Below are 56,180 nucleotides of genomic sequence, written 5' to 3'. Positions count from 1 at the left end.
CGGGCCGACCCGGCCCCCGTGTGAGGACGTACCCGCCGATACCCGCGAGGGCAGCGAGCAGTCCACCGACCGCGGTCCACACCCAACGATCGGACCACCAGCGGGTGGACCAGCCGCCGGTGGGCTCCGCGAGGTCGGCACGCTGCTGCGCGGCAGTCCCCTCCCCCTCTCCCCGGGTCACACCGATGCCGGGGACCAGTGGGGCGGCCAGAGCGCCGTCGACCGCGTAGGCACCCCCGGTCTCCTTCACCACGGTCTTCAGCTGCGTCCGCACCGGCAGGCCGAGGTCCTCCGGCGCAAGGTCGATCACCGTCAGCCGGATGTAGTAGCTACCCGGTAGTGGGTCGTTAGCCCAGGGTTCCGACCCCGATCGAACAGGGCGCAGGGTGCAGGACAGTTCGACCGAGGGGGCTTCCTTGGCCACTGCCCGGGTCTGGGCACCGTACATGCACGCCTGCCGGCGGCGCAGGCCGTCGTAGACGTCCAGCCGCCAGGTCGAGGCGCCGTGCCGGGCCTGGGTCGAAGGCAGTTCCACTGTTGCGCGCACCGTACCGCGCTGCCCCTGCTCCAGGGGCACCATCCAGTAGAGGTAGTCCCCGGTGGAAGCCTCGGCGGTGGCCTGCTGGTCGATGTGGACCGGGGTGGCGGTGCGGAAGGTGGTGCCGGCCTCCTTGGGCCCCTCGGCACCAGCCGAGGCCGTGGGCGACGGGCTAGCCGCGACCGCCGGTGCGGTGATGGCGAACAGGCTGCCGGCGGCGAGCAGGGCGGCGGTGAGTGTCCTTACGGTACGCATCAGTTGGTCCTCCAGACCGCGATACGCCAGCGGGAGATCCAACCCCACACCAGCCCTGCGAAGAAGCCGGTGAGCACCAGCACACCGAGCAGCCACCAGCCACGTCCGAGACCGAAGGCCGCCGCGTCCGACGCCTTGCCCGGCGCGTCCACCAGGTCGACGACGAGTTCGACGGGCATACCGGGAGTGGTCTTGACGGAAGCCGGCGCGGAGAAGGAATTGCTGACCTGGAGGCAGACCGTCTCCGCCGCCGGCTTCCCGTCCGAGTCGTCCTGCTCAGCCTTGGGGTACCGCAGGCCGGCGGAGATCAGATCGGTACGCCCGTCGCCGGCTTCCGATCCACGTACGATCTCCCGACCGTGCGTGGTCGTCGCACGCAGCAGCACTCCGTAGTCCCTGTTGACGGCCCGGTCGGCAGCGATGCTCACCGAAGCCCGGAGCTCCTGGCCGGGCAGCACGTCCACCTGGTACCAGCGGTGCTCACCAAAGGTCTCACGGTCGGTGTAGAGACCCGCGCCGAGCTTCGGGGCCCCCTCGCACCTGCGCGTCCCCTCGGTGGCGACGGGAGTGACCACCGGCGTCGCCGCCCTGTCCACCAGCTGCCTCACCCTGCCGGAGAGTTCGTCCGTGTGCTGTACGGCGGTGTACGTGCCGCCGGTCGCCTCGGCGATGCAGATCAGCTGGTTTCGGGTCTTGGCGTCAGGGACGAGGCCGAGGGTGTCGATGACCAGGTGGATTCCCTGGGCGGCGATGTCCCGAGCCACTTCACACGGGTCGAGCGGGGCGCAGGTGTCCTCGCCGTCCGTGATGAGCACGATCCTGCGGGACGCGCCGTCCTTCTCCCCCAGGTCTTCGGCGGCTCCGAGCAGCGCCGGACCGATGGGTGTCCATCCGGTGGGGGCGAGCGTGGCCACCGCGGTCTTTGCCTCGGTGCGGTCCAAAGGCCCCACCGGATAGAGCTGTTTGGTGTCCTTGCATCCCAACTTGCGGTCGTCGCCCGGGTAGTTGGCACCGAGTGTGCGTATGCCCAGACGGACCTCTTCGGGGACGGCGTCGAGCACCTCGTTGAACGCCCGTTTGGCCGCGGTCATCCTGGACTGACCATCGATGTCGCGGGTCCGCATGGATCCACTGACGTCCAGGACCAGTTCTACCTTGGGGGATTCCTGCGCCGTGGGCTCGCCGGCGGCGGCGATTCCTGGAAAGAGCCCGAGGGTCAGGGCGGCCAGTAGGCCGCACACCCCGACCGTGACCCGTTTTGTAGTGATCATCGCCGGATCGTATTGAGGAACCATACGCGATTCCAAACGAGTGTTCAGTTCCTCATCAGATCGCAGCAGTTGTGGCCAGGATGCTGCAGGAGGCGGTCGTTTGGGAGAGCGACTGTCGGCCGTTCCCGCTGGGGCGGCGAACACCTTCGCGGATCGTCCACACCGGTCTCGTCGACCCCCGTACGACAAGGCCGGTGTGAACGGCCACCAGCGCCCCCGATCAACCGGGAACGCACACCCGAAGATATGCCCCGGGCCCGGGGCCCGGTTCACATCGCGCGCAGGATTCCTTCACCTTGGGCGCATTCGGTTTGAGCGGCTGCCCGACGTGCCTCGCTCGGGCTGATTCCGTAGGCCTCCCGAAAGGCACGGCTGAAGACGCCAGGGCCGCTGAATCCCCAACGTGCGGCTATGGCCGCTATCGGACGGTCCCTCAGCAGCGGGCTGCACAGGTCGGCACGGCAACGCTCCAGGCGGCAACGGCGGATGGACGCTGCCACGCCCTCTTCCTCTCGTCTTGCGAACAGTTGGTGCAGCCGGCGGAGCGACACGTGGTGGTGGGCGGCGACCGCCGCAGGGCTGAGTCGCGGATCTCCCAGGTTCAGGTCGATGAAGGAACTGACCTTCTCCAGCAGCACCCGTTCTTGCGCTTCACGGGGGAGCTCCTCGTACGCGTCGAGGTACTGGGCCAGGCATGCGCTGGCCAGATCCATGACGGCGGCACCCACCCGCTCCGCCGCCGCGGCCTCGCATTCGGCCCCGTGGGTGACCAGGGAAGCGATACACCGGGCCAGGATCGCGCCGGCGCCCTGGGACCCGGAAAGCGGCCGGGCCAGCAAGCGGTCCAGTTTGCGCCCGTGGAAGGGCATGTCTTCCTTGGGCAGTTGGATGACCACCGCCCGCACCGGAGGGCCCTCGTCCGGTGCGCCGGCCTCGAAGGGCTGCGAGGTGTCCCACAGCACCAGGTCGCCGCAGATCGGCCCGGACTCGTTGCGGCGCTGGTTGATCCACATGGTTCCGCCCGTCACCAGGGCCAGTTGGTACTGCTCGGGGTCACCGCGGCGGATGTGGGCCGCAGTGCGGCGGGACCTCAGCGGGGCGTAACGGAAGGTCGACACCCGCGTCGCGCCGAGGTCCAGCAGGGAGGCCTCCGCGTGGAAGGCACCAGGGCTGGTGCAACTGATCGAGGTGGGCATCAGGGCGTCATCGACGAGCGCGGAGAACCACTCGAACCGGTCTCCCGCCGGAAGCGTCGCCGAGGACACCATCGCGCGCATCGTGCATGCCTCCCAAGACCATGGCCGGCCCCGTCCGCCGGGGCCGGTGCCAGTGTCCCCCAGGAAGTCCTGCCGGCCTCCATGGCGTGGGGCGGGGAGAAGCCTCCGCGCGTTCGGAGCCCCGTTGCGGTGGTACCCGGGTGGAGCGCCCGGGTACCACTGTGGCATCAGGCGATGGTCACCAGGCGCGAGACACTCGGTACTCCGTGGGCGTCGAGGGCGAAGAGCATGTACGTGCCGGGGAGGACGACTCCGGGGTCCGACGGGATGGACACGGTGTACTGCGTGGCCGAGCCGGGTGTGGACTGGAGCGGTACCCGCCGCTGGTCGTTGTCCGTGGAGTGGGTCGCTGCGGCGGCCCGCACCAGCACGAAGGACTCCACCGGCCCGTCGGTGGTCACCGTCAGGGCACTGCCGGGGGCGGTGCGGCTGGGGACCCCACCGTTGATGGTGGGTCGCGGCCTCGGCGTCCCGTCAGCATTGAGCAGGCAGGGCGGAGTAAAGACCGCGCCGTCGGCGTGGTTGGTGGCACAGTCGCCGCACAGGCCTCCGCCGCCGGAGAAGATCCGGCCGTCGGGCAAGAGGTTGGCCACGCTGTGGTAGTTGCGCGGGATGGCCATGGTGGAGAGCGGGCTGAAGGTGCCGGTGGCCGGGTCCCAGAGTTCGGGGGTCATCACCGAGGTCGCGTCGCTGAACGGAACCGGATACGACTGACCGCCGAACACCGCCACCTTGCCATCGGGCATGACCACGCTGTTGCTGAACGACCGCGCGTGGTCCATGTCCTGGGTCCGGGCGGCCTTGACCTGTCCGCCAGCGAGGTTGACGGTGTACGCGCGCCGCGTCGCCGGGGTGTCCTCGTAGGCCGGTGCTCCGCCCAGGGTCAGCAGTTTGCCGACGTCGTAGGCGATCGCGTTACCGTTCATGGCGTCCTGGCTGTCAGCGCGGTTACCGGCCGCGGTGATGCTTCCTTCGCCATCGGTGGAGATCCAGTTCATCTGCCGGCTCGGGCCGACCTGGAGCACCCGGCCGCCCGAAGTCGCGTGCAGCCACATGTGGTTGTCGGCGCGGTAGGGACCCCGCGGATCCGCGGTCATCGCGGAGGTGACGGGCACTCCAGGGAGGTTGCGCCAGGTGCGGGTGTCCGGTGACCAGACCTCGCCTGCCTTGTTGCCGGCTCCGCCGCTCCAGGACCCTCCGAGTACGAAGGCCTCACCGGTCGAGAGGAGCGTCATGGCCTGGTATCCGCGGGCGATGTTCATGTCGGTGGTCGAGGACCACGTGTCGGTGGCGGGATCGTAGAGGCTGGCCTTGGAGGCGTTGCTGCCTCCGGTGACCAGGACCCGGCCGTCGGCGAGCATGGCGATGCCGGGGCAGAACATGTCGTGACCGGTGTTGTCGATCCGACGCTGGGTGACCCGGCCCGTCGTGAGGTCCAACACCGCGGTCTGGGTGTATCCGTTGCTCCCACCGAACCGATCTACGGCGTACGCCGACCACGCGAGCAGTTTGTTGCCCGGCAGCACAGCGGTGGCCACGGGCACGAGCGGGAATCCGATGGTTCGAGACCACGAGCCGTGCACGGCAGGATTGGCGGGGCCGCTCAACCGAATCTCCGCGGCCGAAGTCCAAGGCCCCCTCCCTGCGGCCTCGGTGGTGGCGGTGAGGCGTATGTAGCGGGCGGTCACCGTGCGGGTGAAGGTGGCGGTCTTGACGGTGTCGTCATCGCGCCAGGTGCCGCTGGCAACAGGCGCCCCGAAGTCCGTACCGTCCGTGGACGTGGTCACGGTGTAGGCGCCGATCCGCCCGTTGGCACCCTGCCGGCGCGGCTGGTAGCTCAGTGCGGCGACCGGTTGGGCACGCTGGGTGTCGATGGTGAGGGAGTGCGGGAGCGGGGTGGCGGTACCCGCCCACTTGCTGTGCCAGATGGTGCCCGGGTCACCGTCCAGGACGTTGACCGCCCGGCCGTCCTCGCCCACCATCTCCTCGTCGCTGGCCGTGGCCGTCCAGCCGGTGCGCGGTAGGTCGACCGTGGCGGCGGGCGTGCCCGGGTCGCCGAGCAGGTTGATTTCGGCAGCGGAGGTCCACGGACCGCGGCTCCCCGCTTCGGTCAGCGCGGTCAGGCGTATGTACCGGGCCCCTTTCGGGGCGAAACCGAGGGTCTTCACCCCGCCGTCGTCGGCGAGGGTGCCGGTGGCGACCGGACTCGTCCAGTTCTGCCCGTCGTCGCTGAGGTTGATGCGGTACTCGCCGATGCGTCCGTTGACTCCGTTGGCACGGGGTTGGTAGACGAGGCCGGAGACCACGGCCGTGTGCACCATGTCGATGGTGAGGGAGTGCGGGAGCAGGGTGGCGGTACCCGCCCACTTGCTGTGCCAGATGGTGCCCGGGTCACCGTCCAGGACGTTGACCGCCCGGCCGTCCTCGCCGACCGTCTCCTCGTCGCTGGCCGTGGCCGTCCAGCCAGTGCGGTCGAGCAGGGGGGCGGCGGGTTCCATGGCGTTCGCCGGAACGATGGGGTGATGGGGTGACTGCATCGCCTGTTGCTGCGCGAAAGGAGTCGGGGTCGGTTCGGGCCCCGGACTCGCCATCCCCAGCCAGGGGGTCACGGCGATAACGAGGGCACTGAGCGAGCCTGCGATGAGCAGGTTGGACCGGCGTAAGACACGGCGGGTCGAAGGAGTGGGTCTGGTGTGCAAGCTGGCCTCCTGGAGTGAGCGGACTGCGCCCCAGAAGATAGGTGAGTGTGCCACCAACTTGCCTGTTTCGGAACGGACTTGGCGTGAAATTGCTCCAATGCCGCTCCGGTGGCGCGATGCCGGGCGGAAGGTCCAGCCCCTGTCACCCGGACCGCTCCCCGGCCCGTGCCAGCGACGGGCGCACCCCGGCGGTCGCCCCCTCGGGGGCCTGTCCGCGGAACTTGGACGGGCCCGGCTCCCAGCGCTCACGACCGACGCCCAGCGCTCCGGACGCGGTCGTCCGAGTGAGTTCCGGTTGACTGGTGTGCGGCCCGGCCGGTAGGAGATCCTGGCGTGGCACACACAGCGAAACGGGGCACGTATGAAGCCGCTGGAAGCCGGGGACCCGACCTCGGTCGGTAACGACAGGTACCGACTGGTAGGAAGGCTGGGCCAGGGCGGCATGGGGGTGGTCTACCTCGGCCGCTCCCCCTCCGGGCGTCTGGTGGCCGTCAAAGTGGTGCGCCCCGAGCTGAGCACCGAACCAGGCTTCCGACGCAGGTTCGCCGAAGAAGTACGCGCCGCACGCCGGGTCGGTGGCTTCCACACCGCCCCGGTGGTCGATGCGGACCCGGACGGTGACCCTGCGTGGCTGGTGACCGCCTACGTGGCCGGACCCACCCTGCAGGCCGTGCTGAACAGGGTCGGGAGGCTGCCGGAGGACACCCTCACCGTCCTGGCGGCCGGGCTCGCGGAGGCGCTGGAGGCCATCCACCGGGCCGGCGTGATCCACCGCGACTTCAAGCCCGCGAACATCATCGTCGCCGAGGACGGCCCCCGGGTGATCGACTTCGGTATCGCCCGGGCCCTGGACGGCACCGCACTGACCCAGACGGGTTTCCAGATCGGCACGCCTGGCTTCCTCGCTCCCGAGCAGCTCACCGGGGGTGCGGTGACGCCGGCGGTGGACATGTTCGCGCTGGGCGTGGTGCTCTGCCAGGCATCCGGCGGATCCGCGTTCGGTGACGGGCCCTCGCCGGCACTTCACTACAAGGCGGTGCATGAGGAACCGGACCTCAGCGCCGTCCCAGAGTCCCTGCACGGCGTCGTGGCGGCCTGCCTGGCGAAGGACCCCCTCCAGCGTCCCACCCCGCAGCGCTTCCTCGACTCCTTGACGGTGCGACACCGCGCCGACGGTGGCTGGCTTCCCGAGGCTGCCAGCCAGCTTCTGGCACGTCCGGACGGGGCGGCCCCGCTCGTTCCGCAGGAAGCCGCCCCGACCGCGGAGGACTTGCCGACCGCTTCCGCCGCGGTAGCCGAGGCGCCGGCTGTGAGCGCCACCGAACTGGACGAAGCCGGGGCGAATCCGTCCGCGCCCGTGGACACGGATCGCCCCGAGGGCCGGCCCACCTCCGGAGCGGAGGTTCCGAAGGACGGTTCACTGCCCGACAGCGACACCGACAGCGGCGGCCGGCGCGACATCGAGCCCGGGTCGCCCGGCGCCGGGACGGCAGCTGCCCCGAACGGGGCGCGGCGCCGTCGGCGACTGGCGGTGGGTCTGGTGGTGCTGTTGGGGGCTTGCGCGACCTCAGGCCTGCTGGTGTGGCGCCCCTGGGAGGGTTCGGCCCCGCAGGACGCCAAGCCCGCCGCGAGCCCCAAGGCCAGCCCGTCTCCGGCCGCCCTGCCCGAGGCCCCGTTGCTGATCCGAATGGACACGGCCGCCGGTTGGCCCAAGACCTGCCACGGTGTGATCGCAGTACGCCAGTCCACGGTGGATGCGCCCCGACAACTCATCGACGACGGCGCCTGCGACACGCTGCCGCAGTGGTCCCCCGACCGCAAGTCCTTCGCGTTCACCCGCAGCAGCGCGGCGGGCTCGGCCGTGTGGGTGGCCAGAGCCGACGGCTCAAAGGCGCGCGAGGTGGCCCCGGTGGCGGGCGGACGGGTGTCCTGGTCCCCTGACGGCACCCGGCTCGCCGTCCTTCGCAAGGAGGCCGGGGTACAGCAACTCTTCCTCGTGGACGTCCTCGACGGCACTGCACGACAGGTGACCACCGGCAGCCGCCGGGTCGAGGACCCGGCCTGGTCACCAGATGGAGACAGCATCGCGATCTGCCTCGAAACGACACCGGGCAACTGGCAGATCCACCTCGTGGACCCCGATGCACCAGGTCGGGCACCACAGCAGCTCACCGACCTCCCCCATCCCGCACTGGACCCCGTGTGGTCCCCGGACGGCGATCTGTTCGCCTACACGGCGGGTGCCTACGGGTCGGGTTCCAAGGGGGACATCCGCCTGATCGGCACCGATGGCACCGGAGATCGCGCGCTGGTGGCCACCTCGGCCCACGAGATGGATCCCAACTGGTCCTCGGACGGGAGTTGGGTCGCCTTCGTTCGCGGACCCTACGAGAAGCCGGTTATCTGGGCCGTACGCGCGGACGGCAGTGGGCAACGGGCCCTGACCACCGGCAGCGTCCCGGAAGGCCACCCCGCCTGGCGCTGATGCGGGATCGCCGCCCGCTCGTGGGCGCCACTACCGGTACGTGCGGCAGTGGCCGAACCACTGCCGGTCATTTCGCGACGAGTCGGCACCACCCGTCGAACATATGTCCACGAGCGTCCCGGACGATCGGAACGCCACTCACCCGCCGGCCCCTTCCCGAACTTGTTGAGAAGCCGTCCTGGGCCCAGGTCCGGGAAGCCGTGCGACGGCCCACGGGGCAGCCGTGTGGAGCTTTGCATTTGGGTGGCGGGCACTGGGCCCAAGCAACCCCCAATTGGCCAAGGACGCCCGTACGGAGCCCCTAAGCACCTTGCCTGACCTGCGCTTTCTCTTCCCATGGGTAAGGTTGCGGTGCGGGAAGGAGAGGTCGGATGGACCGGCTTTCGGCGAGTCCTTCCCCTGGACGGCGCTGCTGCGCGGCACCGGCGCCGACGAGCGGGCGCGGCTCGCGACGCAGTGACCGGAAACGGGGCCCAGCTCGCCTGGTGGGCACTGTGATCCCCACCGCACGGGCCACCACATGAGGTGCGGGCAGACTCCTTCCGATCGGGCGCCGGCCTCGCCCAGCAGCGCTCGGGTCCGGTCGGCTGCCCCACCCCGGTCGGCGGGTAGTCGGCCGCTTCACCCGGCCGGGTCGATGGCGAGGTCCTCGGAAACGGTCGGTATCGGGCTGGGCAGGCGGCTGGGGCGGCGGCGCCGGGGCCGGCCCGCCGCGTCGGCCCCCTGGGTGGGTCGGGCGGGCAGGTCCGGTTCGAGGCGCGGGCCCGACTGGGGGCCACGGGCCTCGGCGCAGGCCCGTGCGGTCAGCGCCCGGATGTGGTCGGCGAACCCCTCGTCGGGCAGGGGCAGATCGATGTCGTCGTCCACGAATCCGACCGCCGCGGCCACGTAGTCCATGACCGCACCGAGCGGGCTGGAACGGCGCCGCTGCTGCCTGTTGATCCTCAGGGCGCGCAGCACGCGCAACGTCGTGGACAAACTGGCGTCCGCAGTCAGGCTCTTGGCCGCCACGCCGGTGAGGACCAGCCCCGAGACCGGCCGTGACGCGGGCGGCGCCTCAGGGAGCACGGCGGAGGTTCGTCCCACTGCCCCGCTCGCCGTCTGGCGGTACCACCACCGGGCCTGGGGCCCTTCCTCCAGGGCCAGGTGGTGGAGGTAGAGGCAGTAGGAGGCCACGGGGTCACCGGCGCCTGCAGCGTACTGCCACCAGAAGCGGGCGGAGTCCTCGGCTCCGGTGAGTTGCAGGATGCACCCGAGCACGAGGGCACCGGCCGGCTCCGGGAGGTTGTCGGTCAGGAAGTCCGCGAGGGAGGTGACCGCCGCTCTGGCCACTGCCGTCTCGCACAGCAGCCGTAGGTCCTGGGCTGCGACGGTGGAGGCCGGGGCGGTCGCGCGGGCTCGTGGTGCGGCGCTGCGCGCGGAGCGCGACCGGGAGCGGTCGGTGATGTCGCATGGGGGGTAAGGGTGCTCCACCAGGCGGGCCCGGGAGAGTAACTGGTCAATCGCTGAGGTCACCGGAGTGTCCCTCCTCGGTGGTGCTGTCCGGGTAAAGGGCGGCGTGCAGGTTGCGCTTGGCATGCCGCTCGGTCGAGCGCACGGCGGCAAGGGAGACCCCCAGCTCTTCGGCGGCCTCGGCCTCGTGGAGGCCGCGTAGGTGCAGCAGGACGATGACGTCCGCCTGGAGGGGGGCCAGGTCACGGATGGCTCGAAAGAGGGTGAGGGACTCTTCGATCTGGCCGACGGGATCCTCGGTGATGTGGAGTTCGACGGTGTCGAAGGCCGCTTCCACCAGGGAGGGGCGACCAGCATCCTTGGGCGCGCGTTCCCACACCGTCTGGCGCAGCACCTGCCACGCGAACCGCTCGGGGTTGTCGCTGGTCAGCGCGTCGGGCCAGAGCAGCAGGAGCAGTCGAAAGACGTCGTCCACGGCTGCCTGGGCCAAAGCAGGGCGGCACAGGAAGGTCGAGGCGTAGCCGACGTAGTGTTCATGGTGCATCTCGCGGAAGGCAAGGAAGTCCAAGGGGGCAGATTCCGGTTCCGCGAGGGGTTGGTCACCGACCTGACCGAGGCAGTTGTTGATCCACGTGGTCCGTTTGTCCGCCGCCCTGGCGGCCAGGACCCACAGCAGGCGCATGGTCTCGTACGGCAGCGGCGGCGAGCCGAGGCCACCCAGCACCGCCCGCGCGAACGCCCACCTCGGGTAGCGGCCCGCACCTCGCAGCAGTTCGGAGATCTTCGACTTCGGCCAGCCGGTGCGTAGCTGAAGATCGGCCAGGGTCATGCCGCTTGCGTAGAAGGCGTCCCGCACCGGCTCCAGCCAGGAGCGGTGCGCCTGTCCCACGCCGGCCACGATGGGGCCCAGCGGCCTTCCCGGTCTGCCGGACGGCACGCCTCTGGGAGCAGAGGGGTAGACAACCATGCCTGCTACTCCCCGTCCTGACCGTTGATCCGGGTGGGTGCTGCCCCCGCGGCACAGGGAGAGGCCTCCGCTCCGGTGCGGACCCGCACGATCTGCTGCACCCCTAACGCTGCCGCGGGGATGAGTGCGGTGACGGCTGCGACGGGCTGCCTCACGAGCACCATCACCACGCTCAAGGCGAAGATCATAAGGAGCGCCACCACGGTGACGATCATCCGGTTGCTTTTCATCATCTGCCCTCTGACTGAAAACGCCTTGATCGATTTCTGTCCGGAAAGTGACTCCTGGCGTTTGCTGACGCCCCCCTTCAAGAGCCAAAGACAGCATGAAGTGAACACAGGCGAGCTTGTGCGGAAAAAGAAGAACCGGGAACAATCAACAACAGGAAACAATCAGTGCTGCTGGAAATCGGTTCCATAGCCCTCCAGGGAGGCCCACGCACGGAGTTGGCTCCCTTTTGTCGAAAATTGCCGGATCTGCTTGCACTCATCGGACGGAGTACCACCAATGGGTGCCAACAGGTGCCCAGGCACCCGCGCGCCCTCCCTGTCCGGAGAGGCCACCGCGCCCCCTCGTTGCTGCGAGGGGGCGCCACGCTCCCCGACGGTCAACTCCGGTCCGCCGGACGGTTGAGAACGCAGTCCCCACAGAGACCACCGCCGGGCACCCGGTAGTAGAGACAGCAGTTGCGTCGGCGGAAGAGCAGGGCTCCACGGGCATCCGTGTGGAAGTCCCCGGCGCTGGCCAACGGCCCGTCGGCCAGCAGCTCGCGCACCAAGGGCACGGCCACCCCCCGCGTCTGCGGCGCCCTTGCCAGGAGCACCCGCAGGGCTCCGACCAAGCCCGACGCCGCGTTGCCGTGCAGGGTGTGCGAGGACAGCCCGCAGAGCTCGCGGACGGCGTCGGCCAGCGGACGCAGGTTCAAGGTGGTGACCGAGTGGTGCAGGGCGACAGCCGTAGGGCCCGGGAGCAGCGGGACCGCTCCGGGCAGCCAGAGGTCCATCGGGCCCGACGGTGGGCTACGCCAGCACAGCCGATGGGGGTCGAGGTCGAGGACGCGGCCGGTCAACACGGCCCAGGCCAGGCTCACGGACCAGAGCCTCGACACCAGTCCGAGATGGAACGTGGCCGCCGCGACCCGCAGGTCCTCGGTGCCCAGGCGGTGACCCACCGTTTGGACCCGCGCGGCCAGGGCGTCACCGTACAGTTCGCTCAGGGGACAAAAGCCAGTCGGGTCGGCGGGGTCGGCTTCGCAGGTCAAGGCGAAGTACGGGCCGAATGCCTGGAGTTGCTCAGCAGCGCTGGCCGTCTCACTCACCATCGGTTTCCTCGCGGGTGCCCCTCGGCTCCGGCTGAGGGGGGTCGTACGCCTGGCTGCACGGGGAGCACCGGAATCAGCTGCACATGGTCGGATCCGCGACCGCGCCGGTCTACCACTCCCCAGTCTATCGGGCGTGCCGGCCCCAGGAGCATCGGCCTTCGGCCCGACCCGTCACGGGTGCGCACTTCAACGCCGCGCCCGCGCCGTCGAGCCCGTCAGATCGCTTTCCGACACTGCGGATGACCCCAGCCCCGATCCAGCTTGGTGATCTGCGTTCCGGCGGCGTACGGCTGGCCACACGGACACCGACCAGGGAACTTCGCCTTGATGGTGGCCGCCGCCGCGCCAGAGGGCTTCTTCGCCGAAGGCGATCGCCGCCGGGTCGAGGCGGCGGGCGCGGCACGGCTCGGCTGCGGAGCCGGCGGCTCGGCGTCACCCAAGGCCGTACCGGATCCCTGCTGCGCCTCGGCCGCATCGCTGGCGGCCTGGTCGGCGACCGCGTTCAGGAGGTCGCCGTCCACACGGTGCGCGGGGACGTAGACGAACTCCACGTCGCGGTCGGTGAGAAGACGATCGATCTGCTCGACGATCTCGCGATTGGCCACCGGCTTGCCGCTCGCGGTCTTCCAGCCATTGCGCTTCCACCCCGCCAACCACTGGGTCACCGACTTCATCGCGTACTGCGAGTCCATCCGCACCTCAAGGGGCTGAGCGGCGTCCACCGCCTCCAACAGGCGCAGCAGCGCGGTCAACTCACCCACGTTGTTCGTCGAGACCCCTAGCGCCCCGGACTCCCAACGCTGGGGCGACCCGTCGGGGCCCGCCACCACCCACGCCCAGCCGGCAGGTCCGGGGTTTCCTTTGGACGACCCGTCACAGGCGGCAATGATCCGTTCAGACATCCCTCGATCATGCCATTGAGTGGCTCGGCGGTGCCCTGTTTCACCGCACGGAGAGCGGCACGAGCCCGGGGTGCAGGTGGCGGGCCGGGCACGGGAGTGCTCCCGCTCCTCGCCCGACGCACCGGGCTCCGCTCAAATCAAGGGCCCTTGACGGAACGGCTGACATAGGCGGTGTCCAGTGGCACTCTCATCCCACCGGAGCTGTACCCAGGGGGAGGGGCGGGCACGTGACGGAGCCGGGTACGGGCATGGGGCTACGGGGGCGAAGCGGGATCCTGTCGCTCGTCGAGGCCTGCCTGGGCGAACCACCCACCGCCGAAAGGCCGGTCACCCTGCTCCTGGGCCCGCGGGGCAGCGGCGCGAGCGAAGCGCACAGCGCGCTGATGGAGCGCTTCGGTCCGGAGCACCCGTTCGCCTTCGTCAACTTCGGCGGGACACAGTCCCTCCTGCCCCGCTATGCGCTCGGCCTGCTGGCCAGACAGTTGGAGCGCAGACTGCCGAGGTTCGGGCGCTCCCAGTTCCCGCTGCTCAGTCTCGGCCTGCTGGCCTCGGACCAGCAAGTACGCATGCGCAGCCTGCCCGAGGGGCGACGCGCGGTGCAGCGCCAACTGGACGAGTTCCAGGAGGAGAGCGAAGCTCGACACGGCGACTACCTCGCCGCGTTCTTCGAAGTGGGCATGGGTGCCGTGGGCGTTCCTGAGGGAGCTTCCACGGTCGCCCTGGCCGTCTTCCAGGACGCGCTCAGGCGTGGGCGTCGCAGGGTGCCTCAACGCCTCTCGGGTCTGTTCGGCACACGCCTGACCGGGGGCGCCCAGTGGTACGGACGCCATCCGATGATCCGCAGCAGTGACCCGATGGAGGCACTGGTCGAGCTCAACCTGTGGCGCCACGAGGGTGACGGCAGTACCCAGGACCGGCTCGACCGCGTGCTCTTCTCGGCCTTCTTGGAGGACCTCAGGAACAACGCGTCGCGCAGTTTCATGCCGCGTTCGTATCTGCTGTTGCTCGACAACGCGCACACGGAGTACGGGCGGCGCTTCCTCGATCTGCTGCTGCGCGCCCGACATGACGACTCGGTGGTCTGCGGACGGCCGAACGACCCCCTCACCGTGGTGGCCAGTTCGAACCGTTGGCTGCCCCGTTGGGGACCGGCGACCGGCGACTCCTGGCCCTGGCGGCTCCGCGGGCCCGACCGCGCCTCGCTGGCAGACTGGCACGACAACCGTCCGACCCGCGACAGCGAGGACACCTGGTGGTACCCGCTACGGTTGCGTGACCTCAACCTCGACGAGGTGCGCATCCGCATCGAGTTGGAGTTGGGCGGAGCCAGCGGGCTCGCGCCGTTCACCCGCCTCACACCTTTCGTGCACCGGCTCACCGGCGGTCTACCGAGGGCCGTCCACCAGGTCCTGGAAGTCCTCCGGCAGTCGAACGCACACCAGGAGTGGGGGCCGGACCAGGACCGCTGGCTGCGCGGGCTGCCGGACCGTTCCCTGCGCGTCGGGGAGGAGAACAGCACTCTGGTGCACAGCGCGCTCGGCCACTTGTTGCGGGAGTACGACGCATCCCAGCGCGCGACCCTCGCCGCGTGTGCCGCGGCCCGGGACTTCTCGGTCGGTGCCCGGCTACTGAGCCCGGGGGACGCCGTGTTCGGCGAGATGCGGGCCCGCTGGCTCCTGGCGGACACGCCCATGACGGAGCCCGTGCTGCACCCGTGGCTTCGGCGGTTGCTGCTGTGGCAGCTGGCCAAGAGCGCGCAGGACTGGGACCAGGCACACGGGCTGCTCGCCGAGCACTACCGGATGCAGGGGTTGCCCGTGCAACAGATGTACCACCGACTGGCACTCGGGCAGACCGAGGAAGTCGCCCGCCACCTGACGGACCGGTTCCTGGTGGTCCCGGCGAGCCAGTGGATCACCGAGTTCAACACGATCACCGCGGCCCCCAACTGCTTCCCGGCCGAATACGGACCGCTTGACCTGCTGGCCTCGCTCGTACCCCGCCGGCCCGCGCAGACAGTCGACACCGCATCGGTGATCCACAGCCTGGTGACCGCGCGCTGGGTGTGGAGCGACCCCCTGGCCGATCCGGCCATGCGCCTGAACGACATGATCGCCGACGGCTTCGCCCAGCTGTCCCGACTACGGAGGAACGACATCGTGGCGTTGTTCAACGAAGCTGAGCGCCACCGCCATTGGCGTGACCCGCTCACCATCGGCGGGGAGGGCTGAGCCGGTGGTCCGCATCGAGTTACCGCTGCACGTGGTGCGTCGGGTCACGGTGGCGACCGTGGTGGCCCTCTCCCTGGCCCTGGGCGGCGGGTTCGCGGTTGGTTGGCTACAGGAACGCTCTGCCCGGTGTGGTGAGGGGGTGGTGAAGCTGGGCTCCCCGGCCGAGTGCGTGGGCGTCACCGACGGAGCCTTCAGCTACGCACCGTACCTGGAGCCGGTGCGCAAGAAGATCTACGCCGAGAACCAGCGGGTGGCGGCGAACGCGGCGGACGAACCGTTCGTCAGCGTGGCCTACTTGACCTCGTTCACGCTGAAGGACGACGACAGCAACTCCGAGGAATCGATCCGCCGCGAACTGGAGGGTGCCTACCTAGCGCAGTACCGCCATAACCGAGGAGACCTCTCCGCCACCCCCAAGATCAAGTTGCTGATCGCCAACTCGGGCAGCAAGTCCGGCCACTGGGAACACACCGTCAACGAGATCATCGCCCGCAGGCACTCCGACCGACTGGTCGCGGTGACCGGGATGGGACCGAGTACGGAACGCAACCTCGCGGCGATACGCCGCTTGTCAGCCGAGGGCATCGCCATGGTCGGAGCCACCATGACGGCTACCAACATCCAGAACATCGACCACTTCGTGCGGGTGGCACCGACCAATGTGGACGAGGCCTACTCGGCCTCCGCCTACCTCAAACGGCGCGGGGTGACCACCGCAGTGGTGGTGCAGGACGTGGCCCGGGGCAATCTGTACGCCACCACCTTGGGCACCGCTTTCACCAAGGCCTTCAGCGAGGGGAAGAAGCAGCGGCTGGTCGCCGAGCGGATGACCTACGACTCCTCCGTCAGCAACGCATGGCAGAACGAACTTCGTTATATGCCAGGGCAGTTGTGTCTTCAGCGACCACAGGTGGTGTACTTCGCCGGCCGGGGCCGACATCTGACGCACTTCTTGGACGCCGTCGCCAACCGCAACTGCCCGGACCAGAAGTTCATGGTCTTCGCTGGCGATGACATCACCAACCTGACGGCACAGCAGCTGGCACACGCCGCCAAAACCGGCGTCGAGGTGCTCTACACCGGTCTGGCGCATCCCGACATGTACCGCGCCTCGCCACGATCGGCCTCCGCACCATCCGCGGCCAACTTCCAGGACGGCGGGTTGTTGGACCGCTGGTTCCCCCAGGATCCGCGCGATGACGGCGATGCCCAGATGGGGCACGACGCAGTCCTCACCGCCGCCCAGGGAATCCAGATGGCGGCGCGTTGGCAGGGCACGGTAACCGGCAAGGCCGTGGCGCGGATGTTCCATCAGATGGATGGAAGTCAACAGGTTCCGGGTGCCAGCGGTTTCATCTCCTTCCAGAACAACGGCAACCCGCGTGACAAGGCGGTCCCGATCCTCCGACTGAACTCCAAGGGACGCTCGGAGTTCGTCGAGGTGTCCGCGGCCAGCGGAAAGCCCGCGGAGGCACTGTGACCTCGCGCCACCCCTGACTCAAGTGCCTACTGGGCGACGACGGCGCCGCTCTCGTCGACGACGACGGTGCTCCAGTAGGTGTCCCACTCATCGTCAACGTGCTGCTGGACCTTGCCCGCCGGATAGCGGACGTAGCCGGCAGGCGGCTCCTGCGCATCCGGCACGCAGGCACTGCCGGTGGTGCCACCCACCGCCTTGACGGGATACTCCCCCTCGCTGCAGATCCGCTCCGCCGCAGCGCAGCCGCTACTGAGCAGCACGGCGCCACCGAGGGCGAGAGCCGCCGCCACGCGCGGCACCGCCCTGCGCAGCCCTCGCGGCCCGCCTGCTGCTTCGGGTCCGCCGCTGCCGCCCCTGATGCCTGTACGCATGATCCGCCCCTTCTCGTCTCCTGTGGCGCCGGTCCCGCGCAGTGCGCGGACGGCTGCCGTCAGTTTTACCGAGGGGGGCGGGCCTCCCATGAGTACTCCTACTCAATCCCACACCTCAGTTGGGCCTGGCGAGACTCGCTTGTCGCGCCCGCAGGGCGCGCCGGAAGGAGGGGAAGGCGGTACCGGTCAGCGCCGGTGACCGCCCCGGGTGACCACGGGGCGTGAGCTATGTTGGAACGGGAGTGACAGCAGAAGGAGGGCGCACCGGTGCCATCGGGGCAGCAGGCTCGCGCGCAGGCAGCCGCGATCACGCCGGGCGGGCAGCCGCCGGGCGACCAGGAGCGCGCTCCGGCGGAGCGGGTGCGGGCGCTGTTCAACGGTCACCGCCTTTCTCCCGGGCAGCGGCGGATCGCGCAGTACCTGATCGACCACCTCACCGAGGCCGCATTCCTGTCGATCACCGAACTGGCGGAGCGGGTCGGCGTGAGCCAGCCCTCCGTGACGCGTTTCGCCACGTCCCTTGGGTACAGCGGCTACCCGGCGCTGCGCGAGGTGCTCCAGCCGATCGCGCTGAGCGCCGTGGCAGGTTCCCCCGAGAGCCGCGAGCAGATCCGCCGCAACGAGTTGCAGGCGGCCGTGGACGCCGAGATCGAGAACCTGGAGAGCGTGCGCCGACTGTTGGCCGACACGGACCAGGTGCTGACCATCGGACGGGAGCTGGCCCGCTCGGTACCGCTGACCGTGGTCGGGCTGCGCATCTCGGTCTCGCTGGCGGAGTACTTCGCCTACGCCGCGCGGCGCATCCATCCCGATGTCAGGCTGATCACGCGGGGCGGCAGCGTCGCTTACGACGCCCTCCTGCAGTCCCGGGCGGCCGGAGGGACCTGGGTGCTGGCTTTTGCCATGCCCCGCCACGCCAAGGAGACCCTGGCGGCCCTGCGTGCCGCGCGCAGCGCGGGACTGCGGGTGGCGCTGATCACGGACCTGGCGCTGGGTTCACTGGTGGAGGAGGCGGATGTGGCGCTGACGGCGGGCACCGGGTCCCGGCTGGTCTTCGACTCCTACGCGGCGCCGGGTGTGCTGTCCGCGGCGTTGCTCCAGGGAATGGCGGACGCGGACCCCGAGCGGACCCAGGCCCGTCTGGAACAGTACGAGCAGGTCGCCGACCAGCATGGATTCTTCCTTTGAGGGCCGCTTTCGCCTGATTTTTCGCTGAAGTTTTCAGCTTCGGCAGCGCATGAAATTTTTCATACCCTTGCTTACTCAACGGTATATATATTTACTGCTCGCAGACGGCGCTCGGGTCCACCCGATGCCAAGGAGCGCGAAACCCCACGCCCTCCCAGGAACGGCCACCCGCCGACCGGCGTTTCTCCTCCTCACGCCGGCCGACGGGGGTACGAACCGGGCCTTCGCATCACAGGGCGCCACGGCGGCCTCGGTCAACCCCTGGGCCGAGGCCGCCGACCACCTCTCGATCAGAGTTCGGCACCATTCGAAAGCGACGAGAATGTCCCCGACGGCACTTAGCACGCTCAGCCCGGACTGGCCCTGCCAGGTCAAGACCCCCGGGACTCCTGACTGGGAACGCACCGCCACCCGCTGGCTCCGGGACCTGCTGCCGGCCCGCTACGCCGGCTACTCGACGCTCACCCGACACCATGTGCTGCTCGCCCGCCACGCCCAACTCCAGCTCCAACACGAGATTCGCGCCGTGCGAGTGGCACTCCACACCAGCCGGGCCGAACTTCCGACGATGGGTGTCGCGGACGTCGTCATCGAGAACACCATCCAGATGTACGCCATCGAACTGGACCAGCTCGGTCGCCTGGCCAGGGGCGTCCGCCTCGTGACCGAGGCGCTCCTGGCGAACAGCAGCAGCCCGCCGCGCCGACGGCAGGGCTCCGCCGCCAGATAGCCGCCTGGTCCCCCAAGCGCGGGCGGTCACCCCCCTCGCCACGGCCCCGTGGGTCCCGCGTTCCCGGGGCCCGCCCCTGCCGCGGGTGGTCGATCGAGCCGTTGCCGGGTGGGTCGCGCCGCCCGCATGCCCAGCGGCTCCCGTGGATTTCCGTCCCCGTCGCTCGTTCGACAGGATGGGGACATGACTGAGATCCACACGCCCCGCCTGCTGCTGCGCCCGTGGCAGGAGGACGACCTCATGCCGCTGGCGGAGATCCACGCCGACCCCGGGGCCATGCGATGGGTCGAGGACGGTTCGGTGCGCGACCTGGAGCAGACCGCCGCTGACCTGGAGCGCTGGGAGGAGGACTGGGACGAGGAGGGCTTCGGACTGTTCGCCGTCGAACTGCTCGGTTCCGGGGAGCTCATCGGCTGCGTCGGCCTGTCGGTACCCGCGGACCTGCCCCAACTCCTGCCGACCGTGCAGATCAGCTGGCGGCTCGGCCGACAGTTCTGGGGCCAGGGGTATGCCTCGGAAGCCGCTCAGGCCTGCTTGGAGTACGCCCTCCAGGATCGCGGACTGGATCGGGTCATCGCCGTGGCACAGCCTGGTGACACCGCCTCGCTAAACATCATGGACAAGCTGGGCATGAGCCACGAGCAGGACACTGTCCACCCCGCCCACGGCCACGCCGTCCAGGTCCACGCCATCGACCTGACCGAGTTCCAGGTCTGAGGGCGCCCGCCCGCACTTCAGCGGTTCGGTCACCGACGGGGGTGATCGGCTGCCAGGGGCAGCCTGAGCCGGGCGACAAAGACCGGTATGGAGACCACTCACATACGCTTGCTGGTGCGCGGCTTCCCCACCGTCCACCGCTACTACCGTGACGTACTCGGGCTCACCCCGCAGTTCGAGGCCGAGAGCGGCCCGTACGCCACGTTCAGCCGCGGAACCGGGCAAGCCGCGATCGGCAACGCAACGAGGCGCCGTAGCCGTTCTCGCGCGCCCGCCAGGTACCGCGGGCCAGCCCTTAGCACCCCGAAACAGACCAAGGAGCACCGATGGCCAGTCGGGTCCACCAACCGCGGGAAGACGCGGAGTTCGACTTCATCCTCCGCCACGCCGACGGCCCGGTCCTCGCGTACTTCATCGGGGTCTGGCCCAAGGCGGTCGAGGTGTGCAGGGTGGTGGACCCGGTGGTGCGGGAGGTGGCCGAGGAGTACCGGAGCCGATTGACGGTCATCAGGGCGGACATGGCGCGCTGCCCGGAGCCGACCCGCCGTTACGGCGTCACCGCGGCCCCCACTGTGGTCCTCCTCGTGGAGGGGGCAGCGGTGGCGACCATCACCGGGGCGATCGGGCGGACGGAGCTCGACGCCCTCGTCGCCGCCCATCTCTGAGCCACCAGTCCCGGCGGTCCTGCGATCAGCAGATGCGCGGCAGCTGCTCTCCCAGTGGCATGTCCACGACCCGAGTGCCTCCCAGCCGGGTCGCCGAGACCACCATGCCGGGATGCTCCTCGGTGCACTCCCCGACCACGACGGCCTCCCGACCGTAGGGGTGTGCGTGCATCGCGGCCAACACCGCGTCCGCGTGCTCCCTGGGCACGAAGGCCACCAGCTTCCCCTCGTTGGCCACGTAGAGCGGGTCCAAGCCCAAGAAGGCGCATGCATTGGCGACCGTCTCCGGCACCGGCAGCCGGTCCTCGGCAAGCGTCACGCCCACCTGCGAGGCCGCGGCGATCTCGTTGAGCGAGGTGGCAAGGCCCCCGCGGGTCGGGTCGCGCAGCACGTGCACATCGGGACAGGCCACCAGCATCGAGGCGACCAGACCCGAGAGGGGCGCGGTGTCGCTCTCGATCTCCACGCCGAATTCCAGGCCTTCCCGAACACTCATGATCGCAACGCCGTGCAGGCCGATGGAACCGCTCACCAGGACCACGTCCCCGGGCACGGCCCGACCGGGGCCGATGTCCACCCCGTGCGGGACCAGGCCGACGCCCGCGGTGTTCACGTAGATCCCGTCGCCGTGGCCGGCATCGACCACCTTGGTGTCTCCGGTCGCCACGACAACACCTGCCGCACGCGCCGCGGCGCCCATGGCCTCGGCGACCCGCCCCACCACCGAGAGTTCGACGCCCTCCTCCAGGATGAATCCGCAGGAGAGGTAAGCGGGTACCGCGCCGGCCATGGCAAGGTCGTTCACGGTGCCGTTGACAGCGAGGTCACCGATGCTCCCGCCAGGGAAGAACAGGGGGCGCACCACGTAGGAGTCGGTGGAGAAGGCCAACTTGGCCCCGCCCATGGTGAGTACGGCACTGTCGCCGAGTCCGTCGAGGACCTCGTTGCGGAAGGCCGGGGCGAAGAGGTGCTCGACGAGTTCGGCCGACAGCGCACCTCCCCCGCCGTGTCCCATGACGATCTTGTCGTGGTCGCGTAGCGGGGCGGGACAGGTCCAGCCGGAGAAGTCCGGGGCTTGTTCGGGCGTCGTGACGTCAGTCAACGGAGCTCACCGCCGTTCCCTTGGTGCGGCCCTTGCCGGAGCCGTTGACCCTGGTAGGGGGCGTTTGGAGCCTGCGGTACAGGTAGTACGCCGCACAGGCGCCCTCGCTGGAGACCATGGTGGCGCCAAGCGGATTGCGAGGCGTGCACGAGGTCCCGAAAGCCGCGCACTCGTGCGGCTTGATGAGTCCCTGGAGGACCTCTCCGCTACGGCAGACGCTCGACTCCTCCGTGTCCATGTCGCGGACCGAGAAGCGGTACTCGGCGTCATAGGCGCGGTACTTCGCGGACAGCCGCCAACCGCTCGCCGGGATCATGCCGATGCCTCGCCAGGCGCGGTCCGTGACCTCGAAGACGTCCGAGAGCATGGCCCGAGCTGCCGGGCTGCCCTCGACCTGCACGGCCCGGGGGTAGGCGTTCTCCACCCGGTGCTCCCCCGCCTCGAGTTGCCGCACTGCACGGCGGATGCCTTCGAGGATGTCCAACGGCTCAAACCCGGTGACCACGATGGGAACCTCGTGGCGCGAGGCCAGTTCGGGGTACTCGGCGATGCCCATGACGGTGCACACATGGCCCGCGGCGAGGAAGGCCTGCACTCGGCAGTCGGGCGAGTTCATGATGGCGTCGATCGCCGGTGGTACCCGGACGTGGGAGACCAGCAGGCTGAAGTTCCGGATGTCCAGCTTCTTGGCCTGATACACCGTCATCGCGTTGGGAGGCGCGGTGGTTTCGAATCCGATGCCGAAGAAGACCACCTCGCGGTCCGGGTTCTCCCGGGCGATCTTCAGCGCATCGAGCGGCGAGTAGACCACACGGACGTCGGCTCCGTCGCTCTTGACCTTGAACAGGTCACGCCCACTGCCCGGCACCCGCAGCATGTCGCCGAAGGAACAGAAGATGACCTCTGGCCGGGAGGCGATCTCCAGCGCTTTGTCGATGATCTCCAAAGGGGTGACGCACACCGGACAGCCCGGGCCGTGGATGAGGTTGATCTCCTCGGGGAGGAGTTGGTCAATGCCGTGTCGGATGATCGAGTGGGTCTGGCCGCCGCAGACCTCCATCAGAGACCAGGGGCGGGTCGTCTGGGACCTGATGTCTTCGAAGAGCCGTTCGGCCAGGTCCGGATCGCTGAACTCGTCCAGGTACTTCACCGTTCTGCCTCCTTCTGCGGGCCGGTCGGACCGGTGTCGGCGGGGCGCTTCGCGCCCGCCTCCCGCGCCGCCCGGCCCCAGGCGTCACCGAACTCCTCTTCCAACACACCGAGGTTCTCGAAGAGTGCGAGGGTCGCCCGGGCGGACTCCTCGTCCAGTCGCTGGAGGGCGAAGCCGACGTGCACGATCGCGTAGTCCCCGATCTTCATGTCGGGGACGTACTCCAGACAGACGTCCTTGACCACTCCGCCGAAGTCCACGCGGGCCATCCGGGTGCCGTCGCGTTCCTCGATCTCCAAAACCCTGCCGGGCACGGCCAGGCACATGGCTCCTCCTCAGTTCCCGGCGCGCCCGGGTCCACCGGGCAGCCGGGCGGCGATCATCACCTGGCCCAGGGCCAGGCCGCCGTCGTTGGGCGGTACCTTGCGGTGCCGCAGGACGGTGAAGCCGTCCTGCTCCAGTGCACCGGTGCAGCGTTCGGTCAGGACCGCGTTGCAGAACACTCCGCCGGTCAGGGCGACGGTCCGCACGCCGGTCCGTTCGCGCGCGGCGACGCTCACGTCCCGCACCAGCTGGGCGACCGCCTCGTGGAAGCGCACCGCCACCACGGACGGAGGACATCCGGCCCGTAGGTCCCGCACGGCGTCCGCGAGGACCGGTGCGGGGTCGGCGACCAGAGGCTTCTGGTCACCCTCGGGCCGCGGTTCCAGGGTGAACCGGTAGCCGCCGGAGCGCATCTCCACACTCGGCCGGCCGGGTGTCCCGCCAGACTCCTCGATCGCGGCGACCGCCTCGTTCTCCAACTCCATGGCGGCCTGCGCCTCGTAGCGCACCCGGTGGCAGATGCCGGCGAGTGAGGAAACCGCATCGAAGAGCCGGCCCATGCTGGAAGTGGGCACGCAGTGCAGTCCCCGTTCGAGCTGGGTGCGCAGTAGCCGTAGCTCACCGGGGGCCGCAGCCATGGTGCAGGGAAGCTCAGGCGCCCAGGGCAGGCCCGCGGCCCGCAGGTGCGACAGCGCCATCCGGTAGGGGTTGCGGACCGCAGCATCCCCGCCCGGCAGCGGAACATAGGCCACGTGGGCGAAGCGCTGGTAACCGTCGTAGTCGGCGATCAGGAACTCCCCGCCCCACACCGCTCCGTCATCGCCGTATCCGGTGCCGTCGAAAGCCACGCCGAGGACGGGGGACGTGCCGTCCAAGCCGTGCTCGGCCATGACCGAGGCCACATGGGCGTGATGGTGCTGGACCGTGCGTACGGGCCGCCCGGCCGCTGCCCGCCGCGCCCAACGGGTCGACCGGTAGCCCGGGTGGTGGTCCGCCACGAGCAGCGCCGGGCGGACGGAGGTCAGGCGTTGCAGGTGCTCGGTAGCCCCGTCGAAGGCCGTGAGAGTGGCCAGGTCGTCCATGTCTCCCACATGGGCCGAGAGCCAGGCGTAGCGGCCCTCGGCCACACAGAAGGTGTTCTTGAGATCTCCGCCGACCGCGAGGACCGGCTCCACCGGGAGCGGTAGCGCCACGGGGAAGGGCGCATAACCCCGGGAGCGACGTACGGGCAGTTCCGCCCCCGCGCACACCCGTACGACCGAGTCGTCGCAGGGTACGTGGATGGGGCGGTCGTGGAGCAACCAGCCGTCGGCGAGGCCCCGCAGCCGCTCCAGCGCCTCACCGTCATCGGTGACGATGGGCTCCCCGCTGCGGTTCGCGCTGGTCATGACGAGCACGGCGGGTCCCGGCGGATCCTCGGGCAGGCCGAGCAGGAGCCGGTGCAGCGGACTGTACGGGAGCATCACGCCGAGGTCAGGACTGCCGGGGGCAACCTCCTGAGCCACCAGCGCCGCAGCGGCGTTCCCCGGCTCCCGCCTACGGCGCAACAGGACCACCGGTTTGCGGGGGCCCCGGAGCAGTGCGCGTTCTTCCGGGCCGACGTGGGCCAGCCGTTCGGCGACCGCCAGCGATTCGGCGAGAACCGCGAAGGGCTTGCCGCCCCGGTTCTTGCGGGCCCGTAGGGCCCGGACCGCGGCGGGGTTCCCAGCGTCGCAGGCCAGGTGGTATCCGCCGATCCCCTTGACCGCCAACACGGCGCCCGAAAGGATCAGTTGGCGGGCCGCGGCCAGCGCCTGTGCATCGCGTAGTTCGGCACCCTCCCGACGGTCGCCGGCCGCCAGGAAGGCCAGGCGCGGTCCGCAGCGGGGGCAGGCCACGGGCTGGGCGTGGAAGCGGCGGTCGTCCGGGTCCTGGTACTCACCGGTGCAGTCCGGGCACATCGGGAAGCCACTCATCGTGGTGGCGGCCCGGTCATAGGGCAGGGCGGTGACGATGGTGAAACGAGGCCCGCAATGGGTGCAGGTGGCGAAGGGGTGACGGTACCGGCGGTCGGTGGGGTCGGCGACCTCGTGCAGGCAGGATTCACAGACCGCCGTGTCGGGTGGGACCAGGGTGCGGCCCGTTGCGGCCGGGTCGGAGGGCCGGATGGTGAATCCGGCCTCGGCCGTCAGGGGGACCGCGTGGTGTGCGAGGGACTCGATGACCGCCAGTGGCGGTGCGTCGGCACGCAGTCGGGTCAAGAACCCGGCGACGGCTGCGGGCGGGCCCTGGATTTCCGCCTCCACCCCCGCAGGGTCGTTGAGGACCCAACCGGTCAGGCCGAGCTCGGCCGCCAGGGTGTAGACGAAGGGCCGGAACCCGACGCCCTGGACCACGCCCGTCACCCGCACCCGGCGCCGCTCGCGGGTCGGCGCCGGGTCCTCGGGTATGGGCGTCCGGGTGGTGGGGGGCGTCACGACGCCGTGCCGTCGAGCGCGGCTCGGGGTTGGGAGTCTGCCGGATCGGCGGCCTCGTGCCGGTGGTGCAGGAGGTGGGCGTGTGCGCCGGCCAGTACGGGCCGGTGCACCGCTTCACCCGCCCGGTAGCGGCGTACCCGGGCAAGCAGCGATCCGACGCCCTGCCCGCTGCGCGCGGAGGTGAAGTGGATCGGGACTTCGGGATTGACCTGCTCGACATGGTCGAGGAAGGCGTCCTCCTCGAAGCCCACGGCCTGCGCGATATCGCTCTTGGTGACCACGATGAGGTGGGCCAACCCGAAAGCGGTCGGGTACTTCAGCGGCTTGTCCTCGCCCTCGGTGACCGAGAAGAGCACGATCCGCAGGGTCTCCCCCAGGTCGTAGGAGGCCGGGCAGACCAGGTTGCCGACGTTCTCGACCCACAGGACGTCGGTGTTCTCCGGCAACCAGCCCTGGAGGCGCCGGTGGAGCATGCCCGCTTCCAGGTGGCACAGCCCGTCGGTGAGGATCTGCTGGACGGGGGCGCCGGAACGGGCCAGTCGGGTGGCGTCGTTCTCGGTGGCGAGGTCTGCGGTGACGGCAGCGGACGTCATCCCACTCGCGGTTCCTTCGGTCAACAACACTTCGAGCAGTGCGGTCTTCCCGCTGCCGGGGCTGGACATCAAGTTCACCGCGAGGGTTCCTCGCTGGTCGAGGAAGTCCCTCAGGACCAGGGCCCGTTCGTCGTTCTTGGCCAGGACTGCCTGGTGCAGGTCCACGGACTTGCACATGTGTGCCTCCTCAGGCCCTTGTGACGGCGTGGTCGTCGGCGCCGTCATCCTCATCGAGGTCCACCTGGGCGATGTCCAGCTCACGTCCGGCGAGCAGCTCCACCGGGTGGCCGCAGGTGCGGCACCACAGAACGGGCGGCATGCCGGTGGCGACCTCCCGGTCGCACTGGGGGCATCGCGCCCTGCCGGGTACAGTCTCGATCTCCAGGGCCGCTCCGGCCAGCGGAGTGTCCTCGATGGCGATGCCGAAAGCGAAGCGCAGGGCGTCGGGCACCACCCCGGCAAGCTCGCCCACGCGGAGCCGGACGGTCCGCACCCGCACGCCCGAACGCCCTTGGACCGCTTCGGCGATCTGGGTGACCGCGGCGACCGCGATGGACAGCTCATGCATCGGCTCCCCCTCTCCGGGCGGGGCTTCCTGACTCGCCGGGGCAGGTGCGCCCGCTTACCGTGGGGAGCCTGGAGGGCTCACCCGCGGCGTTTGGTCGTCGCGGGCCCCGCGTACCGATCACCAGGGGAAGCGCCGGGACATGGAGACGATGGAGACCCACGGCGGCGAGCGGCGTGGCGTGCTCGTGCCGGTGCTCTTGTTGTTGCTCGCCGAGCGACGCGGACACGGCTACGAACTGATGGAGCGCCTGCGTGACTTCGGCTGCGCGGGAACCGAACCAGCTCATGTGTACCGGTTGTTGCGGACCCTGGAGGCCGCTGGATCGGTCACCTCGCACTGGCGCGCCTCGGACTCCGGCCCGGCTCGTCGCGAGTACCGCCTGACCGGGCAGGGCGCGCGCGAGTTGACGCACTCCTTCGCTCGGCTGGGCGCACTGCATATGACGCTCCATCTGTTCTTGGAACGCTGCGATCAGTTGGGGGTGACCGAGCCTGCCGGCAGTGAACAGCCGGCCCCCGGCCGACCGCCGGTGTGACTCACATCCGTCGCATGCGCAGGTAGCGCCGTACATCGGGAACCGTCCTCGCAGCCGCATAGAGGGCCGCCAGCGCTGCTGCGGCTCCTGCCCAGACCCAGGCCATGGTCCTCATCCCCTCTTTCCCTTCTGGATGACCGGTGCGCCAGCGCCGTCCTCCCGGTCGAGTGGGCGGCGCCGCGCGGTGGACTGCTGGCCGTCTCCGAGGAGACCGGTGACGGCGTCGAGGGCGGCCGGGAGCGCCTTGGCCACCGGAGGCGTGAGCCCCATGCCCTCGCTCACGTCGAGCGGCTCACAGCCGACGACGAAGATCTGCTGCGGCGGGGTGCCGCCGATGGTTTCGCTCAGACCCCGCACCAGACGGAGCACGGTTGCCGGATCCAGCCCGTGCCCGTCCAGTGCGGGGGGACACCGCAGGGCAGTCATCTCGGCGCCTGCGTCCAGTACGCACACCGTGCCCGGTTCGGCGCCCCGGGCGAGGGCGTCCACCAGGATGAGCCGCCGGTAGCCGTCCAGCAGCCGATAGGCGAGATCAAGGCCACGGATGCCGACGTCGAGGTACTCCACGCCGCGGGGAGGTGGCGACTGGCGAAGGCGGCGCACCGCTTCCACCCCGAATCCGTCATCGCCGAGGAAGACGTTTCCGATCCCCGCCACCAAAGTCCTGGTCTCGGCACGCGGTGCGGCCCGTCCTGCGGTGCTCATGACGGCTCCCGGGGCGGGTCGGCGTCCGGTGCCGGGGTGATCTCGTCGGGGCGGAAGTAGAGGAACCGGCCCTGGGCGCGCCGCACGTCGGTGCCCGGGTCTCCTTCCACCGTCACCGCGAGGTGCACGTCCCCGTCGATGTCGCGCAGTACCGCCTCCACCGTGGCCAGGCGGCCGGCATAGAACAGGTCCTGGGCGTCGGTGCGCCGCGGGCCCGGGGTGAGCCGGACCCGGCTGCCCGGGCCGACTGCCCTTCCGTCGACGGTGAGCGAATCGGGAACATCCTGCGGGCCGGCCTCCAGAGCAGGATCCCACCAGGGTGTTCCGGGCTCGGCGGGCAGGCTGAGCCCACCCTGTCCGGTCGGCTCGGCAGTGCCGGGGCCGCCGGCGGGGCTCAGCGACCGGATGGCCCCGTGCAGCCGTTCCATCACCTCGCCCGGGAGGGTGTCGACCAGGTCGAGGATTTCGGCGGCGAGCGGGTCGGTGCCGCGTGCTTCGCGCTTCTCCTGTTCGGTCAGTGCAGCGGTGCGCAACGAGAGGATCTCGTCGATCTCAGTGGCGTCGTAGAGAGGGCCGGGACTTTCCTGGGCGACCGCTGCATGGTCCGCCAGGATGATCGGGGTGGCCAGGACGACCTCGCTGCTGGTGGGTGGGCCGGCCAGCACCGGCCAGACGCCCTCGTTGGCGCAGGCCCGGGCGGCCGGGGCGGCCCATTCGGGCGGGTCCGTCAGGGACAGGAAGCGTCCGCCGGGCACCGCGAGGAGCAGGTGGGTGCCCGCCATGGAGCGGGCGAGTGCGTCCTCACGCGTGGCATGGGAGCCTGCTGCCCCGGGGGTGGTGTTGCGCACCTCGACGCTGATCCGGATCGCACCGTAGGGCCCGGGGAGCAACTCGGCGGCGGGCGAGATCTCCCCCGTCAGGCGGGCGGCACGGTGCACGAGCCTGCCGACGGGTGCGGCGGCCGGATCAGCGGGGTCCGCGACGGGCTCGGTCTCCGTGATGGCCGGCAGGTCGAAGCGCACGGTGTGGCGGTGCGCCTGCGGGCCGAAGAGGCCCTCCAGCGGCGCGTGCAGGCGGATGCGTTCCTCCAGTCCTTCGTCCCAGGGCACCAGGACCCGGTCGGGCAGATCGAGTTCGGGTACCGGCCGGTAGGTCCGTCCACTGTCGGTGGTCTGCTCCACTTCGCGGCGGCGCACCCGCAGGAAGCGGAGTTCGAGCTCCACGCGGGTGGCGGAGCGCGGCTCCAGGAGGCACTGGGTGCGTTGGAGACCTGGTTCGCCGGTGGCGGCCGTGCGGTCGGGGGGTGCGAGGACGCCGAACTGCCAGCGGAACTGGTTCTTTCGGGCGGAGGCGCGGTAGGGGTAGAGGACGTAGCCCTCGAAGAGGACGGCGTCGGCCACGGCGCGGGCCTGGGCGAAGACGTCCTGGACCTCACTCGTGCCGGGGCGGGTGTCGGATCGGTCGGTCACGGCGTCCTCCCGGCTTCCTCTGGCGGACTCTCGCCGGCTTCGCTGAGCAACACGTCGAACACGGACTCCCACGACGGCAGGGCCCGCCGGGACCGGAAGCGACGCAGCCGATCAAGGCTGTCGTTGCGGACCCGGATCCATCCGCTTCCGGGGAAGTGCTCTTCCATCATCCGCTGCCAGACCGAGACCGGCATGCGGTAGCTGGTCTCCTTGTGCCAGGGGACCGGTTCGGGCCTGAAGCCTCGGGGCCCGGAGAAGACCGTTCCCGAGAAGAGCATCAGCAGGGGCACTTCGCCGCCCTCCAGGGCACGGAAGTACGCGCCCGACGCCACTTCCATGTCGTAACTGCACGGCACGGGCAGTTCCACCTCCGTGACGCCGTCGAAAGAGGGGACGGAGACGAAGGCGTGTGCGAACTGCACGGGCTTGAGGGTGCTGCCCCAGCGGTCCCGGGTGCCGAAGAGGTCTCCCAGCCGTTCCGCCTCCGCCGGCTCGTAGTGGCGGCGCGCCGGCTCGATGCGGATCTGGCAACGCAGGAGGACTGCGTGCACTCGCTGGTGGTCGATCTCCTCGATGTGCAGTCCGAAGAGAAGTACGGGGCTGGCGGCGAAGGGCTCGGGGCGCACTCCGGTGCAGGTGAAGGAGAGGTCGGTCATGCCGGCCCTCGTTCCTCGTCCTGGACCGGGCGGGCGGCTGCCCGTACCCGGTCGAAGAAGGCGGCGATGTCGGCGCGGGCCTCGGGCCCTCCGTCGAAGCCCTGCCAGTGCAACCGCAGGCGCCCGACGAGCTCGTAGGCGACGTCCACCGGCACCAGGTGGCAGGTCGCCCTCTGGCCGCGCTCGCAGTGCAGCAGCAGTGCCTCCACGTCGGGTACCAGAAGGCCCCCGAGTCGGGTCCGGGCCAGGAGCACCTGCCAGGTCTGTGGTGCCAGCTCGCTCTCGGTGGCACCGGCCGGACTCGGATAGAAGGCCGCGTACCGGTCGAGCGCCGTGTTGTGGAAGAGGAAGGCGAGGCCCACGGGGATCTGGAGTGCCTCCCAGTCGGATTCCTCGAAGGTGAATTCGGGGTCGTACAGGTAGCGGTCGGGAACCGCCCGGAAACGCCCGGCGCCGGCGCCGGGTCGGGTGAACAGCAGGTGACAGGCGGGGCAGGCGCACTTCAGGGTGCGCCGGGTGGTGTCCACCAAGTGGCGGTGTTCTTGCGGGAGTGGTTCGTCGCACAGTTCGCAGCGCTCGCCGCGGGGGGCCGGGCGACGGGTGAAGGAGCGCAGGCCCGGGCGGGCTTGGGCGGTTGGCGAGGGTTTCACCGGTGGGCCTCCTGGAGCAGCTGGGGCAGGGCGACCTTCACCACGTGGTCGTTCTCCAGCAGCGGTACGGGCTCCAGGTGGCCCCGCTCTCCTCGACCCGCCAGTCGCACGTCGTACTCGGCGGTGCAGACCGGGCAGCGCAGACGCGCCGGATCGTCTTCCGGGAGAAGCTTCCCTCCGCCGAGCCGACTGCCGCAGCCGGGGCACCGGTCGCGGTAGGCGTAGAGCCCGGTGCGGGTACGGATCAGCAGCACCGGCAGGCCGGCCACGTCGCGGACGGCACTCTCACCGGAGCGGACCGGCGCCGGTGCGGCCAGGGTGTGCCAGGTGGCGCCCTCGGGGGTGACTGCGGGCGGCGGGCCGGCCGGCCCGCCCCGGGCGTTGGCTGGGGTCGCCCCTGGCGGATGGGACATGATCTGGAGCAGAGCCGGCGGCTCCGGCTCCGCGACACCTTCGACCTCTACGTTGTCTATCTCCGGGGCGAGCCGGGCGATGGCCTCCTCGATCGTCCAGCGGACCGTCTGTGCCGAGGAGGGGCAGCCGTCGCAGCTGCCGCGCAGTGCCAAGCGCAGGGTGCGCCCTTCCTCGCCGGATTCCAGCGCGGTGATCTCCACGTCGCCCGCGTGCGAGCCGAGATAGGGGCGGACTTCGTCCAGGGCCCGCTGGGCGCGGGTCAGGGTGTACTCGGGATGGAGATCGTGCAGGATCAACAGCGCGGCGACCAACTCATCAGCGGCCAGCAGCCGCACCGGGTCCGTTCCGGCGGGTGCCTCCTCCAGGAGCCGGACTGCACGTTCAAGGCCGGCTCCGTAGAACTCGACCAGTGAACGCACCAGTTCTTCCGCGAGGTCCCGGGCTTGTGGCCCGGCGGCCCGGGCCAGCTCGTCGAGCAGGTCAGCTACCCGCTCCCCGGTCTGCACGTGCGTCTCTTGCGCTGCCGCCATGGTGGACCCGGCCTTTCGGGTGGCGTGGGGCGTCTTGACGTGGCCCGGCGCGGGCCTTGACGGTTCGGCTCTTCGGTGGGCCTCAGCCGAGGAGCCCACTCAGGCCGGTCGGCAGATGGGTCTCCTCGATTGTCCGTCCGCCGCCGACGTACATGTGGACGCCGCAGGGCAGACAGGGGTCGAAGCTGCGCACCGCACGCATGATGTCGATGCCCTTGAAGTGCTCGGGGTCGTTCTCTTCGAAGATGGGGGTGTTCTGCACCGCGTCCTCGTAGGGGCCCGGGGTGCCGTAGCTGTCGCGCACGCTGGCGTTCCAGGGGGTGGGCGGGTACGGATGGTAGTTGGCGATCTTGCCGTCGCGGATGACCATGTGGTGGGAGAGGACCCCGCGCACCGCCTCGGTGAAGCCGCAGCCGATGGACTCGTCCGGTACGTCGAACTTCTCCCAGGTCTGGGTGTGCCCGGCACGGATCTCGGCCATGGCCTGTTCGGCGAAGTGCAGCGCGGCGGCAGCCGCGTAGGCCTGGAAGTAGGTCCGGGAGCGGTTGCGCTCGATGGCGTTGCTCCACTGGGGGATGTTCCACTCCAGGGCCATCTCGGGCTTGGTCATGGTCTGCGGCAGGTTGATCTGGACGCTGTGCCCGGTGGCCTTGATGTAGCCGATGTCGACCAGTCCGGACAGCGCGGTGGACCACAGACGGGCGATGGGTCCGCCGCCGGTGTCCAGGGCCAGGTAGTCGGTGCCGTCGAACCAGCGTGGGGACATCACCCAGCTGTACTTGTCATCGAAGTCGCGCTTTTGCGGAGCGGGGATGGTGTGTTGGTTCCACGGGTGGCGGGCGTCCACGGGGTTGCCCAGGGGGTCGTGCTCGACGAACTTGTCCTGGCCCGCCCAGTCCTCGTAGTAGGAGCTGCCCAGGAGGATCCGGATGCCGAGGTTGATGTCGACGAGGCTGTTGGTGACGAGTCGGCCGTCGACCACGACGCCGGGAGTGACGAACATCCGCCGGCCCCAGTTCTCCATGTGGCCGTACTGGAAGTCACAGTGTTCCGGGTCGTTGAGTGCGCCCCAGCAGCCGAGCAACACCCGTCTTTGACCGACCTGTTCGTAGCCCGGAAGAGCCTCGTAGAAGAAGTCGAACAGGTCGTCGTGGAGCGGCACCACGCGCTTCATGAACTCCACGTAGCGCATCAGGCGGGTCAGGTAGTCGGTGAAGAGTTGGATGGTCGGTACGGTGCCGACGCCTCCCGGGTACAGCGTGGACGGGTGGACGTGCCGCCCTTCCATCAGGCAGAACATCTCCCGGGTGTACCGACTGACCTGTAGCGCCTCGCGGTAGAACTCGCCTTCGAGCGGGTTGAGGGAGCGCATGATGTCGGCGATGGTGCGGTACCCGTGGTCGGCGGCGTGCGGCGCCTCGGTGTGCTCGGCGAGTTCGAGGACACCGGGATTGGTCTCGCGGACCATCTTCTCGCAGTAGTCCACACCGACCAGGTTCTCCTGGAAGATGTTGTGGTCGAACATGTACTCGGCCGCCTCGCCGAGGTTCATGATCCACTCACCGAGGTGTGGTGGGGCGACGCCGTAGGCCATGTTCTGTGCGTACACCGAACAGGTCGCGTGGTTGTCGCCGCAGATGCCGCAGATCCGGCTGGTGATGAAATGGGCGTCACGCGGATCCTTGCCACGCATGAAGATGCTGTAGCCACGGAAGACGGAGGACGTGCTGTAGCACTCCGCCACCCGCTTCTGCTTGAAGTCGATCTTCGTGTGGATGCCCAGGCTGCCCACGATCCTGGTGATGGGGTCCCAGGACATTTCCGTGAGGCCGTTGCCGTCCCGGGGCTGCTTGGTCGTCGGCGCCATCGCGTACGCCACCTTCCTGGCCGTGCTGATGCCGTGCTGGGGTACTGGGATGTCGACGTGGCCGTGGGTTCACCACGGCGGGCGGTAGCCGGTGAGGAGTTCCTCCCCCTTGGTCCGCCACTTGGGCTCCTTGTCGACCGTCCGCTCGGTGATGTGCCGTAGTCCACGCACCACCCGGCCGTACGCACTGCTCGCGGCGGCCGATACGTGACCGCCCGGGGGCTCGTCCATGAAGGGCATGAACTTGTCCGGGAATCCGGGCATGGTGCAGGCGATGCAGATGCCGCCCACGTTGGGGCATCCACCCACTCCGTTGATCCAACCGCGTTTGGGGACGTTGCACTTGACAACGGGGCCCCAGCAGCCGAGCTTGACCAAGCACTGCGGGGAGCCGTACTCGCGGGCGAACTGCCCCTGCTCGTAGTAGCCGGCGCGGTCGCATCCCTCGTGGACGGTCGCGCCGAAGAGCCAGGTGGGGCGCAGTTCCTCGTCGAGGGGAATCATCGGAGCGGAGCCGGCCGCCTGGTAGAGGAGGTAGAGCAGGGTTTCGGAGGCGTTGTCCGGGTGGACCGGGCAACCCGGGATGCAGACGATCGGGATGCCGGCTTTCGACTTCCACTCCCAGCCGAGGTAGTCCGGTACGCCCATCGCTCCGGTCGGGTTGCCCTCCATGGCGTGGATGCCGCCGTAGGTGGCGCAGGTACCGATGGCGACCACGGCGAGCGCCTTGGGAGCGAGGCGGTCCAGCCATTCACTGGTAGTGATCGGCTGCCCCGTCTCCGGGTCGTCGCCGAAGCCGCACCAGTACCCCTCGTCCTTGATCGCTTCGTTGGGTATGGACCCCTCCACGACGAGGACGAAGGGTTCCAGCTCACCGCGGTCCGCCTTGAAGAACCAGTCAACGAAGTTGTCGGCCCCCTGTACGGGGCCGCACTCGAAGTCGATCAGCGGCCAGTGCACGGCGACCTTGGGCAACCCGGGAAGGGCGCCGAGGGCGAGCTCCTCGATGCTCGGCTGGGTGGCCGCGGTGAGCGACACCGAGTCGCCGTCGCAGCTCAGCCCCGCGTTGATCCAGAGGATGTGCACCGTCGGCTCCTCCGACGCGTCCTCGGATGGCGCCGGAGGTTCGGCGAAGTCCTTCGTTGCGGTCTCCATGAGCCCTCCTGAGGTCGGAGCGCGCAAACGTCTCTCACACTTACGGAGTACCAACCCCGGGCCCCGCGCACTAAGTGCGAAGCGGCCTTAGGGAGCCGCGGACGCTAGTGGCGCCGTCGACGGGCCCACCGGTCGGGGGGTGGCCCGCCGCAGGAGTTCTGGGTCACGGTCGCGGACCGTTCAGGGAGTCCCATCAGCGGAAAGAGTCCGCCAAAGGTGCATTACCTCTGGTTGGTCGCAGTGGTTCGGGTATGGATGTGCTGTGATCACAGTCGGCGTCGAGGAAGAGTACCTGTTGGTTGACCCGGCCACGGGATTGCCCGTGCCCCGCGTGGAGGAGCTGCGGACCGCTGCCGGGCTGGAACCGATCGTGGACACCGCGGAGGTACAGGCTGAGCTACTCCAGGCGCAGATCGAGGTCGCCACACCCGTCTGTCACGACCTCCACGAGGTGGGCGGACATCTGCTGCGGATGAGACACGCCCTGGGCTCGGCCGCGGAACGCATCGGCTGCCGGATCGCCATGTCCGCCGCCGCCCCGCTCAGGGGCGCCCTTCCCGTCCCCGTCACGCCCAGCCCGCGTTACCTGCAGATGCAGACGCACGCACCTCAGCTCGTCGACGAACAGCTGATCAACGGAATGCACGTGCACGTGGGCGTCCCCGACCGGGAGGCAGGCGTCGCGGTGTTGAACCGCATCCGGGTGTGGCTGCCCACCCTCCTTGCCATGTCGGCGAACTCCCCGCTGTGGGACGGCGGGGACACCGGGTTCGCGAGCTGGCGCACCATCGTCTTCAGTCGCTGGCCGGTCAGCGGCCCCCCACCGTGCTTCGCCGACCTCACGGACTACGAGAACAGGATCAAGGCACTGAGCTCCTCGGGCACGATCGTCGACCCCGGGCAACTCTATTGGCAGGCCCGTCTCTCCGAGCGCTACCCCACGGTGGAGGTACGCTGCCCCGACGTCCAGCTCCGCGCCGACGAGGCGGTCCTGTTCGCCGGAGTCATCCGCGCGCTGGTGGCCACCGCCATCCACGAGACCTCCTCGGGTACTCCGCTACCGGTCTGCCCGCCCGAGCTGCTCCAGGCGGCGAACTGGCACGCGGCGCGTTACGGCTTGGACGGCCCGCTGGTGGACCCCGAGGGCGCGCTGCGCAGCCCGGGCGACCTCATGCGCACCCTGCTGCACCATCTGGCGCCCGCCCTCGACGAAAGCGGGGACACCCGCGAAGTGGGCTCCTTGGTGCAACGACTCCTCCAAGAGGGCACCGGGGCGGACCGGCAGCGCCGAGCCCGTGCGGCGGGCGGGGTCCCCGCCCTGATCGACCTGATCACCCTGCACGGCGCCGCGACCTAGGGCCGTCACTGAGGCACTGGAGGGCGGCGCGAAGAACATCCTGCTCAATCTTCGGGCCGTCAGCACGGCCGACAGCGCCGGGATCGGCGAGCTCGTCTCGCTCTCCACGACCACCGCCAACCGAGGCGGGAAGCTCAAGCTGGTCGACCTTCCCCCGAAGATCCACGAACTCCTGCAGACCAACCAGCTCATCTCGGTCTTCGACGTCTTCGACGACGAGCAGGAGGCTCTGGCCAGCTTCTGATCCGGGCCGACCGGCGAAGCCACTCCGGCAAGCACCGGCGCCACGGCCCGCACCTCCTCGCCCTGGCCGACGAGAACGGGCGGCTGACTTGGATACCAGCCGCCCGGGCCCGGCCGTACCCAGCTGCGTGCCGCCGGTCTCGGCTGCGCGGCCTGGTCGACGACACCCTCGACCCCGTGATCGTCGCCGGCCAGCTCAGGAACTGGCGGGTCCTCACCAAACTCCGCACCGACCCCGCCCGCGCCACACAGCTCCTGCGCGCCCTACTCGTCCCGACGAGCATCGAAGTCAACCGCTGGCAGATGTTCTTCGCCGTGGGCTCGCGCCCGCAACCAGCACCAGTGACCGGAGCACCGGTCACACCAATGTACTGGCCTGCGTCTTCGAAGTGGCGGAGGTCCACTGCGCCCGTACGCGGCGGGCCGCCCTCAGGCGAGCAGGTTCACCACCCGGGTGAACACACCGGGCAGGCGGACGGCCAGCGGCACGATGCGGGACTCAAGGACCCGCTGGCGACGCGCCCACAGCAGTGAGGTCGTCACGGCCCGGTAGCTGCGGGACAACTCCCGCCAGGCCCGCTCATAGGCTTGTGGCCGGCCCGCACACACGCAGCGGACGAGTTCTCCGGCTGCGTGCACGGCCAGGGTCAGGCCTTCTCCGGTGAGCGCGTCCACGTAGCCGGCCGCATCTCCCACCAGCAACACCCGCCCCGCGACCCGTGACCTGGCACGCTGGTGCAGCGGGCCAGCACCGCGCACCGGGCTGGCCACGGCGCCGGACAGTCTGGCCGCCAACAGCGGGAAGCCGAGGAGCTGTTCTTCGAAGGGCGCGCGCACCGTGGTCAGTAGGGCCACCCCCACCTGGTCGTCGGCCAGCGGAGTCACGTACGCCTCGGCACGCGCCGACCAGTGGACCTCGACGAAACCGCTCCAGGGAGCGATCCGGTAATGGCGGCGCAGTCCGTAGCGTGCCTGCCGCCCGGGCACGGGCGGCGCCGCAAGACCGAGCCGGCGGCGCAGGGGCGAGTGCAGACCGTCCGCAGCCACGAGGTATCGGGCGGCAAGACCGGCTGCCCGCACGCAGTCCGCGCCCTGGCGTACGTCCTCGACGCGGGAAGGCAGCACTTGCACGCCCAATGCCGCGGCGCGCGCGGCGAGGGCGCCGTGCAACACCGTCCTGCGCACCCCGAGCCCCGGGCCACGGCGGAAGAGTCCGTCGGCAGCGGGCCCGCCGGACGCGTCGAGGTAGCGGATGCCGTGGAAGGGGCGACCCGCTGCCGCTGCTCCGAGCTGCTCCAACCCCGCCACCGCCGCCGGCATCAGTCCCTCGCCGCAGGCCTTGTCGATGGGGGCGGCGCGAGGTTCCACGACGACCACCTCCAGGCCGGCCAGCGCACCCCGGATCGCGGTGGCCAGGCCCGCCGGTCCGCCGCCGGCGACCAGCAAGTCGATCACGAGCGGGCACCGGCGACAACGGCCGGACCGCCCCCGACCGGATCGAGGGCGGCGTCCTCGCAGCGGATCCGGACCACCAACAGCCAGGCGTTGAGGACGCCGAAGGAGATCGCGGTCATCCAGGCCGTGTGGACCAGGGGAAGTGCCAGCCCCTCAGCGACGACGGCAACGTAGTTGGGGTGGCGCACCAGGCGATACGGGCCGCCGGTGACGAGCGGCAGCCCGGGCACGACCAGGACGCGGGTGTTCCAGCGTGTCCCCAGGACCGCGATGCACCACCACCGCAGCCCCTGCGCGACGAGCACCACCGCCAGGGCGGTCCAGCCCAGTAGGGGGATGAAGGGCCTTCCCAGCGCCCACGGTTCAACGGCGCACCCCACCAGGAGGGCGGTGTGCAGGGCGACCATGGCGGGATAGTGTCCGCGGCCATACTCAAGGGCGCCGCGCGCCATGCTCCGGACGGCGTTGCGCCGGGCGAGGACCAGCTCCGCGCCTCTCTCAAGCGTGACCAGGGCGAGGAGTCCGAGGTAGAACCAGTGGGCGTGCACGCAGGGTTCACCTCACCAGCACAGCAGGACGAGTTCCGAGGCGAAGCCCGGACCGAAGCCGATCATCAGCCCGACCGAACCGGGTGCCGGCGGCGTTGTGCTCTGGACGTCCCGCAGGATGTGCAGGACCGAGGCCGAGGAGAGGTTCCCGGCGGCTGCCAGGGAGCGCCGGCTCGGCGCGAAGGCGGCGTCGGGAAGCCCCAGCGCCTGCGTCAGGACATCGAGGATCCGAGGCCCGCCGGGGTGGCAGATCCAGGCCGTCACATCGGAGGGCTTGAGGTCGTGGTCGGCCAGGAAGGACTCGACCTCCTCGGCGACATGGAGTCGCACCAGTTCGGGGACTTCGCTGTCGAGGACCATCCGGAAGCCCCATTCCCCCACGTCCCAGCCGAGCAGGTGGCCGGTGCCCGGGTAGAGCCGGCTCCGGGTGGCGATCACCTGGCAGCCTGGGTCCGCGTAGCGCGGATGGTCCCGGCCGACCGCGAGCAGCGCTCCTCCTCCGTCGCCGAACAGAGCTCCGGCCACCAGGTTCCCGGTGGAGAGGTCACCCAGCTGGAGAGTCAACGAGCACAACTCGACGGAGAGCAACATCCCCACCTGCTGCGGATGGCCGCTCAAATAGTCGTGGAGATGAGCCAGGCCCGCTACCCCGCCCGCGCACCCGAGCCCGAACAGCGGTAGCCGCTTGACATCCCGGCGCAGCCCCGTCTCCGCGGCCAGGCGGGCTTCCAGGGACGGGGTGGCGACCCCGGTGATTGTGGTGGAGAGCACGAAGTCAGTCTCTCCTGGGTCGAGTTGCGCCTCGGCAAGGGCCTGGGTGAGGGCCTGGGAGCCGAGCTCAGCCGCCGTTTGCAGGTAGTGCTGGTTGGTCTCACCGAAACTGCCCTGACGTCCGTAGCGCTCCAGGGGTAGCGCCAGGTGCCGGTGCTCGACGCGCACCGACCCGTGGACCCGACGCAAGAGGCCGGCGTCGTAGCCGGGTGGCAGCGCATGGACCAGGGTCTCGGTGATCTCCCGCTGGTGGTAGCGGTGGGGCGGGAACACCGCACTCACGGCCAGAAGACGCGTCATTGGGACAACATAGGCAGTAGACCGACATCAAATGAGGAATCCGGCTTACCGGGCGTGCCGCCATGGTCCGTACGCCGCCGTCTCCGGACCAGCCCCGGGCCCCGCCCGACGAGTGCGGGCGGCGAAAGCCCCGCCGGTCGCCGCGCGCTGATCCACCGCGGACTGCGGGAGCACCCTTAGCCTTACGGCGTGCCGACCACCACCGGCGAAGCCAGCCGTCCGTGCCCACCGACGGCGCCCCCGGGTGCGGCGCGCGCCGTCCGGGGGCTGCTCAGTTCCTGTCACCCGCTCCCAGCCGGCGCCGTCACCGTCTTCAGCGTGCTCCTGTCGATCACCATCGGCCCGGGACTGGCCGCGGGCGCGGTCACAGTCGGCGCAGTGGCCGCCGGGCAACTCTCGGTCGGCTGGTGCAACGACCGGGCCGACCTGACGCGGGACCGGGTGACGGACCGCCGGGACAAGCCCCTGGTGACCGGCGCGGTCAGGCCCGAGGTGGTCACCGCCGCCGCCCTCACCGCCCTCGTGGTCTGTGCAACGCTGTCCCTGCTGTGCGGGCCGCCAGCAGCAGCGGTCCACCTGGTGGGAGTGGCCGCGGCCTGGTGGTACAACCTGCATCTGAAACGCACCGCGTTGTCATGGCTGCCCTACGCGGTCGCCTTCGGGCTGTTGCCCGCCTTCGTCACCCTCAGTGGCACTCCGGCGGTATGGCCGCCACCATGGCTGATGGCGGCTGCCGCCTTGCTGGGCACCGGGGCGCACTTCGCCAACGTGCTGCCCGACCTCGAAGACGACGTCCGCACCGGCGTCCACGGCCTCGGCCAGCGTCTCGGAGCACGGCGCTGCGCGGGCCTGGCAGCCGCCCTGCTGCTCGCCTCCACCGTCGTCCTCGTCAGCGGTCCCCCCGGGCCTCCTACCCCCGCCGGCCGCGCGCTCCTGGCAGCCGCGAGCCTGCTCGCCCTCGCTGCGCCCTTGCTGCCCCGTGGGCGCCTGCCGTTCCTGGCCGCGATGGTCCTCGCGGGCGGCGATCTCGTACAGCTGCTCCTCGCCGGCTGAGCAGCCGCCGGGCCGGGGGACCGGTCTCAGGCGCGGCGGCGAGCGGTCAGCAGCAGGTACTCCCAGTCCATCGCCCCGTCCACGCGCATGTGGCGGTGCGCGAGGTCCGCCAGCTCCCGATCGAGGGCGGCCACCTTGGCGGGGTCGTCCGCGATCGCGCCGTAAACCGCGATGGTCGGTCCGTAACAGGCCTTGAAGTACTCGCGGAACGACTCCGGGGTGCGGAAACGGTCGACCGTCACGTTCTCGCGCCGCACCTCGACCTCGGTCACACCCTCACCGAGGAGGCTCCGCACATGCTCTTCTCGCCCCCATAGCGGAGGTGGTTGAACACCGGGTGGCGGTGCGGGCGCATAGGGCTTCATGGTGACGAACATCTGGCCGACGAACCCCTCCGGCGTCCAGTTGATCAAGCCGATGGTGCCCCCGGGACGACAGACCCGCAGCATCTCGTCAGCGGCTGCCCGGTGGTGGGGGGCGAACATGACGCCGACGCAGGACAACACGGTGTCGAACTCGCCGTCGCCGAAGGGCATGGCTTCGGCATCTGCCTCCCTCCACTCCACCTCGACCCCCTGCTCGTGGGCGAGTTGTCGTCCGACCTGGAGCAGCCCCGGGGTGAGATCGCTCGCCACCACGGAAGCGCCGGCCAGGGCGGCCGGAATCGCCGCGTTGCCCGAGCCGGCAGCCACATCCAGTACGCGCTCGCCGGTGACCACCCGACAGGCGCGAACCAGCAGCGCGCCCAGACCCGGAATGATCTGTGCGGCGACCGCAGGATAGTCACCCAACGCCCACATGTCCCTGTGCTTGGCTTTCAGGGCGAGGTCCGCGTCGGCCCCACCGCTCAGGTCACTCATCCCAGGACCTCCTCCCCTCCATCGTGAAGCCGAGGAAGTGAGGTGTCGACCTGGGCTCCGTGCACCGGCGGCACGCACACACGAGGCGGTGGGCCCGGACCCCAGGTCAGCCGTCCGCGAAACTCGACCGCAGGGGGGTTCCACCTTCGCCCACACCGGGTCCGTGGTCGTAGCGGACTTCGAGGCCGAGCATCTCCAGGAAGAGGGCCAGCTCTTCCGCGGTTGTTGCGTGGCCGGCCACGGTGAGTCGGGCCGCGCTTCGTTCTTCGGCGTCGTTCATGGACGTATCCGACCACGTTCGGGGCGTACCAGCAGCCCGGCGGATCACTCGCGCGCCGCGTGGCGCACCCGCTCCACCCCCGCGCGACGAGGGGGTATTTCTCAATCGGGTGAGTCCGCCCAGAGGGCTGACGAAAGCCGCCTGAAGTGCAACCATGATCGATGTTCAGCGGCACTGTCGATCAGCCGCGGGCAGCCTTCGTGCTGCGCCGGCGGCAACGGGGCTGAGGCAGCCCTGCTAGTGGAAGGTCGGGGAAGCCAGATGGACCATGCGCGGTTGAGGCCGCCCCAGGTCGGGGCGCGCACCCTTCACGGAGACCAGGTCCGGCTCTACTACAGCCGCAAGACCGCGGACATTCTCCACAAGTACGGTCCGGGGCCACGAGTCCACTTCCATGTGGGCCTGTTCGACCCAGCGATCAGGCTCAACACCACCGTCTCCCAACGGGTTCTCAAACAACGCATCGTCAACGCCCAGGAATCAATCGTGGACCATGCAGCCCGTAGTTGGGGGCTCTATGCCGATCCACCGGAGCAAATCCTCGATGTCGGCTGCGGGTTGGGCGGCGGAGCGCTGTACTGGGCACAGGAGCACGGCGCCAACGTCACCGCGATCACCGTGGCAGCCGAACACGTGCCCCTGATAGAGCACTTCGCCGCGCAGGCCGGAGTGTCGGACCGGGTCACAGCAGCTCTGAGTGACGTCGAGGACTTCCGTGACACACGCAAGTACGACGGCGCCTACGCCAACGAGAGCAGCGGCTACATGGACCGGCAGCAGTTCTTCCGCTCGGTCGCACGGGTGCTGAAACCAGGCGGGTGGTTAGGCATCCAGGAACACTTCATCTGCCGCCCGGAGTGGACCGCCTTCATCGACGGCTACTACCGCACCCGGCTGGGAACGCTCACCGAGTACCTCGAAGCGGCGACCGCGGCCGGCTTCGAGTTGGAGCAGGACGAGGACGTCACCGATCGGGTGGCGGAGTTCTGGGTTCAGTCGATGGCCTGGAACACAGCCGAGTTGGACCGTGTGGAAGCCGGCGGTGTCCCCTCGGCCTGGTCCCGAGAAAGGCTCAGGGAATCCACCGTCGCGCACAGCAAGCTCTTTCGGATCTGGCGTGATCACGCGGTGCAGACCCGACTGCTGCTCTTCCGCCTCGGAGGTGCGCGGTGACCGTTACTGTCCGCCCCTCCCGCATCGGACGCCCCCTGCCGGCGTTCTACTGTCCCTTCCCCGCAGATCTGATCCATCCGCAGGCCGCACCACTGGAAACCGAAGCGGTCCGGTGGCTCGACTCCTTCGGGATCTACCAGGACGCCACCGAACGTGCCTGGGGCCTGGCCACGCACAGCGCGGACTTCTCCTGCCGGATCATTCCGCGCGGCAGGCCTGCCGCCGTCCTTTTGTTCATCCAGTGGAACTACTGGGCGAACGCGGTCGACGACTGGCAGGACTCGGGTTCGACCGACGTCCGCACGGCTGCGGTGGTCGAACACGGTGCCCGCCTGCTGCGCAGCATCGAAGGCGCGGGGGCGGGTCTGCTGCCCCAGGGCCCGATGACGCGTTCCCTGGACGACCTCGTCGCGCGTACCCGGGCCCTGCTCACGCCCTTCGAGCTCCGGAGGTTCGCCGAAGGCACCCGTGACTGGCTGTTGGGGGCGGCTTGGCAGGCAGCGAACGCGGAGCACGGCGTACTGCCGACGCTCAACGAGTTCGCCGCGATGGGATCGCTGGCGAACGGCACCCGTTTCTCTCTCACCTGGTCGGACGTGGCCAACGAGGTACACCTGCCACCCGAAGTACGCTACGCCCCGCCGCTGCAAGCCCTCACCGATGCGGCCGGCTTCATCGTCAGCGCCGACAACGACCTGTTCTCCTACGACAAGGATGACCACCTCGATCCCTGGGAGGCCAACCTCGTCAACGTCCTGGCCCACGAGCGGGGATGCGCCCCGGCCGAGGCGGTGAGGTCGGCGGTGGCCCTGCGCGACAGGGTGATGTCCCTCTTCGTCGCCCTGCACACCCAGCTGGCCGACGGGGCCGACGCACAGCTAGCCCGCCACCTCGATGCACTGACCCACTACCTGGCCGGGTCCATCACGTGGCAGAGCAGGGCACCGCGGTATGCGAGTCCGCGCAACCGGCATGCGCTGCCGGTGGAGGGTGCGGCCTTCGAGGTGTGCCTCAGCTCCGAGCCCAGCGTCGTCGAGGAAGGCCCACCTGACCTGCCGGCAGTTGCCTGGTGGTGGGAGCAACTGCGGCGGTAGAGGACGCCATCGGTGTCGGGGCCCGCCGCGATGGCACCCCGACACCGATGGGGCGGCTCAGGCCAGCCCGAACAAGCGCCGCCACCACGACGGCCGTCGCCGGTGGCCGCTGTGCCCGGAACGGGTCGGCGGTTGCGGCGGTGGCGCCGCCACCGGCTGCTGACCCGACTCTTGGGGTTCGCTGCCAGTCTGCGCGGGGATCGCCTCGGGCACATGGGCCGGACGCGGGGTGAAGTGCACGGGCAACGACCGCAGATGACGAGACATCAGGGTGCCGCGCCACTTCAGTTCACTCTCCTGCACAGCGAGTTGCAGGTCCGGCAGCCGGGCGAGGAGCACCTCGATGCCGGTGTCCGCGATGGCCCGTCCGATGTCCTGCCCCGGGCACTCGTGCGGGCCGCTGCTGAAGGCCAGGTGTGACCGGTTGCCGTGGACTGAGGCGGAGGGGTCGGGTCGGATACGGGGGTCGACGTTGCCGGCGGCCAGACCGAGCAACAGCATGTCCCCGGACTTGATGTGCTTGCCGCCCAGCACGGTGTCACCGGTCGCCCAGCGTCCGATGATCGTGTTGATGGGAGGCTCGTCCCACAGCACCTGCTCCAGCGCGTCGGGCAGCGTCATGTGTCCGCCCGAGAGGCTGGCGCGGAACCGTTCGTCGGTGAGCACGATCCGCAGGGTGTTCGCCACCAGGTTGGCAGTGGTCTCGTAGGCCGCGATCAGCACCACCCGCAGGTGCATCAGCACTTCGGTGTCGGTCAGGTTCGACGGATGCTCCAGCAGCCAGGAGGCGAGGTCCCGGGCGGGTTTCTCCTTGCGCTCCTTGACCAGCTGGTCCAGTGTCGCGGTGACGTACTGGTCGCTCTGGAGCGCGGTCTCGGTGCCCTGGAGCATGTCTCGCGCGGCGCGCACCAACTGTGGTCCGTACTCGTCGGGTGCCCCGGCCAGTTGGGTCATGACGAGCATCGGAAGTTGATCGGCGAACGCGGCTACCAGGTCGGCCTGCCCGTCGCTGGTGAAGGAGTCGATCAACTGGTGTGCGAACCGCGTCACATGTCGGCGGATTCCGCGCCGGTCGAAGCGTTGCAACGACTCCACCACGGCGTCCCGCAGCCGTTCGTGTACCGGACCGTCCGTGAAGTTGCAGACCGGCACCCAGGAGACCATCGGACCGAGAGGGTGGTCCGGGCCGACCCGCCCCTCCCGCATTTCCCGCCATCCGCGCGGGTCGCGGGCGAAACGGGAGGACGTGCGGGCCACGTCCAGGTTCTCCCGGTGGCCGAGGACCAACCACGCGGGCAGTTCGCCGTGGACCAGGACGGGGGCCACCGAGCCGTGTTCGGCGCGCAGCTCCTCGTACAGGGCCATCGGGTCTTCTTCGGCCTGGGGACCGTAGAGCCGCCGCAGTTCACCGGAACCGAAGTGGTGGGCCGGGCAGTTGGGCGGCGGGGTCGGGGTGGTACTCACGAAGCCTCCGGGGTTACGGCCAGGGAGTGCAGGTAGCGCATGAGGGTCAACAGGACGTCGCGTGCGGAGTCCCGGCGTCTGGCGTCGCAGACGAGTATCGGAACGGCGGCGGGCAGGTCCAGTGCCCCACGTAGCTCTTCAAGGGGGTAGTCGGGCGCGTCGGGGAAGGTGTTGACAGCCACCACGAACGGCACACCGCGCTCCTCCAGCCGGCCGATCACATCGAAACTGACCTCCAGCCTGCGGGTGTCGACGAGCACCACGCCACCGAGCGCACCTTCGAAGAGGCCGCGCCACAGGAACCAGAAGCGTTCCTGGCCAGGGGTGCCGAAGAGGTAGAGGACCAGTTCGTCATTGATGCTGATGCGGCCGAAGTCCATGGCCACGGTGGTGGTGGTCTTGCGGGCCAGGCCTCTGGTGTCATCCACCCCGACGCCGGCCTTGGTCATCGTCTCCTCGGTGGTCAGCGGTCGGATCTCGCTCACCGAACCGACGAGCGTCGTCTTGCCCACGCCGAAGCCCCCGACGATGACCACCTTGACGGCAGCGGCGGCCGTCTGGGGAAGTATGTCCTCGCGCCGCGGCCCGGCTTTCGGCTCAGAGCTTCTGTAATCCATCGATGACTGCCTCGATCAGTGCGCGGTCGGGGAGCTGTGCTGCGGCTACGGGTGGGCGCGCCTGCACCCGCCGGTCGGTGAGCAGATCGCTGACCAGGACGGTCACCACGCTCACCGGCAGCCCGATGTAGGCGGAGATCTCCGCTACGGACAGGGGGGCATGGCACATCCGCAAGATCGCGGCGTGCTCCGGCTGCATCTCCGGCTTGGCCGCGGACTTCGCCACGACCAGCGTGACGAGGTCGAGGCGGGTGGAGGTGGAGGGGCCGCTGCGACCGCCGGTGATGACGTAGAGCCGCTCGGGGCTGTGGTCCTCCCAGCGAGGGGCTGAGTCGCTCACCCGGTCGGTCCGTCGTGGCGCGGGGGACTGCTCAGGTGTTCTCCAATCCGGATGACGAGATCGCGCATTCGCTGTCCCATCAGCCCGGCGTCCACACCTTCGTCCGCCAGGACGGCGAGATAGGAGCCTGCGGCGGCAGCCATCAGGTAGAAGAATCCGCCATCCATTTCGATCACCACCAGCCGCATCCGCCCTTCGGAGTACGGAAGTTCCGAGGCGACCGCGCCGGCCAGGCTCTGCAGGCCCGCGCAGGCGGCGGCCAGCCGGTCGGCGGTGTCCGGGTCGGCTCCGTACTGGGCGACACACAGGCCGTCCGCGGACAGGACAATCACCTGACGTGTCTGCGGTACACCGCTGGCCAGGTCCTTGAGCATCCAGTCCATGCTGCTTCGCTGTTGCATCACTGCTCGGTTCCCTTGTTCCGTGTACCCGACGAGCCCTCGTTGCCACGGCTGGGTTGGTCGGACAGGCCGTTGTGGAATGCCGCCAGCCACATGCCGGGGCCGGCGTCCGGCGCGGGCGACGGCGCCGCGTTGGCCGGGGTGAAGGGCTCACTGGCGCGGGCCTTGCGACGGCGCTGCGGCAGGCCGCTGGGCGTGCGCTCGGCGACGAACGGGGTCTCGTCCTCCTCGATGACCGAGGTGGGCGCGGCGACGGGGGCGGGCGCGGGGGCCAGAGGGCGTTCGGGTTGCTGCCGGCCACCGGGGCTGGCGGCCCGTGGCCCTGAGGAGGTGCCGATCCCGTGCGCGAGACCGGTCGCAGCCGACGTGGTGGTGATCAGGTCCTGCGGGACGATCAGCACGGCGCGCACACCACCGTAGGCGGAGGAACGCAGGGCGATCTGGAATCCGTACGCCTGGGCCAGCCGACCGACGACCGCGAGGCCGAGCCTTGGGGTTTCGCCCAGGTCGTTGAGGTCGATGCCGGACTGGGCCTGGCGGAGCATCTGTTCGGCGCGTCGGCGCGCCTCTTCGCTCATGTTCACGCCGCCGTCCTCGATCTCCACCGCGATGCCCGACTGGACCTCGACGGCGGTGAGGTGGACCCGGGTGTGTGGCGGGGAGTACCGGGTGGCGTTGTCCAGCAGCTCGGCCAGGGCATGGATGAGCGGTTCGACGGCGGGCCCGACGACGGCGACTTCGGAGACGGAGTGCAGTTCGACGCGCTGGTAGTCGATGATCCGGGACATGGCGCCGCGCAGGACGCTGTACAGCGGAACCGCCCTGCTCCATTGACGGCCGGGCCGCGCGCCACCGAGCACGGAGATGGAGTCGGCGAGCCGGCCGATCAGGGCCGTGCCGTGGTCCAGCCGCAGCAGGTCCCCGAAGACCTCCGGGTTGCGACCGTGGCGGTCCTCCATCTCTCGCATTTCCTGAGCCTGCTGGTGGACGATCGCCTGGACCCGGCGGGCGATGTTGACGAAGGCCCGTTGGGCGGACTCGCGCAGGTTCTCTTCCGCGTCGACGGCATCGACCACGCGGGCGAGCACCGTCTGTAGGGTGGCGCGGAACTCAGGCGTGAGCGAGGGGTCGTGGTCGCGGCGGGCGTCGCGTTCGGCGAGGGAGTTGAGTACCTCATCGGGGAACTCACCGCGACGCATCCGCTCGATGGCCTCGGGCAGCACCGTCTCGGCGAGTCGTGCGGCTTCTGCCTCCTGACTCGATAACGCGCGCCTGAGAGCGACCACTTCCGCGCGCTGACCGGCCACCACGCCGCCACGGCGGACCGCTTCGGCCACAACGGCGGCGGTCAGGACTCCCCCGGCGGCGATCCAGAGTGCCGGTGTGGATCCCGAGGAGGACAACAGCGCACCGACGAGGCAGGCGGCTGCCGCGAGGACGGCCGCGGGGAGCAGCCAGCTGTTGCTTGCGGGGGGGTAGGCGGCTTCGGGCGGGGAATCTTCTGGGGCCATCGACATCCTCAACCATCGAAAGGAGCAAACACGTTGATCGATGGGCGGGAGCATAACGGCGCCCAGCCAACGGAGTCGGCCGTTTCTGCGCAGTTCATCAGACCGGGGAAGCAACGCCTCCGGTGCTTGTCGGTAAGGCGACGATTTTCCGTCAAACCATATCTTCCGGGCTCGCCGCCCCCCGGCACGCTCGGCCGGGCTCCTTCCGGGGCTGGCCGCCCGGCTCGGTGGTGACCCGCCCCGGCCCCCGCGCATGCCGCGGATCAGGCTCCAGGCCGGCCGGCCGGCGCCCGCGAGCACGTTTGCGGTGGTCCCGGCGTCGGTGGCATTCGCCCTGCACATGCCGGAGGCAAGGCCTTGCAGCCTGGCCGATGGAACCGTCGCCGACCGTTCCCGCCGGACGCCGCCGGTGTGGCCACGAGAGGGCCCAGAGGGCTGAAGCCCTTAGGGCGCATCAGTTGGAAGAGCCCGAAGAGGGAGCGCGAACACAGGAGAACGACTCTCGAATTTGCGAACACTCGCTCCATTCATTTCGGTCAACATGGAAAATCTTTGGCCGTCGGTGCGACGAGAACGTGTATCCAAGGGCTGTCCGGTGTCCAGGACGGCTGAACGGTGTCCCGATGCACCTCGTACGCGGCACGGCTCACCCCCAGAGCCGGACCCGCCAGGTCACGCTGGCCCGGAGCCCGTCGGCGAGCTTCGGATCGCGCACGGAAGGCGTGCGGTCCTCCACCCGGACCGTCAGTCGATGCGTCCGCCGGTCGAACCAGCGCAGCGGCAACTGGGCGACCGACACCCGGGTGCGGCCGGCGAGGTACGACAGCTCCTTGCCATCCAGGTACCAACGCACCGCGGGTTGCACGGCGTGGGCACCGACGAGTCTGGTGACGTCCACCCGGGCGGTGTGCCAGCCCTGCAACGGGCGGCTGGTTGGGGTGCGGGCGGTGACGGGTTTCGCGTGCCGGTAGAAGCCCGCGATCATGGCTTCGGTGCCGGGGAGGTTGAAGGGCTTACCCAAGGCGCGCATAAGGGAGTTCTCGGTGGGCCGGTAGAGCCCCCGCACGTAGTAACCGGCGCCCTCGTAGGCGCCGACCGTCCCGCCGTCGGGAGAGGGCACACCCAGCCAGCGGAACCACTTGGCCTTGCGGACGGCGAGTTCCTGGGCAGTCAGCGTGGACAGGTTGCGCTCCGCGGGCGCACCGCCCGGGTACTGTTCGTAGTCAGCCGAGCCAAGGTAGAAGTACTCGTCGGCCAGCTTGCCCAACGAGTGGCCGGTCTCGTGGACCGCCACCTGTCCCGAACTCTCGTGACCGGCGGATGCGGTGGCGATGCCCTCGTAGCCGAGTTCCGCGCTGGGCTCGTTGTAGCCGGCGCCACCGTACTTGGCGCTGTTGGCGAGTACGAGGACGAGATCGGCCTCCGGCGCCTTGGCTATGTACCCGTCCGTCTTCTCCTGGTCGATGCACAACAGGCGTTCGATGCCCTCACACCAGAAGAAGGCCCCCAGGGCCGTATCGCGGACGCTGTTCGCTCCCGGGTCTCCGGACACCCCGGACTCGCGGGAGACCGCGTCAACGGCCCAGACGTTGAAGAGGCCGCGGTACGTCGCGTACGGCTCGACGGCAGAGATCTCCTGCCACTTGCGCAGCGCGTCCTGGTGGAACTGGTCCAGCCCCGCGGCCGTGTAACCGTCACCGATCACCACGATGTCGAGCCGGTCGGCAGTGGGCCCGTTGTCCACCAGTTTGCTGACCCGGCCGTCAGCCGCCCGCCCCGAAGCACTGAGACCGGCCTGTCTCCCGGCTCGTTCTTCGCGCGGCCAGACGCGCACATGCCCGGATCCGGCGCGCTCCCCGTTCTCGGGCCCCGGGATCTCGACCTCGACTCCACCACGTGCCTGCCGCCCCTCCGACTGCGGGGCGGCGGTGCCGGGCGGGGTAGTGACAGCGACCACTGCGGCGGCCGTGGCGACGGCAATCACCACTGACCTCGTCGTTCTGCGCATGCGTGTGCCCACGCTTCCTCCCGGCCAAGACGTTAAGAAGAGAGTTAAATTTGCTGAACTGATTGGTTAAGTTAGAGGGGCGCGCAGGGCGATGCAATGCCCAACCAACCCTGAATACTTCTGAGTTCACGCAACCGAGGGACCGTCATGGACGAACCTGCCGAAATCGGCCGCAGAGTGCTGCAGATGCGCAGCACAGCAGGTCTGACGCAACGTCAACTTGCTGAACCGGCATACACCTCCGCCTACATCTCCACCCTGGAGGCCGGCAAGGTCCGCCCCTCAGAGAAGGCACTGCGCTTCCTCGCCCGTCGACTCGGTACGTCCTACGAGGAACTGACCACCGGGCGACCCGCCCATCTGGCCACCGAGCTGCGACTCGCCCTCACCGAGGCCCAACGGGAGTTGGCCACCGGCACCACCGAGAGAGCCGTCGTCCACTATCGCCGCACCCTGGCCGAGGCCGTACGTCTGGAGCTGGTGCCCGAGCAAGCCGAGGCGCTCCTCGGGCTCGGCGACTGCGCCCTGGAGAGCGGCGAACTCGATCTCGCACGGGCCCACTTCGAAGCGTCCGAGAAACTGCTGGCGCAGGAGCCACTCCCGCGCCGCGCCCGCCCCATCAGGGGCAGGGCCGTGGCCCACCTGCTGGCCGGAGAACTCCGCTATGCCTGCTACCTACTGGAATCCACCATCGAGGAACTCAACACCAGCGGCCTGGCCGATCCCGAGGCGCTGGTGTTGCTCTACGCAGCCGTGATCGGTCCATACATCGACATGGGCGCGCACGCGCGGGCCGCTCATGCCGCCGAGCTCGCCCTGGCCCTCGCCCCGAAGGTCGACAATCCCACCCTGGTGGCGGGCATGCACCGGCAGGTGGCGCGGACCTTCCTCGCCGAAGGACGGGTCGCCGACGCCGACGCCGCCCTTGCCGACGCGCAGAGCGTCTACCGCCAGCTACGGCTGCGCACCGACCTCGCCCACTGCCACTGGATGCGCGGGTACGTGCAGGCACAGAACGGCGAACTGGCCCTTGCTGAAGTCGAACTTCGCACGGCCCGCGACATCCTCAGGGCGAAGGGAGCAGCGCTCTACACCGCCCAGGTGGAGGTGGAGCTCGCCGATGTCCTGCGGCGCCTGGGGCACCACGCACAGGCTGGCGAACTCCTCGCGAAGTTGGTGGACTTGAGCGAGGGGCACGGTGCAGTCCATGCCGGCGGCGCACACCGACTCCTCGGCTTGATCTGCGAGGAGCGCGGGGAGGCGGAGCGGGCCGAGGAACACTATGTGAAGGCCCTTGCGCTACTGGAGCGCAGCGGGGCCAGCGGGGACCTGGCCGACCTGTGCCGACTGCTGGGCGACCTGCTGCGGCGCAGCGGGCGTACCGAAGCCGCACTGGACGTCTACCGCACCGGGCTGGGTCACCGGGCCTCCCCCGGCACCACCACCCTGGGACCCGCGCCCACCGCGCCTCGCCTGCCCACGATGTGATCCTGACACCGGCGGTAGGGGTGGCGGTCCCACCCCTACCGAGCCGGTGCTGCGGCCTGGAGTCGGGTTGCCCGAGACCAATGCCGCGAGGTCAGGGGACGTCAGTGGTCGGAGTAGCTGAAGTCACCTACGGTCCAGGCATTCACGTCCTCAATCGCAATGCGGTACATTCCGCCGGTTTCAGGGATTCCCAGTGCGCCCTGGAGGATCCGGGCCACGTGGAAGTGCAGGTACGAGGGAGCCGTGGCGGCCCTGGCGGGCTGACCTGCCCCCTCGAAGACGGGGGCGAACGTCCCCAGGTGCTCCGAATCGCCCAGCACTTCGGCGACCCGCTGGCGCCACAGGGTTTCCGGAGCGAGCCGACCGGTGATCACGGCCCCTTGGGCCACCACGGTGAGCGACATCTGACTGGTGTGCTCCGACTCGACCTTGGCAGCGAGAGAGACGAGCAGCTCATCAGGCTTCGACATGAGCCCGGATCTTACAAGCAGGTCGACCGACTCGCCGGTTGTGCCGTGCGCTCGCGAACGGCTTGAAGCCCGGCTTGCGCCCACCGGCGGCGCCCGAGGCGCGCCCACCGCGTGAACACGATGACGGCGCAACGCCGCGCACGTCGATTCGAGTGGACCGGCACCGAGCCGGCCGTGTCCGCACGAGCCGGCTACTAGGAAGCGACAGAGTGGTCGATATACATGCGATCTGGCACGCCCTCACCCTCGCCGGTTCCATGGCCTGGGACATCACCTGGGCCCTCATCCTCGGCTTCGCTCTGTCCCCCGTGCCCACCTGATCACCGAGCGGACCGGTCTGCCCATCTCCGTCGGAGCTACTGGGCTGCTACGGCAGCAGCCGCCGACGGAGGACCAGGCCGAGTTCGGTGACGCCTGGAACCCGACGAGCTTCCCGGCCGCGCTGGTCTCCGCGGCGCACGTCGAGCGTGACGAAGATGGCCGCGAGGTGGAGGGCATGACCGCGCAGGCGGTGCAGGATCTCCTGGACGGCTGGCACGTCGCGGAGTCCAACAGCCTGTTCGCGGCGGCATGGCAGCGCAGCAGATCAACCGTGCGACGGCCTCGGAGCTGGGAAAAGGCTGATCGCTGACGAGCACCTGCGCGCCGAGCTGGAGCTGTGCGACCGGTAGCGCATCTCGCACTTCACCGGCTCGGCGGCAAAAACGCTCTACCTCTGGCTCCGGGACTGCGACGGCTAGGGAACACCCCGGCAAGCCGCCACCCTCATTCAGTTCAGATCGCTGACTCAAACACCGAAAGGCGGAAGACACTCCGATCGGATGAACGCTCCGACGTTCTGTCCGCGCCTCGGGTTATTGACGGCGATCGTGGCCAGTAGACCGCCACCGGTGCACGGTGGCCTCACTCCAAGGACGTACACATGGCTGGCTGGAGCTACGAAGACCGAGGAACACCGGGCGATGTCTTCGAGGTCAACAGCATCGTGGTGATCCCGGACCCGCCGGAGGCCAAAGACCTACTGATCAAGTCTCCGGACAGCTCCGTCAAGTCCCCGACGCCGAGACCTATGTCGATATCACGGTGAAGCTCGGATTGATCAAGCTCTCTCACAAACAGCAGCTGCTGTCGGAACTCCTCGGGGAGTGGGGCGCCTCGGTGCCCACCAAGACCGACCCGTTCACCCTGGAGCTGTCCCGAAAGCTGGCGAAGGACACCCCCCGGGGCAAGTTCACGATCCCGGCCGACGGCTACACCGGGGCCGACGAGGATGCCTTCTGCCTGGAGTTCACGACTTTATGACGCCGCCGACATGACCTGCAAGGACGGCCAGCAGGGTGACGCAGGGGCAGCCGGCTCTTTCCCATAGCTCTGCCGCCTGCCTTACCACGGTGGCATCGAATCTGGTGGGGAACCAGGACCCGACGACCATGGGAGCGGAATGGTGCCTGCGCCGGACCGCACACGAAGGCCACCATCCTCGCCACCACCAGTCCGTTGACCAGGGAAATCTCAGAAGTCCACCTGGCTTACTAGGTGTTCGATCGCGGCCACCGCAGGAAAGTCAGCAGATGTCGGCTTGAGGGAATAGGACGCAGTGACCGAGCACGGTATGGCTGATCGCGACGCTTCAGACGGGACGGGTTTGGGCGTGGCGGACCATGGCGTCCCGCGTGCCCGCGCGGTGACGGAGGACCAGCTGGACGGACGGCTGTTCGGTGACGGGCCCGGCGACTGGCGGCAAGGCGACGGGGCGGCGCGTGCAGTGCCGCGGCACGTAGCTTGCGTGATGGACGGCAACGGCCGTTGGGCGCAGCGGCGTTCGCTTCCCCGCACCGCTGGCCATCGGGCTGCTGAGAGCACCGTCATCGACGTCATCGAGGCGGCCCGGGCCGCCGGTGTTGAGTGGCTGAGCCTGTACGCGTTCTCTACCGAGAACTGGAACCGTCCTGGCGTCGAGGTCGATTATCTGATGCGGCTGGTGCGCCGGGTCGTGCGCAAGCATGCGCCGTTGCTGTTGGCCCGTGGCATCCGCTGTCGTTTCCTGGGGGTCGCCGACCCGCGTATCCCCCGTGTACTGGCCCAGGTTCTCAAGGATCTGGCGACGCTGACGGCCGACAACCGAGGGATGACGCTGACCGTTGCCTTCGACCACGGGGGGCGTCGGGACATCGTCGAGGCCGCAAGGTCGCTTATCCGCAGCAGGACGCCTGCCGATCAGGTGACCGAGCGGCTCTTCGCGGACCACCTGCCGTTTCCCGATACTCCCGACGTGGACCTGGTCATCCGCACCTCCGGCGAGCAGCGCATCTCCAACTTCATGCTCTGGCAGGTCGCCTACGCAGAGTGGGTCTTCCCCGAGGTGCTCTGGCCGGACTTCCGGGCCCCCGACTTCCTCGCCTGCCTGCACACCTACCGGCGCCGCGACCGCCGCTTCGGCGGCGTCGCCCCCCGGACGAACGGAGACCCGTCATGACCACCGGAACCACGACAACGGCCGACGAAACACCCCTGTTCGGGCCGGAATCGCAGTTCGGCGCCTTCTTCGACGACCCGCGCTGGGCGCTGGCCATAGTCCGCGCCACCGTGCTGGAGGCCGCGCACCCGCAGATCGGCGGCGCCCTCGTCGACAACTCCACCTTCGTCGCCCACCCCTGGCGCCGGCTGCGCAACACCTTCCTGAGCATGCGGCGCATGTTCGGCAACGACCCGGCGGTACGCGAGAGGGAGGCCGCGCGGCTCAACCGGCTGCACGCCCGCATGAGCGGCACCGACTCCCGCGGCCGCTCCTACGACGCCATGGACCGCGCGACCCGCGCCTGGGTGGTCGCCACCCTGTTCGAGAGCGCCGTCACCATGTGCCGGCTCAGTGGCCAGCCGCTCGACCAGGACACCATGGAGCGGATGTACGCCGAGTACCGCACCTTCCTGGCAGCACTCGACGGCGACGCCACCGAACTTCCCGAAGAGCTGAACGACTTCTGGCCGTACTTCGACCGGGTCGTCGAAAACGAGCTGGAGAACACCGAGGCAGCCCGCGTCATCCTCTACCGGCTCTTCGACCACCTGCCCGCCCCCGCCCTGCTCAACGGGGCGCCGACACTGTGGGCGGCCGGCCGCGCGGTTGCCGGCCCGATCCTGGGCGCGATCACCGTCGCCTCGCTCCCCGAACCGTACCGGCGCCGGGCCGGCCTGCCCGAGATGCCCGGCGCCGCGGCCCTGATGCAGGGCGCCTACCTCGCTGCCGGGCTCGCCCGCTTCCTGCCTCAGGGCTGGATCAACGCCGAGAGCATCATCGAAGCCCTCTCCCTGTCGCCCGACAGCGACGATCCCCGCGCCCGGACCGTCGCCGCCCTGGCCGCCCGTATGAAGCGGGCATCGGCCCTGCTCCGCCTGATCACGCCGCTGGGCGGCGGCGCTGATCCTGGCCCGGCGCCTTCGGCGGGTACTGGAGAGGGCCGGCGTTCGGCGGAGGAGTTCTTCCGCAAGGTGCTGGACCAGACCGGCGACGGGTACCTGGACTGGCCCGACCTCGCCGCCATGGCCCGCGAACTGTCCACCCGTCTCGACCTGGACGAACCCGAGGAGAGCCGGCTCTACGACGCCTTCGCCGCCTGGTGGCGCGAACTCCAGGCCGCCCTCGACACCGACGGCGACGGCCGCGTCAGCGCTGAGGAATACGCCGGCGCCGTCCCCTCCCTCTCCGGACCCGCGCTCATCCGCGTCGCCGAGGTCCTCTTCGAAGCCACCGACAAGGACAACAGCGGGAGCATCGACGCCGACGAATACCGGGCCCTGTTCCGCACCGCCTTCCACCGCGACCTCACCACCACCGACGGCACCTACGGCCGGAGCGCTTTCGTAGGCGACTTCCTCTCCTTCATGTCCGGCCGCCGCACGAGCTCGCAGTACGACCCGCTCCTCGCCGACGCCTAGTAGTGCTTGGTCAGGTCGTGTTTGGTGGTGCGTGTCCTTCGGGTTGTGTGTCGCGTTGTGGGTGTGTGACTCCGGACGAAATGGCTGC

The 56,180-nt window shown here is 69.6% G+C and carries 54 protein-coding genes and 1 pseudogene (1 of these 55 running past the window's edge); 18 read left to right on the top strand and 37 right to left on the bottom strand.

Features of this window, described 5'->3' with window-relative positions:
• The 4 genes from ACFYMC_RS23750 to ACFYMC_RS23735 form a co-directional block, all read right to left on the bottom strand.
• Positions 1–793, bottom strand: the 5' portion of a protein-coding gene (locus tag ACFYMC_RS23750; protein WP_388528619.1) for a hypothetical protein. 23 nt of this gene lie to the left of the window's left edge; the window shows 793 of its 816 coding nt (coding positions 1–793); the start codon lies at positions 791–793; its stop codon lies beyond the left edge, outside the window.
• A complete protein-coding gene (locus ACFYMC_RS23745) occupies positions 793–2,064 on the bottom strand; it encodes a VWA domain-containing protein (protein ID WP_388528617.1) in 1,272 nt (423 codons plus the stop codon). Before ACFYMC_RS23745 ends, ACFYMC_RS23750 begins: the two co-directional genes overlap by 1 nt.
• A 269-nt stretch (positions 2,065–2,333) precedes the next feature.
• Positions 2,334–3,341 (bottom strand): helix-turn-helix domain-containing protein, encoded by a 1,008-nt coding sequence (locus ACFYMC_RS23740; RefSeq protein ID WP_388528615.1) that lies wholly within the window; start codon positions 3,339–3,341, stop codon positions 2,334–2,336.
• 167 nt (positions 3,342–3,508) lie between these two features.
• Complete coding sequence (locus ACFYMC_RS23735) at positions 3,509–6,040, bottom strand: discoidin domain-containing protein (protein ID WP_388528614.1); 2,532 nt, start codon at positions 6,038–6,040, stop codon at positions 3,509–3,511.
• 361 nt (positions 6,041–6,401) lie between these two features.
• On the opposite strand from ACFYMC_RS23735, the gene ACFYMC_RS23730 reads away from it, so the two are divergent.
• Positions 6,402–8,525, top strand: coding sequence for a protein kinase (locus ACFYMC_RS23730; protein ID WP_388528612.1), 2,124 nt, complete (start codon positions 6,402–6,404; stop codon positions 8,523–8,525).
• 621 nt (positions 8,526–9,146) lie between these two features.
• Here the strand turns inward: ACFYMC_RS23730 and ACFYMC_RS23725 are convergent.
• The 3 genes from ACFYMC_RS23725 to ACFYMC_RS23715 form a co-directional block, all read right to left on the bottom strand.
• Positions 9,147–10,040: a hypothetical protein gene (locus tag ACFYMC_RS23725; protein ID WP_388528610.1), complete on the bottom strand. Its 894-nt coding sequence runs from the start codon at positions 10,038–10,040 to the stop codon at positions 9,147–9,149.
• Positions 10,024–10,866: a sigma-70 family RNA polymerase sigma factor gene (locus ACFYMC_RS23720; RefSeq protein WP_388528608.1), complete on the bottom strand. Its 843-nt coding sequence runs from the start codon at positions 10,864–10,866 to the stop codon at positions 10,024–10,026. Before ACFYMC_RS23720 ends, ACFYMC_RS23725 begins: the two co-directional genes overlap by 17 nt.
• Before the next feature lie 83 nt (positions 10,867–10,949).
• A complete protein-coding gene (locus ACFYMC_RS23715; RefSeq protein WP_388528606.1) occupies positions 10,950–11,147 on the bottom strand; it encodes a hypothetical protein in 198 nt (65 codons plus the stop codon).
• Between the two features lies 1 nt (position 11,148).
• On the opposite strand from ACFYMC_RS23715, the gene ACFYMC_RS23710 reads away from it, so the two are divergent.
• Positions 11,149–11,364: a hypothetical protein gene (locus tag ACFYMC_RS23710; RefSeq protein ID WP_388528605.1), complete on the top strand. Its 216-nt coding sequence runs from the start codon at positions 11,149–11,151 to the stop codon at positions 11,362–11,364.
• Between the two features lie 187 nt (positions 11,365–11,551).
• On the opposite strand, the gene ACFYMC_RS23705 is transcribed toward ACFYMC_RS23710, so the two are convergent.
• Entirely contained in the window at positions 11,552–12,265 is a 714-nt protein-coding gene (locus ACFYMC_RS23705) for a (2Fe-2S)-binding protein (RefSeq protein ID WP_388528604.1), read from the bottom strand.
• A gap of 215 nt (positions 12,266–12,480) precedes the next feature.
• On the bottom strand, positions 12,481–13,167 hold the full coding sequence (locus ACFYMC_RS23700; RefSeq protein ID WP_388528602.1) for an RNase H family protein: 687 nt from the start codon (positions 13,165–13,167) through the stop codon (positions 12,481–12,483).
• 227 nt (positions 13,168–13,394) lie between these two features.
• Here ACFYMC_RS23700 and ACFYMC_RS23695 point away from each other — a divergent pair, with 227 nt between their 5' ends.
• Complete coding sequence (locus tag ACFYMC_RS23695) at positions 13,395–15,398, top strand: hypothetical protein (RefSeq protein ID WP_388528601.1); 2,004 nt, start codon at positions 13,395–13,397, stop codon at positions 15,396–15,398.
• Between the two features lie 4 nt (positions 15,399–15,402).
• Positions 15,403–16,878 (top strand): ABC transporter substrate-binding protein, encoded by a 1,476-nt coding sequence (locus tag ACFYMC_RS23690; protein ID WP_388528599.1) that lies wholly within the window; start codon positions 15,403–15,405, stop codon positions 16,876–16,878.
• A 26-nt stretch (positions 16,879–16,904) separates the two neighbouring features.
• Here the strand turns inward: ACFYMC_RS23690 and ACFYMC_RS23685 are convergent, their stop codons facing one another.
• The gene (locus ACFYMC_RS23685) at positions 16,905–17,339 is read right to left on the bottom strand and encodes an SCO0607 family lipoprotein (protein WP_388528597.1); all 435 of its coding nucleotides are present in this window, start codon (positions 17,337–17,339) and stop codon (positions 16,905–16,907) included.
• 177 nt (positions 17,340–17,516) lie between these two features.
• Between ACFYMC_RS23685 and ACFYMC_RS23680 the strand changes: the two genes are divergently transcribed.
• The 4 genes from ACFYMC_RS23680 to ACFYMC_RS23665 all read left to right on the top strand — a co-directional run bounded on the left by ACFYMC_RS23680 (position 17,517) and on the right by ACFYMC_RS23665 (position 20,549).
• Positions 17,517–18,437, top strand: coding sequence for a MurR/RpiR family transcriptional regulator (locus ACFYMC_RS23680; protein ID WP_388528595.1), 921 nt, complete (start codon positions 17,517–17,519; stop codon positions 18,435–18,437).
• 322 nt (positions 18,438–18,759) lie between these two features.
• Positions 18,760–19,167, top strand: coding sequence for a hypothetical protein (locus ACFYMC_RS23675; protein WP_388528593.1), 408 nt, complete (start codon positions 18,760–18,762; stop codon positions 19,165–19,167).
• A gap of 183 nt (positions 19,168–19,350) precedes the next feature.
• On the top strand, positions 19,351–19,884 hold the full coding sequence (locus ACFYMC_RS23670; protein WP_388528592.1) for a GNAT family N-acetyltransferase: 534 nt from the start codon (positions 19,351–19,353) through the stop codon (positions 19,882–19,884).
• 326 nt (positions 19,885–20,210) lie between these two features.
• Positions 20,211–20,549 (top strand): thioredoxin family protein, encoded by a 339-nt coding sequence (locus ACFYMC_RS23665; RefSeq protein WP_388528590.1) that lies wholly within the window; start codon positions 20,211–20,213, stop codon positions 20,547–20,549.
• A gap of 25 nt (positions 20,550–20,574) precedes the next feature.
• On the opposite strand, the gene hypE is transcribed toward ACFYMC_RS23665, so the two are convergent.
• From hypE to ACFYMC_RS23635, 6 genes are all read right to left on the bottom strand, one after another.
• Positions 20,575–21,564, bottom strand: coding sequence for a hydrogenase expression/formation protein HypE (gene hypE / locus ACFYMC_RS23660; RefSeq protein ID WP_388528625.1), 990 nt, complete (start codon positions 21,562–21,564; stop codon positions 20,575–20,577).
• A gap of 79 nt (positions 21,565–21,643) precedes the next feature.
• On the bottom strand, positions 21,644–22,801 hold the full coding sequence (hypD, locus tag ACFYMC_RS23655) for a hydrogenase formation protein HypD (protein ID WP_388528588.1): 1,158 nt from the start codon (positions 22,799–22,801) through the stop codon (positions 21,644–21,646).
• A complete protein-coding gene (locus ACFYMC_RS23650; RefSeq protein WP_388528586.1) occupies positions 22,798–23,127 on the bottom strand; it encodes a HypC/HybG/HupF family hydrogenase formation chaperone in 330 nt (109 codons plus the stop codon). Before ACFYMC_RS23650 ends, hypD begins: the two co-directional genes overlap by 4 nt.
• Positions 23,128–23,136: 9 nt before the next feature.
• Complete coding sequence (gene hypF, locus ACFYMC_RS23645) at positions 23,137–25,581, bottom strand: carbamoyltransferase HypF (protein ID WP_388528585.1); 2,445 nt, start codon at positions 25,579–25,581, stop codon at positions 23,137–23,139.
• The gene (gene hypB, locus ACFYMC_RS23640; protein WP_388528583.1) at positions 25,578–26,351 is read right to left on the bottom strand and encodes a hydrogenase nickel incorporation protein HypB; all 774 of its coding nucleotides are present in this window, start codon (positions 26,349–26,351) and stop codon (positions 25,578–25,580) included. The genes hypF and hypB overlap by 4 nt, the downstream gene beginning before the upstream one ends.
• A gap of 10 nt (positions 26,352–26,361) precedes the next feature.
• On the bottom strand, positions 26,362–26,742 hold the full coding sequence (locus tag ACFYMC_RS23635; RefSeq protein WP_388528581.1) for a hydrogenase maturation nickel metallochaperone HypA: 381 nt from the start codon (positions 26,740–26,742) through the stop codon (positions 26,362–26,364).
• Positions 26,743–26,881: 139 nt separating this feature from the next.
• Between ACFYMC_RS23635 and ACFYMC_RS23630 the strand changes: the two genes are divergently transcribed.
• Complete coding sequence (locus ACFYMC_RS23630; RefSeq protein ID WP_388528579.1) at positions 26,882–27,277, top strand: helix-turn-helix transcriptional regulator; 396 nt, start codon at positions 26,882–26,884, stop codon at positions 27,275–27,277.
• A gap of 1 nt (position 27,278) precedes the next feature.
• Here ACFYMC_RS23630 and ACFYMC_RS23625 read toward each other — a convergent pair whose 3' ends face one another.
• The 8 genes from ACFYMC_RS23625 to ACFYMC_RS23590 form a co-directional block, all read right to left on the bottom strand.
• Complete coding sequence (locus tag ACFYMC_RS23625) at positions 27,279–27,392, bottom strand: DUF6893 family small protein (RefSeq protein ID WP_388528578.1); 114 nt, start codon at positions 27,390–27,392, stop codon at positions 27,279–27,281.
• Positions 27,389–27,982: a hydrogenase maturation protease gene (locus ACFYMC_RS23620; protein WP_388528576.1), complete on the bottom strand. Its 594-nt coding sequence runs from the start codon at positions 27,980–27,982 to the stop codon at positions 27,389–27,391. The genes ACFYMC_RS23625 and ACFYMC_RS23620 overlap by 4 nt, the downstream gene beginning before the upstream one ends.
• Complete coding sequence (locus tag ACFYMC_RS23615) at positions 27,979–29,451, bottom strand: hypothetical protein (protein ID WP_388528574.1); 1,473 nt, start codon at positions 29,449–29,451, stop codon at positions 27,979–27,981. Before ACFYMC_RS23615 ends, ACFYMC_RS23620 begins: the two co-directional genes overlap by 4 nt.
• Complete coding sequence (locus ACFYMC_RS23610; protein ID WP_388528572.1) at positions 29,448–30,107, bottom strand: DUF6084 family protein; 660 nt, start codon at positions 30,105–30,107, stop codon at positions 29,448–29,450. Before ACFYMC_RS23610 ends, ACFYMC_RS23615 begins: the two co-directional genes overlap by 4 nt.
• Positions 30,104–30,757: a DUF5947 family protein gene (locus ACFYMC_RS23605; protein WP_388528570.1), complete on the bottom strand. Its 654-nt coding sequence runs from the start codon at positions 30,755–30,757 to the stop codon at positions 30,104–30,106. The genes ACFYMC_RS23610 and ACFYMC_RS23605 overlap by 4 nt, the downstream gene beginning before the upstream one ends.
• A complete protein-coding gene (locus tag ACFYMC_RS23600; RefSeq protein ID WP_388528568.1) occupies positions 30,754–31,701 on the bottom strand; it encodes a NifU family protein in 948 nt (315 codons plus the stop codon). The genes ACFYMC_RS23605 and ACFYMC_RS23600 overlap by 4 nt, the downstream gene beginning before the upstream one ends.
• Positions 31,702–31,783: 82 nt before the next feature.
• Positions 31,784–33,568 (bottom strand): nickel-dependent hydrogenase large subunit, encoded by a 1,785-nt coding sequence (locus tag ACFYMC_RS23595; RefSeq protein ID WP_388528566.1) that lies wholly within the window; start codon positions 33,566–33,568, stop codon positions 31,784–31,786.
• 69 nt (positions 33,569–33,637) lie between these two features.
• Positions 33,638–34,723 (bottom strand): hydrogenase expression protein HypE, encoded by a 1,086-nt coding sequence (locus ACFYMC_RS23590; protein WP_388528565.1) that lies wholly within the window; start codon positions 34,721–34,723, stop codon positions 33,638–33,640.
• 262 nt (positions 34,724–34,985) lie between these two features.
• Here ACFYMC_RS23590 and ACFYMC_RS23585 point away from each other — a divergent pair, with 262 nt between their 5' ends.
• The gene (locus ACFYMC_RS23585) at positions 34,986–36,080 is read left to right on the top strand and encodes a glutamate--cysteine ligase (protein ID WP_388528563.1); all 1,095 of its coding nucleotides are present in this window, start codon (positions 34,986–34,988) and stop codon (positions 36,078–36,080) included.
• A gap of 13 nt (positions 36,081–36,093) precedes the next feature.
• A pseudogene (locus ACFYMC_RS23580) lies at positions 36,094–36,324 on the top strand (STAS domain-containing protein); the annotation flags it as partial.
• A 428-nt stretch (positions 36,325–36,752) separates the two neighbouring features.
• Here the strand turns inward: ACFYMC_RS23580 and ACFYMC_RS23575 are convergent.
• Genes ACFYMC_RS23575 through ACFYMC_RS23565 form a run of 3 tightly spaced genes read right to left on the bottom strand, consistent with a single transcriptional unit; the run spans position 36,753 to position 39,397 of the window.
• Positions 36,753–37,778, bottom strand: coding sequence for an NAD(P)/FAD-dependent oxidoreductase (locus ACFYMC_RS23575; protein WP_388528562.1), 1,026 nt, complete (start codon positions 37,776–37,778; stop codon positions 36,753–36,755).
• On the bottom strand, positions 37,775–38,326 hold the full coding sequence (locus ACFYMC_RS23570; protein ID WP_388528560.1) for an isoprenylcysteine carboxyl methyltransferase family protein: 552 nt from the start codon (positions 38,324–38,326) through the stop codon (positions 37,775–37,777). Before ACFYMC_RS23570 ends, ACFYMC_RS23575 begins: the two co-directional genes overlap by 4 nt.
• Positions 38,327–38,338: 12 nt before the next feature.
• Positions 38,339–39,397, bottom strand: coding sequence for a type III polyketide synthase (locus ACFYMC_RS23565; RefSeq protein WP_388528558.1), 1,059 nt, complete (start codon positions 39,395–39,397; stop codon positions 38,339–38,341).
• Between the two features lie 189 nt (positions 39,398–39,586).
• Here ACFYMC_RS23565 and ACFYMC_RS23560 point away from each other — a divergent pair, with 189 nt between their 5' ends.
• Positions 39,587–40,450: a UbiA family prenyltransferase gene (locus ACFYMC_RS23560; RefSeq protein ID WP_388528556.1), complete on the top strand. Its 864-nt coding sequence runs from the start codon at positions 39,587–39,589 to the stop codon at positions 40,448–40,450.
• Positions 40,451–40,476: 26 nt separating this feature from the next.
• Here the strand turns inward: ACFYMC_RS23560 and ACFYMC_RS23555 are convergent, their stop codons facing one another.
• Both ACFYMC_RS23555 and ACFYMC_RS23550 read right to left on the bottom strand, forming a co-directional pair.
• Positions 40,477–41,310, bottom strand: coding sequence for a class I SAM-dependent methyltransferase (locus ACFYMC_RS23555; RefSeq protein WP_388528554.1), 834 nt, complete (start codon positions 41,308–41,310; stop codon positions 40,477–40,479).
• A gap of 106 nt (positions 41,311–41,416) precedes the next feature.
• Positions 41,417–41,590, bottom strand: coding sequence for a hypothetical protein (locus ACFYMC_RS23550; RefSeq protein WP_388528553.1), 174 nt, complete (start codon positions 41,588–41,590; stop codon positions 41,417–41,419).
• A gap of 276 nt (positions 41,591–41,866) precedes the next feature.
• On the opposite strand from ACFYMC_RS23550, the gene ACFYMC_RS23545 reads away from it, so the two are divergent.
• Both ACFYMC_RS23545 and ACFYMC_RS23540 read left to right on the top strand, forming a co-directional pair.
• On the top strand, positions 41,867–42,763 hold the full coding sequence (locus tag ACFYMC_RS23545; protein ID WP_388528551.1) for a class I SAM-dependent methyltransferase: 897 nt from the start codon (positions 41,867–41,869) through the stop codon (positions 42,761–42,763).
• Positions 42,760–43,857 (top strand): terpene synthase family protein, encoded by a 1,098-nt coding sequence (locus ACFYMC_RS23540; protein ID WP_388528549.1) that lies wholly within the window; start codon positions 42,760–42,762, stop codon positions 43,855–43,857. Before ACFYMC_RS23545 ends, ACFYMC_RS23540 begins: the two co-directional genes overlap by 4 nt.
• A 57-nt stretch (positions 43,858–43,914) precedes the next feature.
• Here the strand turns inward: ACFYMC_RS23540 and ACFYMC_RS23535 are convergent, their stop codons facing one another.
• The 6 genes from ACFYMC_RS23535 to ACFYMC_RS23510 all read right to left on the bottom strand — a co-directional run bounded on the left by ACFYMC_RS23535 (position 43,915) and on the right by ACFYMC_RS23510 (position 50,198).
• Positions 43,915–45,321, bottom strand: coding sequence for a cytochrome P450 (locus ACFYMC_RS23535; protein WP_388528547.1), 1,407 nt, complete (start codon positions 45,319–45,321; stop codon positions 43,915–43,917).
• Positions 45,318–45,938 carry an ATP/GTP-binding protein gene (locus ACFYMC_RS23530; protein WP_388528545.1) on the bottom strand — a complete coding sequence of 207 codons (621 nt, stop codon included), beginning with the start codon at positions 45,936–45,938 and terminating at the stop codon, positions 45,318–45,320. Before ACFYMC_RS23530 ends, ACFYMC_RS23535 begins: the two co-directional genes overlap by 4 nt.
• Positions 45,919–46,278, bottom strand: coding sequence for a DUF742 domain-containing protein (locus ACFYMC_RS23525; protein WP_388528543.1), 360 nt, complete (start codon positions 46,276–46,278; stop codon positions 45,919–45,921). The genes ACFYMC_RS23530 and ACFYMC_RS23525 overlap by 20 nt, the downstream gene beginning before the upstream one ends.
• On the bottom strand, positions 46,275–46,679 hold the full coding sequence (locus ACFYMC_RS23520; protein ID WP_388528541.1) for a roadblock/LC7 domain-containing protein: 405 nt from the start codon (positions 46,677–46,679) through the stop codon (positions 46,275–46,277). The genes ACFYMC_RS23525 and ACFYMC_RS23520 overlap by 4 nt, the downstream gene beginning before the upstream one ends.
• Complete coding sequence (locus tag ACFYMC_RS23515) at positions 46,679–48,190, bottom strand: sensor histidine kinase (protein ID WP_388528539.1); 1,512 nt, start codon at positions 48,188–48,190, stop codon at positions 46,679–46,681. Before ACFYMC_RS23515 ends, ACFYMC_RS23520 begins: the two co-directional genes overlap by 1 nt.
• A gap of 646 nt (positions 48,191–48,836) precedes the next feature.
• Positions 48,837–50,198 (bottom strand): M64 family metallopeptidase, encoded by a 1,362-nt coding sequence (locus ACFYMC_RS23510; RefSeq protein ID WP_388528537.1) that lies wholly within the window; start codon positions 50,196–50,198, stop codon positions 48,837–48,839.
• 147 nt (positions 50,199–50,345) lie between these two features.
• On the opposite strand from ACFYMC_RS23510, the gene ACFYMC_RS23505 reads away from it, so the two are divergent.
• On the top strand, positions 50,346–51,686 hold the full coding sequence (locus ACFYMC_RS23505; protein ID WP_388528535.1) for a helix-turn-helix domain-containing protein: 1,341 nt from the start codon (positions 50,346–50,348) through the stop codon (positions 51,684–51,686).
• A gap of 101 nt (positions 51,687–51,787) precedes the next feature.
• Here ACFYMC_RS23505 and ACFYMC_RS23500 read toward each other — a convergent pair whose 3' ends face one another.
• Positions 51,788–52,156, bottom strand: coding sequence for a hypothetical protein (locus ACFYMC_RS23500; protein WP_388528533.1), 369 nt, complete (start codon positions 52,154–52,156; stop codon positions 51,788–51,790).
• Between the two features lie 367 nt (positions 52,157–52,523).
• Positions 52,524–52,694 (bottom strand): hypothetical protein, encoded by a 171-nt coding sequence (locus tag ACFYMC_RS23495; RefSeq protein ID WP_388528531.1) that lies wholly within the window; start codon positions 52,692–52,694, stop codon positions 52,524–52,526.
• Positions 52,695–53,053: 359 nt separating this feature from the next.
• Here ACFYMC_RS23495 and ACFYMC_RS23490 point away from each other — a divergent pair, with 359 nt between their 5' ends.
• From ACFYMC_RS23490 to ACFYMC_RS23480, 3 genes are all read left to right on the top strand, one after another.
• On the top strand, positions 53,054–53,458 hold the full coding sequence (locus ACFYMC_RS23490) for an ML domain-containing protein (RefSeq protein ID WP_388528530.1): 405 nt from the start codon (positions 53,054–53,056) through the stop codon (positions 53,456–53,458).
• A 487-nt stretch (positions 53,459–53,945) separates the two neighbouring features.
• Positions 53,946–54,632 carry a polyprenyl diphosphate synthase gene (uppS, locus tag ACFYMC_RS23485; RefSeq protein ID WP_388528623.1) on the top strand — a complete coding sequence of 229 codons (687 nt, stop codon included), beginning with the start codon at positions 53,946–53,948 and terminating at the stop codon, positions 54,630–54,632.
• Positions 54,629–56,092 carry an oxygenase MpaB family protein gene (locus tag ACFYMC_RS23480; protein ID WP_388528528.1) on the top strand — a complete coding sequence of 488 codons (1,464 nt, stop codon included), beginning with the start codon at positions 54,629–54,631 and terminating at the stop codon, positions 56,090–56,092. The genes uppS and ACFYMC_RS23480 overlap by 4 nt, the downstream gene beginning before the upstream one ends.
• The last annotated feature ends 88 nt before the right edge of the window (positions 56,093–56,180 follow it).

Origin of the sequence: Streptomyces sp. NPDC006879 (assembly GCF_042869595.1) — a bacterium.
Taxonomy (GTDB): Bacteria; Actinomycetota; Actinomycetes; order Streptomycetales; family Streptomycetaceae; genus Streptomyces.
The sequence above is the reverse complement of the archived record's forward strand: the minus strand, read 5'-3'. Positions and strand labels throughout refer to the sequence as shown.

Coding starts and splice junctions, on each gene's coding strand:
- ACFYMC_RS23500 (WP_388528533.1), bottom strand. CDS start 52,156: ATGTCGAAGCCTGATGAGCTGCTCGTCTCTCTCGCTGCCAAGGTCGAG.
- ACFYMC_RS23600 (WP_388528568.1), bottom strand. CDS start 31,701: ATGGCGGCAGCGCAAGAGACGCACGTGCAGACCGGGGAGCGGGTAGCT.
- ACFYMC_RS23730 (WP_388528612.1), top strand. CDS start 6,402: ATGAAGCCGCTGGAAGCCGGGGACCCGACCTCGGTCGGTAACGACAGG.
- ACFYMC_RS23740 (WP_388528615.1), bottom strand. CDS start 3,341: ATGCGCGCGATGGTGTCCTCGGCGACGCTTCCGGCGGGAGACCGGTTC.
- ACFYMC_RS23620 (WP_388528576.1), bottom strand. CDS start 27,982: ATGAGCACCGCAGGACGGGCCGCACCGCGTGCCGAGACCAGGACTTTG.
- ACFYMC_RS23505 (WP_388528535.1), top strand. CDS start 50,346: ATGGACGAACCTGCCGAAATCGGCCGCAGAGTGCTGCAGATGCGCAGC.
- ACFYMC_RS23745 (WP_388528617.1), bottom strand. CDS start 2,064: ATGATCACTACAAAACGGGTCACGGTCGGGGTGTGCGGCCTACTGGCC.
- ACFYMC_RS23650 (WP_388528586.1), bottom strand. CDS start 23,127: ATGTGCCTGGCCGTGCCCGGCAGGGTTTTGGAGATCGAGGAACGCGAC.
- ACFYMC_RS23480 (WP_388528528.1), top strand. CDS start 54,629: ATGACCACCGGAACCACGACAACGGCCGACGAAACACCCCTGTTCGGG.
- ACFYMC_RS23530 (WP_388528545.1), bottom strand. CDS start 45,938: ATGGATTACAGAAGCTCTGAGCCGAAAGCCGGGCCGCGGCGCGAGGAC.
- ACFYMC_RS23520 (WP_388528541.1), bottom strand. CDS start 46,679: ATGCAACAGCGAAGCAGCATGGACTGGATGCTCAAGGACCTGGCCAGC.
- hypB (WP_388528583.1), bottom strand. CDS start 26,351: ATGTGCAAGTCCGTGGACCTGCACCAGGCAGTCCTGGCCAAGAACGAC.
- ACFYMC_RS23515 (WP_388528539.1), bottom strand. CDS start 48,190: ATGGCCCCAGAAGATTCCCCGCCCGAAGCCGCCTACCCCCCCGCAAGC.
- ACFYMC_RS23705 (WP_388528604.1), bottom strand. CDS start 12,265: ATGGTGAGTGAGACGGCCAGCGCTGCTGAGCAACTCCAGGCATTCGGC.
- ACFYMC_RS23670 (WP_388528592.1), top strand. CDS start 19,351: ATGACTGAGATCCACACGCCCCGCCTGCTGCTGCGCCCGTGGCAGGAG.
- ACFYMC_RS23595 (WP_388528566.1), bottom strand. CDS start 33,568: ATGGCGCCGACGACCAAGCAGCCCCGGGACGGCAACGGCCTCACGGAA.
- ACFYMC_RS23675 (WP_388528593.1), top strand. CDS start 18,760: ATGTCCCCGACGGCACTTAGCACGCTCAGCCCGGACTGGCCCTGCCAG.
- ACFYMC_RS23625 (WP_388528578.1), bottom strand. CDS start 27,392: ATGAGGACCATGGCCTGGGTCTGGGCAGGAGCCGCAGCAGCGCTGGCG.
- ACFYMC_RS23700 (WP_388528602.1), bottom strand. CDS start 13,167: ATGTCTGAACGGATCATTGCCGCCTGTGACGGGTCGTCCAAAGGAAAC.
- hypE (WP_388528625.1), bottom strand. CDS start 21,564: ATGGGACACGGCGGGGGAGGTGCGCTGTCGGCCGAACTCGTCGAGCAC.
- ACFYMC_RS23555 (WP_388528554.1), bottom strand. CDS start 41,310: ATGAGTGACCTGAGCGGTGGGGCCGACGCGGACCTCGCCCTGAAAGCC.
- ACFYMC_RS23590 (WP_388528565.1), bottom strand. CDS start 34,723: ATGGAGACCGCAACGAAGGACTTCGCCGAACCTCCGGCGCCATCCGAG.
- ACFYMC_RS23635 (WP_388528581.1), bottom strand. CDS start 26,742: ATGCATGAGCTGTCCATCGCGGTCGCCGCGGTCACCCAGATCGCCGAA.
- ACFYMC_RS23565 (WP_388528558.1), bottom strand. CDS start 39,397: ATGACGCGTCTTCTGGCCGTGAGTGCGGTGTTCCCGCCCCACCGCTAC.
- ACFYMC_RS23550 (WP_388528553.1), bottom strand. CDS start 41,590: ATGAACGACGCCGAAGAACGAAGCGCGGCCCGACTCACCGTGGCCGGC.
- uppS (WP_388528623.1), top strand. CDS start 53,946: ATGGACGGCAACGGCCGTTGGGCGCAGCGGCGTTCGCTTCCCCGCACC.
- ACFYMC_RS23630 (WP_388528579.1), top strand. CDS start 26,882: ATGGAGACGATGGAGACCCACGGCGGCGAGCGGCGTGGCGTGCTCGTG.
- ACFYMC_RS23685 (WP_388528597.1), bottom strand. CDS start 17,339: ATGGGAGGCCCGCCCCCCTCGGTAAAACTGACGGCAGCCGTCCGCGCA.
- ACFYMC_RS23610 (WP_388528572.1), bottom strand. CDS start 30,107: ATGACCGACCTCTCCTTCACCTGCACCGGAGTGCGCCCCGAGCCCTTC.
- ACFYMC_RS23665 (WP_388528590.1), top strand. CDS start 20,211: ATGGCCAGTCGGGTCCACCAACCGCGGGAAGACGCGGAGTTCGACTTC.
- ACFYMC_RS23510 (WP_388528537.1), bottom strand. CDS start 50,198: ATGCGCAGAACGACGAGGTCAGTGGTGATTGCCGTCGCCACGGCCGCC.